This is a genomic window from Streptomyces sp. SUK 48, from assembly GCF_009650765.1.
Classification (GTDB): domain Bacteria; phylum Actinomycetota; class Actinomycetes; order Streptomycetales; family Streptomycetaceae; genus Streptomyces.
Genome location: NZ_CP045740.1, coordinates 6,378,048 through 6,432,813, shown reverse-complemented (window position 1 = coordinate 6,432,813; position 54,766 = coordinate 6,378,048). Strand labels below are relative to the sequence as shown.

56 protein-coding genes, 1 tRNA gene and 1 pseudogene (2 of these 58 only partly in view) are annotated in these 54,766 nt (G+C 73.1%); 27 read left to right on the top strand and 31 right to left on the bottom strand.

Going from position 1 to position 54,766, the window contains the following annotated elements; genetic code table 11:
* Window positions 1-467 carry the 5' portion of an LLM class F420-dependent oxidoreductase gene (locus tag GHR20_RS28510; protein WP_153814793.1) on the bottom strand. It extends 589 nt beyond the left edge of the window, so only the first 467 of its 1,056 coding nucleotides appear in the window; it begins with the start codon at window positions 465-467; its stop codon lies beyond the left edge, outside the window.
* Window positions 468-606: 139 nt separating this feature from the next.
* Between GHR20_RS28510 and GHR20_RS28505 the strand changes: the two genes are divergently transcribed.
* Window positions 607-1,590: an aldo/keto reductase gene (locus GHR20_RS28505; protein WP_111585184.1), complete on the top strand. Its 984-nt coding sequence runs from the start codon at window positions 607-609 to the stop codon at window positions 1,588-1,590.
* A complete protein-coding gene (locus tag GHR20_RS28500) occupies window positions 1,587-4,001 on the top strand; it encodes an ATP-dependent RecD-like DNA helicase (protein ID WP_153814792.1) in 2,415 nt (804 codons plus the stop codon). Before GHR20_RS28505 ends, GHR20_RS28500 begins: the two co-directional genes overlap by 4 nt.
* A 108-nt stretch (window positions 4,002-4,109) precedes the next feature.
* Here the strand turns inward: GHR20_RS28500 and GHR20_RS28495 are convergent, their stop codons facing one another.
* Complete coding sequence (locus GHR20_RS28495) at window positions 4,110-4,892, bottom strand: hypothetical protein (RefSeq protein ID WP_153814791.1); 783 nt, start codon at window positions 4,890-4,892, stop codon at window positions 4,110-4,112.
* A gap of 47 nt (window positions 4,893-4,939) precedes the next feature.
* On the opposite strand from GHR20_RS28495, the gene GHR20_RS28490 reads away from it, so the two are divergent.
* A complete protein-coding gene (locus GHR20_RS28490) occupies window positions 4,940-5,128 on the top strand; it encodes a DUF5703 family protein (RefSeq protein ID WP_046424025.1) in 189 nt (62 codons plus the stop codon).
* 109 nt (window positions 5,129-5,237) lie between these two features.
* Here GHR20_RS28490 and GHR20_RS28485 read toward each other — a convergent pair whose 3' ends face one another.
* From GHR20_RS28485 to GHR20_RS28475, 3 genes are all read right to left on the bottom strand, one after another.
* Entirely contained in the window at window positions 5,238-6,029 is a 792-nt protein-coding gene (locus GHR20_RS28485; protein ID WP_111585181.1) for a chaplin, read from the bottom strand.
* Between the two features lie 140 nt (window positions 6,030-6,169).
* Window positions 6,170-6,403: a chaplin ChpH gene (gene chpH, locus GHR20_RS28480; protein WP_111585180.1), complete on the bottom strand. Its 234-nt coding sequence runs from the start codon at window positions 6,401-6,403 to the stop codon at window positions 6,170-6,172.
* A gap of 214 nt (window positions 6,404-6,617) precedes the next feature.
* Window positions 6,618-7,943: a M20/M25/M40 family metallo-hydrolase gene (locus GHR20_RS28475; protein ID WP_153814790.1), complete on the bottom strand. Its 1,326-nt coding sequence runs from the start codon at window positions 7,941-7,943 to the stop codon at window positions 6,618-6,620.
* A gap of 212 nt (window positions 7,944-8,155) precedes the next feature.
* On the opposite strand from GHR20_RS28475, the gene GHR20_RS28470 reads away from it, so the two are divergent.
* A tRNA-Leu gene (locus tag GHR20_RS28470) sits at window positions 8,156-8,243 on the top strand.
* 102 nt (window positions 8,244-8,345) lie between these two features.
* On the opposite strand, the gene GHR20_RS28465 is transcribed toward GHR20_RS28470, so the two are convergent.
* Both GHR20_RS28465 and GHR20_RS28460 read right to left on the bottom strand, forming a co-directional pair.
* On the bottom strand, window positions 8,346-9,071 hold the full coding sequence (locus GHR20_RS28465; protein WP_153814789.1) for a class I SAM-dependent methyltransferase: 726 nt from the start codon (window positions 9,069-9,071) through the stop codon (window positions 8,346-8,348).
* Window positions 9,072-9,153: 82 nt separating this feature from the next.
* Complete coding sequence (locus GHR20_RS28460; RefSeq protein ID WP_153814788.1) at window positions 9,154-9,624, bottom strand: hypothetical protein; 471 nt, start codon at window positions 9,622-9,624, stop codon at window positions 9,154-9,156.
* A gap of 271 nt (window positions 9,625-9,895) precedes the next feature.
* On the opposite strand from GHR20_RS28460, the gene GHR20_RS28455 reads away from it, so the two are divergent.
* Window positions 9,896-10,672, top strand: coding sequence for an XRE family transcriptional regulator (locus GHR20_RS28455; RefSeq protein WP_153814787.1), 777 nt, complete (start codon window positions 9,896-9,898; stop codon window positions 10,670-10,672).
* A gap of 45 nt (window positions 10,673-10,717) precedes the next feature.
* Window positions 10,718-12,451, top strand: coding sequence for a DNA polymerase/3'-5' exonuclease PolX (gene polX, locus GHR20_RS28450; protein WP_153814786.1), 1,734 nt, complete (start codon window positions 10,718-10,720; stop codon window positions 12,449-12,451).
* Between the two features lie 32 nt (window positions 12,452-12,483).
* Here polX and GHR20_RS28445 read toward each other — a convergent pair whose 3' ends face one another.
* Both GHR20_RS28445 and GHR20_RS28440 read right to left on the bottom strand, forming a co-directional pair.
* Window positions 12,484-13,773: a phosphoribosyltransferase family protein gene (locus GHR20_RS28445; RefSeq protein ID WP_153816165.1), complete on the bottom strand. Its 1,290-nt coding sequence runs from the start codon at window positions 13,771-13,773 to the stop codon at window positions 12,484-12,486.
* A 10-nt stretch (window positions 13,774-13,783) separates the two neighbouring features.
* Window positions 13,784-14,098 carry a dsRBD fold-containing protein gene (locus GHR20_RS28440; protein WP_111585177.1) on the bottom strand — a complete coding sequence of 105 codons (315 nt, stop codon included), beginning with the start codon at window positions 14,096-14,098 and terminating at the stop codon, window positions 13,784-13,786.
* Between the two features lie 157 nt (window positions 14,099-14,255).
* On the opposite strand from GHR20_RS28440, the gene GHR20_RS28435 reads away from it, so the two are divergent.
* Window positions 14,256-14,633, top strand: a complete 378-nt coding sequence (locus tag GHR20_RS28435; RefSeq protein WP_153814785.1) for a YchJ family metal-binding protein — start codon at window positions 14,256-14,258, stop codon at window positions 14,631-14,633.
* Between the two features lie 33 nt (window positions 14,634-14,666).
* Here GHR20_RS28435 and GHR20_RS28430 read toward each other — a convergent pair whose 3' ends face one another.
* Window positions 14,667-15,368: an FCD domain-containing protein gene (locus tag GHR20_RS28430; RefSeq protein WP_111585175.1), complete on the bottom strand. Its 702-nt coding sequence runs from the start codon at window positions 15,366-15,368 to the stop codon at window positions 14,667-14,669.
* A 141-nt stretch (window positions 15,369-15,509) separates the two neighbouring features.
* On the opposite strand from GHR20_RS28430, the gene GHR20_RS28425 reads away from it, so the two are divergent.
* Both GHR20_RS28425 and GHR20_RS28420 read left to right on the top strand, forming a co-directional pair.
* A complete protein-coding gene (locus GHR20_RS28425) occupies window positions 15,510-16,034 on the top strand; it encodes a gluconokinase (protein ID WP_111585174.1) in 525 nt (174 codons plus the stop codon).
* A gap of 35 nt (window positions 16,035-16,069) precedes the next feature.
* Window positions 16,070-17,467, top strand: coding sequence for a gluconate:H+ symporter (locus GHR20_RS28420; RefSeq protein WP_153814784.1), 1,398 nt, complete (start codon window positions 16,070-16,072; stop codon window positions 17,465-17,467).
* A gap of 110 nt (window positions 17,468-17,577) precedes the next feature.
* On the opposite strand, the gene GHR20_RS28415 is transcribed toward GHR20_RS28420, so the two are convergent.
* From GHR20_RS28415 to GHR20_RS28405, 3 genes are read right to left on the bottom strand one after another with little or no spacing between them, the layout of a single operon-like run.
* Window positions 17,578-18,210 carry a cytochrome b/b6 domain-containing protein gene (locus GHR20_RS28415; RefSeq protein ID WP_153814783.1) on the bottom strand — a complete coding sequence of 211 codons (633 nt, stop codon included), beginning with the start codon at window positions 18,208-18,210 and terminating at the stop codon, window positions 17,578-17,580.
* Window positions 18,194-18,910 (bottom strand): molybdopterin-dependent oxidoreductase, encoded by a 717-nt coding sequence (locus tag GHR20_RS28410; RefSeq protein WP_241670986.1) that lies wholly within the window; start codon window positions 18,908-18,910, stop codon window positions 18,194-18,196. Before GHR20_RS28410 ends, GHR20_RS28415 begins: the two co-directional genes overlap by 17 nt.
* A gap of 52 nt (window positions 18,911-18,962) precedes the next feature.
* Window positions 18,963-19,943, bottom strand: a complete 981-nt coding sequence (locus tag GHR20_RS28405; protein ID WP_153814782.1) for a hypothetical protein — start codon at window positions 19,941-19,943, stop codon at window positions 18,963-18,965.
* Window positions 19,944-20,339: 396 nt separating this feature from the next.
* Here GHR20_RS28405 and GHR20_RS28400 point away from each other — a divergent pair, with 396 nt between their 5' ends.
* The 4 genes from GHR20_RS28400 to GHR20_RS28385 all read left to right on the top strand — a co-directional run bounded on the left by GHR20_RS28400 (window position 20,340) and on the right by GHR20_RS28385 (window position 24,215).
* Window positions 20,340-21,236, top strand: a complete 897-nt coding sequence (locus GHR20_RS28400) for a DMT family transporter (protein WP_111585305.1) — start codon at window positions 20,340-20,342, stop codon at window positions 21,234-21,236.
* A gap of 41 nt (window positions 21,237-21,277) precedes the next feature.
* Window positions 21,278-21,838, top strand: coding sequence for an NUDIX domain-containing protein (locus GHR20_RS28395; protein ID WP_153814781.1), 561 nt, complete (start codon window positions 21,278-21,280; stop codon window positions 21,836-21,838).
* A 134-nt stretch (window positions 21,839-21,972) separates the two neighbouring features.
* Window positions 21,973-22,995 carry a phosphotransferase family protein gene (locus GHR20_RS28390; protein WP_153814780.1) on the top strand — a complete coding sequence of 341 codons (1,023 nt, stop codon included), beginning with the start codon at window positions 21,973-21,975 and terminating at the stop codon, window positions 22,993-22,995.
* A gap of 5 nt (window positions 22,996-23,000) precedes the next feature.
* Window positions 23,001-24,215, top strand: coding sequence for an acyl-CoA dehydrogenase family protein (locus GHR20_RS28385; RefSeq protein WP_153814779.1), 1,215 nt, complete (start codon window positions 23,001-23,003; stop codon window positions 24,213-24,215).
* Between the two features lie 49 nt (window positions 24,216-24,264).
* On the opposite strand, the gene GHR20_RS28380 is transcribed toward GHR20_RS28385, so the two are convergent.
* The 3 genes from GHR20_RS28380 to GHR20_RS28370 are packed head-to-tail and all read right to left on the bottom strand — an operon-like array spanning window position 24,265 to window position 27,330.
* Window positions 24,265-24,858 (bottom strand): TetR/AcrR family transcriptional regulator, encoded by a 594-nt coding sequence (locus tag GHR20_RS28380; protein ID WP_153814778.1) that lies wholly within the window; start codon window positions 24,856-24,858, stop codon window positions 24,265-24,267.
* Window positions 24,859-24,886: 28 nt separating this feature from the next.
* Complete coding sequence (locus GHR20_RS28375) at window positions 24,887-26,560, bottom strand: AMP-binding protein (protein WP_111585166.1); 1,674 nt, start codon at window positions 26,558-26,560, stop codon at window positions 24,887-24,889.
* Window positions 26,557-27,330 carry an SDR family oxidoreductase gene (locus GHR20_RS28370; RefSeq protein ID WP_153814777.1) on the bottom strand — a complete coding sequence of 258 codons (774 nt, stop codon included), beginning with the start codon at window positions 27,328-27,330 and terminating at the stop codon, window positions 26,557-26,559. The genes GHR20_RS28375 and GHR20_RS28370 overlap by 4 nt, the downstream gene beginning before the upstream one ends.
* A 123-nt stretch (window positions 27,331-27,453) precedes the next feature.
* On the opposite strand from GHR20_RS28370, the gene GHR20_RS28365 reads away from it, so the two are divergent.
* Both GHR20_RS28365 and GHR20_RS28360 read left to right on the top strand, forming a co-directional pair.
* Window positions 27,454-28,713, top strand: a complete 1,260-nt coding sequence (locus tag GHR20_RS28365) for a DUF1343 domain-containing protein (RefSeq protein ID WP_153814776.1) — start codon at window positions 27,454-27,456, stop codon at window positions 28,711-28,713.
* 87 nt (window positions 28,714-28,800) lie between these two features.
* A complete protein-coding gene (locus GHR20_RS28360; RefSeq protein WP_194859014.1) occupies window positions 28,801-30,099 on the top strand; it encodes a serine-threonine protein kinase in 1,299 nt (432 codons plus the stop codon).
* 31 nt (window positions 30,100-30,130) lie between these two features.
* Here the strand turns inward: GHR20_RS28360 and GHR20_RS28355 are convergent, their stop codons facing one another.
* A complete protein-coding gene (locus GHR20_RS28355; RefSeq protein WP_153814775.1) occupies window positions 30,131-32,932 on the bottom strand; it encodes a penicillin acylase family protein in 2,802 nt (933 codons plus the stop codon).
* 220 nt (window positions 32,933-33,152) lie between these two features.
* Between GHR20_RS28355 and GHR20_RS28350 the strand changes: the two genes are divergently transcribed.
* The 3 genes from GHR20_RS28350 to GHR20_RS28340 all read left to right on the top strand — a co-directional run bounded on the left by GHR20_RS28350 (window position 33,153) and on the right by GHR20_RS28340 (window position 35,768).
* On the top strand, window positions 33,153-33,755 hold the full coding sequence (locus GHR20_RS28350) for a hypothetical protein (protein WP_111585162.1): 603 nt from the start codon (window positions 33,153-33,155) through the stop codon (window positions 33,753-33,755).
* 121 nt (window positions 33,756-33,876) lie between these two features.
* Window positions 33,877-34,605: a 3-keto-5-aminohexanoate cleavage protein gene (locus tag GHR20_RS28345; RefSeq protein WP_153814774.1), complete on the top strand. Its 729-nt coding sequence runs from the start codon at window positions 33,877-33,879 to the stop codon at window positions 34,603-34,605.
* 98 nt (window positions 34,606-34,703) lie between these two features.
* The gene (locus GHR20_RS28340) at window positions 34,704-35,768 is read left to right on the top strand and encodes an RNA ligase (ATP) (protein WP_153814773.1); all 1,065 of its coding nucleotides are present in this window, start codon (window positions 34,704-34,706) and stop codon (window positions 35,766-35,768) included.
* A 27-nt stretch (window positions 35,769-35,795) separates the two neighbouring features.
* On the opposite strand, the gene soxR is transcribed toward GHR20_RS28340, so the two are convergent.
* On the bottom strand, window positions 35,796-36,254 hold the full coding sequence (gene soxR, locus GHR20_RS28335) for a redox-sensitive transcriptional activator SoxR (protein WP_153814772.1): 459 nt from the start codon (window positions 36,252-36,254) through the stop codon (window positions 35,796-35,798).
* A gap of 89 nt (window positions 36,255-36,343) precedes the next feature.
* On the opposite strand from soxR, the gene GHR20_RS28330 reads away from it, so the two are divergent.
* A complete protein-coding gene (locus GHR20_RS28330) occupies window positions 36,344-36,805 on the top strand; it encodes a MaoC family dehydratase (protein WP_153814771.1) in 462 nt (153 codons plus the stop codon).
* Here GHR20_RS28330 and GHR20_RS28325 read toward each other — a convergent pair.
* From GHR20_RS28325 to GHR20_RS28315, 3 genes are all read right to left on the bottom strand, one after another.
* Entirely contained in the window at window positions 36,796-37,455 is a 660-nt protein-coding gene (locus GHR20_RS28325) for a TetR/AcrR family transcriptional regulator (RefSeq protein WP_148027553.1), read from the bottom strand. The two genes, GHR20_RS28330 and GHR20_RS28325, sit on opposite strands and share 10 nt — an antisense overlap.
* A gap of 92 nt (window positions 37,456-37,547) precedes the next feature.
* The gene (locus GHR20_RS28320) at window positions 37,548-37,838 is read right to left on the bottom strand and encodes a YiaA/YiaB family inner membrane protein (protein ID WP_148027552.1); all 291 of its coding nucleotides are present in this window, start codon (window positions 37,836-37,838) and stop codon (window positions 37,548-37,550) included.
* Window positions 37,839-37,897: 59 nt separating this feature from the next.
* Complete coding sequence (locus tag GHR20_RS28315; protein ID WP_153816163.1) at window positions 37,898-39,049, bottom strand: acyl-CoA dehydrogenase family protein; 1,152 nt, start codon at window positions 39,047-39,049, stop codon at window positions 37,898-37,900.
* Between the two features lie 66 nt (window positions 39,050-39,115).
* Between GHR20_RS28315 and GHR20_RS28310 the strand changes: the two genes are divergently transcribed.
* Window positions 39,116-39,757 carry a TetR/AcrR family transcriptional regulator gene (locus GHR20_RS28310; protein WP_148027551.1) on the top strand — a complete coding sequence of 214 codons (642 nt, stop codon included), beginning with the start codon at window positions 39,116-39,118 and terminating at the stop codon, window positions 39,755-39,757.
* Between the two features lie 56 nt (window positions 39,758-39,813).
* Entirely contained in the window at window positions 39,814-40,530 is a 717-nt protein-coding gene (locus tag GHR20_RS28305; protein WP_153814770.1) for a winged helix-turn-helix domain-containing protein, read from the top strand.
* Window positions 40,531-40,564: 34 nt separating this feature from the next.
* Here GHR20_RS28305 and GHR20_RS28300 read toward each other — a convergent pair whose 3' ends face one another.
* The 7 genes and pseudogenes from GHR20_RS28300 to GHR20_RS28270 all read right to left on the bottom strand — a co-directional run bounded on the left by GHR20_RS28300 (window position 40,565) and on the right by GHR20_RS28270 (window position 46,377).
* A complete protein-coding gene (locus GHR20_RS28300) occupies window positions 40,565-41,647 on the bottom strand; it encodes a Zn-dependent alcohol dehydrogenase (RefSeq protein ID WP_153814769.1) in 1,083 nt (360 codons plus the stop codon).
* Window positions 41,648-41,663: 16 nt separating this feature from the next.
* Window positions 41,664-43,055, bottom strand: a complete 1,392-nt coding sequence (locus GHR20_RS28295) for an aldehyde dehydrogenase family protein (protein ID WP_153814768.1) — start codon at window positions 43,053-43,055, stop codon at window positions 41,664-41,666.
* 87 nt (window positions 43,056-43,142) lie between these two features.
* Window positions 43,143-43,787, bottom strand: a complete 645-nt coding sequence (locus tag GHR20_RS28290; RefSeq protein ID WP_153814767.1) for a class F sortase — start codon at window positions 43,785-43,787, stop codon at window positions 43,143-43,145.
* A complete protein-coding gene (locus GHR20_RS28285; RefSeq protein ID WP_153814766.1) occupies window positions 43,774-44,463 on the bottom strand; it encodes a hypothetical protein in 690 nt (229 codons plus the stop codon). The genes GHR20_RS28290 and GHR20_RS28285 overlap by 14 nt, the downstream gene beginning before the upstream one ends.
* A 137-nt stretch (window positions 44,464-44,600) precedes the next feature.
* Window positions 44,601-45,056: pseudogene (locus tag GHR20_RS28280) on the bottom strand (molybdopterin dinucleotide binding domain-containing protein); the annotation flags it as partial.
* A 48-nt stretch (window positions 45,057-45,104) separates the two neighbouring features.
* Entirely contained in the window at window positions 45,105-45,722 is a 618-nt protein-coding gene (locus GHR20_RS28275; RefSeq protein WP_111585151.1) for a TetR/AcrR family transcriptional regulator, read from the bottom strand.
* A 64-nt stretch (window positions 45,723-45,786) separates the two neighbouring features.
* Window positions 45,787-46,377 (bottom strand): hypothetical protein, encoded by a 591-nt coding sequence (locus GHR20_RS28270; protein WP_111585150.1) that lies wholly within the window; start codon window positions 46,375-46,377, stop codon window positions 45,787-45,789.
* A 174-nt stretch (window positions 46,378-46,551) separates the two neighbouring features.
* Between GHR20_RS28270 and hmgA the strand changes: the two genes are divergently transcribed.
* Genes hmgA through GHR20_RS28255 form a run of 3 tightly spaced genes read left to right on the top strand, consistent with a single transcriptional unit; the run spans window position 46,552 to window position 49,841 of the window.
* Window positions 46,552-47,862, top strand: coding sequence for a homogentisate 1,2-dioxygenase (gene hmgA / locus GHR20_RS28265; RefSeq protein ID WP_153814764.1), 1,311 nt, complete (start codon window positions 46,552-46,554; stop codon window positions 47,860-47,862).
* Between the two features lie 45 nt (window positions 47,863-47,907).
* The gene (locus tag GHR20_RS28260; protein WP_111585148.1) at window positions 47,908-48,657 is read left to right on the top strand and encodes a GntR family transcriptional regulator; all 750 of its coding nucleotides are present in this window, start codon (window positions 47,908-47,910) and stop codon (window positions 48,655-48,657) included.
* Between the two features lie 26 nt (window positions 48,658-48,683).
* Complete coding sequence (locus GHR20_RS28255; RefSeq protein WP_153814763.1) at window positions 48,684-49,841, top strand: type ISP restriction/modification enzyme; 1,158 nt, start codon at window positions 48,684-48,686, stop codon at window positions 49,839-49,841.
* Between the two features lie 9 nt (window positions 49,842-49,850).
* On the opposite strand, the gene GHR20_RS28250 is transcribed toward GHR20_RS28255, so the two are convergent.
* Entirely contained in the window at window positions 49,851-50,555 is a 705-nt protein-coding gene (locus tag GHR20_RS28250; protein ID WP_111585146.1) for a TetR/AcrR family transcriptional regulator, read from the bottom strand.
* Between the two features lie 61 nt (window positions 50,556-50,616).
* Between GHR20_RS28250 and GHR20_RS28245 the strand changes: the two genes are divergently transcribed.
* From GHR20_RS28245 to GHR20_RS28235, 3 genes are all read left to right on the top strand, one after another.
* A complete protein-coding gene (locus GHR20_RS28245; protein ID WP_153814762.1) occupies window positions 50,617-51,594 on the top strand; it encodes an ATP-binding cassette domain-containing protein in 978 nt (325 codons plus the stop codon).
* On the top strand, window positions 51,591-52,370 hold the full coding sequence (locus GHR20_RS28240) for an ABC transporter permease (protein WP_194859013.1): 780 nt from the start codon (window positions 51,591-51,593) through the stop codon (window positions 52,368-52,370). The genes GHR20_RS28245 and GHR20_RS28240 overlap by 4 nt, the downstream gene beginning before the upstream one ends.
* A 109-nt stretch (window positions 52,371-52,479) precedes the next feature.
* Entirely contained in the window at window positions 52,480-53,661 is a 1,182-nt protein-coding gene (locus GHR20_RS28235; protein ID WP_153816161.1) for a CaiB/BaiF CoA-transferase family protein, read from the top strand.
* Between the two features lie 116 nt (window positions 53,662-53,777).
* Here the strand turns inward: GHR20_RS28235 and GHR20_RS28230 are convergent, their stop codons facing one another.
* Together GHR20_RS28230 and GHR20_RS28225 are read right to left on the bottom strand one after the other, a co-directional pair.
* A complete protein-coding gene (locus GHR20_RS28230; RefSeq protein ID WP_111585143.1) occupies window positions 53,778-54,047 on the bottom strand; it encodes a hypothetical protein in 270 nt (89 codons plus the stop codon).
* 607 nt (window positions 54,048-54,654) lie between these two features.
* Window positions 54,655-54,766 carry the 3' end of an SGNH/GDSL hydrolase family protein gene (locus tag GHR20_RS28225; protein ID WP_111585142.1) on the bottom strand. 692 nt of this gene lie beyond the right edge of the window, so only the last 112 of its 804 coding nucleotides appear in the window; its start codon lies beyond the right edge, outside the window; its stop codon occupies window positions 54,655-54,657.

Genomic DNA, 54,766 nt, shown 5'->3' with positions numbered 1-54,766 from the left:
TGCACGGTCAGCTTGATGGGCTTGCCGGGGCCGCCGGGCAGCGGCAGCGTCCAGTGCTCGCCCTCGTACGACAGCCGCTCACGGGTCATCGCCTTGCGGACGATCTCCACGTACTCGCGGGTGCGGGCCAGCGGCTTGTCGAACCTGACGCCGTACCAGCCCTCGGAGACCTGCGGCCCGGAGACGCCGAGACCGAGCCGGAAGCGGCCGCCGGAGAGGGTGTCCAGGGTGGCCGCGGTCATCGCGGTCATCGCGGGCTGGCGGGCCGGGATCTGGAAGATGGCCGAGCCGACGTCGATGCGCTCGGTCTGGGCGGCGACCCAGCTGAGCACGGTGGCCGCGTCGGAGCCGTACGCCTCCGCCGCCCAGCACACGGCGTAGCCCAGCCGGTCGGCCTCCTGGGCCACGGCCAGATTGTCGCCGTCCATTCCCGCACCCCAGTAGCCGAGGTTGAGTCCGAGTTGCATGGCCGATTCCCCTTACCCATGAGTAACGTCCCTGTGGCGCAGACCTTAGCGCGGGGACGCGGGCGGCGCCCCGCGCGGGCCCGCGTGAGTTGTCCACAGGCTTCCCACCCCACTCGTTCCGGCCAGTAATCTCGCGGTCATGGAGCAGAGGCATCTCGGCCGTACCGGCCTGCGTGTGTCCCGGATCGGACTCGGCACCCTCACCTGGGGCCGGGACACCGAGGAGCATGACGCCGCGGACATGCTCAAGGCGTTCTGGGAGGCCGGCGGCACCCTCGTCGACACCGCGGACGTGTACGGCGGCGGGGAGGCGGAGTATCTGCTCGGGCGGCTGATGGAACGGCTCGTACCGCGCCGCGACCTGGTCCTCTCCACGAAGGCGGGCAGCGTCGCGGACCCCGGGCGCCGCTTCGACGGCTCCCGCGGCCACCTGCTCGCCGCGCTGGACGCCTCGCTGGTCCGCCTGGGCACGGACCATGTGGACCTGTGGCACATCCACGCGTACGACCCCGGGACCCCGCTGGAGGAGACGCTCCAGGCCCTGGACATAGCGGTGGCCAGCGGCCGGGCCCGGTACGCGGGCGTGTCCAACTTCTGCGGCTGGCAGCTCGCCAAGGCCGCCACCTGGCAGCTCGCGGCGCCGGGCACCCGCACCCGGCTGGCCAGCACGCAGATGGAGTACTCGCTGCTCCAGCGGGGCGTGGAGCGCGAGGTGCTGCCCGCCGCGCTGGACCTGGGCGTGGGCCTGCTGCCCTCCTCGCCGCTCGGCCGGGGCGTGCTGACCGGGAAGTACCGGCACGGCACGCCCGCGGACTCGCGCGGCGCGTCCGAGCATCTGGCGCCGTTCGTGGAGCCGTATCTGGACGACACGGCGACGCGCATCGTGGACGCGGTGACGACGGCCGCCGACGGGCTCGCGGTCACCCCGCTCCAGGTGGCGCTCGCCTGGGTCCGCGACCGCCCCGGCGTCACCGCCCCGATCGTCGGCGCGCGCACCGCGCAGCAGCTCACGGCGGCGTTGTCAGTGGAGGCGCTTAGTCTTCCTGACGAGATCTGCCGGGCGCTGGACGATGTGTCGGCGCCCTTGCACCGCTATCCCGATCACGACTGGAGCACGCTGTGAGCACGGAACCGGAGACCACGGAGGAAACGGGGCCGGGGACGCCGGAGACGCCGCGGGCGCAGGGAGCGCCGGGTGCGTCGGATACTCCGGACGCGTCGGGCGGGACGGCCGGGGACTCCGGGGCGGCCGGGGGCGGTCTCGCGGCGGACGAGGGTGACGGCGACGGCGCGTCCGCGGTGTCCGAGGTGGCCGGGGCATCCGAGACCTCCGGGGTGTCCGAGACGTCTGAGACATCCGAAACATCTGAGACGTCCGAGGTGGAGGGCGGCGGCGCGGGCGAGGCGGCGTCGGAGTCGGCGGAGTCGGCGGAGTCGGCGGAGTCGGCGGCCGATGGTGCCGGGAAGCCGGAGTTGTCCGAGGCGGCGGCCGAGTTGGCGGCGCAGCGGGTGGAGCGGGAACGGATCGAGCGGCGCAGGGCGGAGCGGGCGGGGCCGGTCGAGAGCGGCGCCAAGCTGAGCGGGACGGCGGCCGATCTGCTGGCCGCGGTGCGGGCGGTGGAGGGCGGCGGGAAGCCGGCGTCCACGGTCTTCGCGGAGCCCTCGCGGCCCGCGCCCGAGCGAGCGCCCGAGCCGGGCCCCGCGGCCACCCCGGCCGCCCCGGTCCGCCCGGTACCCGAGCCGGAGCCGAGGCGTCAGGAGCAACCCACCCCTGCCCCCGCTCCCGCGCCGGCCGGGCCCTCACCGCGGACGGTGGAGGCCGTACGGCGGGTGCTCGCGGAGGGTGGTGCCCCGGAGGCGCTGGGGCAGCAGGCCGCCGCGGTGCTCGGCGAGGGTGCCGCAGACCTGCTGCGGGAGGACCCCTGGCAGTTGCTGCGGGTCCCCGGGGTGCGCCCCGAGCAGGCGGACGGTTTCGCGCGGGCGCTGCTCGGCGCCGAGTGCGGGCCGCAGGACGAGCGGCGAGGCCGGGCGGTGACGGTCTGGCTGCTGGAGCAGGCGGCCCTCGCCGGGCACACCGCCCTGGAGCTGCCCTCGCTCACCGCGGCCCTGGCCCAGCGGGGCGTGCCGGACCCGGACGAGGCCGTGCAGAGCGCTCTGGCCGAGGGCGAGGCGCTGGTGTTCGAGGACGCCCTGGAGGAGGCGGGCGCCCCGGCCACGCGGGCGGCGGACGACGAGGAGGGGGAGGAGGCGGAGCGCCCGGTGCGGGTGCTCATCGCCCTGGAGCGGTACGCCATGGCCGAGGAGAGCCTCGCCGACGGCCTGGCCCGGCTGATCAACTCCCCGGCCCAGGAAGCCGGGGAGACCTGGGCGCCGGTCGTCGCGGCGCTGTCGGGCGGCGCCGCCGAGCTGGCCCGCGCGGTCGCCGGGCACGGCCTGGTCCTGCACACCGGCGGCGACGCCTCCCGCGCCGAACCGGCGGCACTGCTCGGCGCCGCCCGGGACGCGGGCCTGCGGACCCTGGCCGTGTGCCACACCCCCGACGGCCGCGACCGTCTCGCCGCGCTGCCACCGGTGCGAGGGGCGGGCGCGGGCACGGTCGCCGGGCTGCTGGCCGGGGCCGAGGGGCCGGGCCGGGACGGGGACGGAGCGCTGGAGCTGGACCTGCTGATCGTGCTGGACGCGCCCCAACTGGACGTGGAGAGCGCGGCGATGCTGGTGGAGTCGCTGCCCGACGGGGCGCGGCTGGTGCTCAGCGGGGATCCGGCGCTGCTGTGGTCGGCCGGTCCGGGACGGGTCTTCGCCGACCTGCTCGCGGCCCGCGCCTGCCCCCAGATCGCCTCCCGGCTGCCCGACCCCGGTCCGATCGGCGAGCTGGTCTCCGGGATCGGCATCGGCGAGCTGAACCAGGTCGAGGCGCCCGGCAAGGAGGTCGTGATCGTGCCGGTGCGGGACGCGGGCGAGGCCGTGCACCGCACTGTGCAGCTGGTCGCGGACTCGGTGCCGCGGGCCTTCGGGGTGCCCGTCGAGGGCACGGTGGTGATCACGCCGGGCCATGGCGGCGCGGCCGGTACCCGGGCCCTCAACTCCGCCCTGAAGGAGCGCCTCAACCCCGGCCCCGGCCGGTTCGGCGGCTTCGACCCCGGCGACCGGATCGCCTACTCCCCCGCCCCCGGCCGGACCCTGCCGGGCACGGTGGTGAGGGCCGACGCCGAGGGGCTGCACCTGTCCTGCGCGGGCGCCCCCGTGGTCGTACCGCGGGAGCGGGTCGAGGCGTGGGTGCGGCACGGGTGGGCGCTGACCGCGCACCAGGCGGTGGGCGGTCGCTGGCCCGCGGCGGTCGTGGTGCTGCCCGGCGACGCCGCCCAGGCGCTGAGCAGGCCGTGGGTGTACACGGCGTTCGGCCGGGGCGAGCGGCATCTCTCCGTGGTCCACGGCGTCGAGGGGGCCCTTCCGCAGGCGGTCGCGGAGATCCCGGCCAAGCCCCGTACGACCCGGCTGGCGACCCTGCTGCGCCCGCAGCCGCCGACGGACTGAGGGCCCGACGGACCGGGGCCCCGGCGCCGCCGTGGTGAGGATCACCCGTGGCGGCGCTGTGCGGCGGTGCCGTACCGGCTTCGCGCCGTCACGGCACCGCCGCCGAGGTCACCTGCCGGCGCCCCGGACGCCCGCGCCGTCGGCCTCGCCGTCGTGCGCGTCGCCCTGCGCGCCGTCGTGCTCTTCCAGGTCCTCGTCGTCCACGAATTCCAGGTCGTCGTCGGCGTCCGGGTCGGTGTCGTCGTGCTCATCGTGTTCGTCGTCGTGTTCGTCGTCCTCGTCGTCGAACACCGCGCTGACGTCGAAGCGGCACACGACCGCCTGTGGATCGAAGTGCTCGAAGGGGGCCTCCAGCCACTCCCCGGCCTCCGGGGCCTCGTCGGCCGCGGTGACCCAGAGCGTGGAGTCGCCCTCCTCCAGGCCGAACTCCTTGTGCCGGGAGGCGATCTCGTCCGGTTCGAACTCGCCGAAGAGCAGGCCCAGCGCCCCGGGGACGGTGCCGGCGGCGTCCTCGTCCAGGCCGGCGAGGTCCTCGAAGTCCTCCGCGGCCTCGACCCGCTCGGCCTGGGCCAGCAGCCGCTGGGGCTCCGCCACGGTGTAGTCGCGGCGGATCAGCACGCTGATCGCGTGGGGCTCCTCGGGGCCCGCGTACGGCGGCAGCGTCTCGTCGGCGCCGGGGATCTCGAAGGGGGTGACCTCGTCGTAGCGGTCGTAGAGCAGCTCGTCGTACACCTCGGCGGCCGCGGCCAGCTGGTTGAACGCCTCGAAGACGGCCGGGTCGTCGTCTCCCGACCTGCGTTCGACCGCCGCCAGGTGACGGTCGAGCGCGGTCTTGATCGCCTCGGCGGCGGCGCGTACCTCGGCAGCGGTGGGCTGCGCAGCATCAGACATAGTGCAGACGCTATCCGTACCGGGCACCAGCCCGCACAATAGATGCGATGCCGGAATACGAATTTGTCGACGTGTATGTCCCTCGCGGGGTGTCCCGCAAGGAGACCGCACGTCTGCTGACGGACCATGCCGAGTACGGACACTGGGAGTTGGACCGCCTGAGCCTGCTGCGCGACGGCAGCCGCAAGGTCCGGCTGCGGCGGCGGATCATCCGCCAGGTGCGGGCCACCTGGTGAGGCGGCACCGCTGAGGGCGACAACGGCGCGAAAGAGGCGGAGCGGGCCCGCCCACAGGGCCGGACCCGCTCCTCATGTGCCGTCCGTCACGGCATGATCGTCCGCCGGGTCAGGCCCCGGCCCGTGCCTTGCGGTAGAGCACGGCGCCCGCGATCAGCGCGCCCGCGCCGGCCGGCAGCGCGAGGCCCAGCGGCAGGTCGCTGCCGGTGTGCGCGAGCTGCCCCGTGGTCACGGACGCCGGGGGCGCCTGCGGCACGTGCACCTGGTGGGCGGGCGGGGTCGCCGGGGTGCCCGGGGTGCTCGGCTTGCCTGGGGTGGTCGGCGTGCCCGGCTGAGTCGGGTGGCTCGGGTGGCCGGGGTGACTCGGGTGACCGGGGTGACTCGGCTGGCCCGGGTGGCCGGGGTGGCTCGGCGGGATGGTGTGGCCGCCGCCCGGCGGGGTGCTGGGCGTACCGCCGCCGTTGGAGCAGTGGTTGCCCAGGGCCGGGTTGCCCACGCCGACGACGTCGACGCTGTTGCCGCACGCGTTCACCGGGACGTCGATCGGCACCTGGACGGTGTTGCCCGATCCCACGCCCGGCGAGCCGGAGGTGTGGCCGCCCGCGCTCGAGCCGCCCGAACCGCCGGCGCCGCCGTGGCCCTGACCACCGTGGCCGCCGCCGGAGTTGGTGCAGGCGTTGCCCATCGCCGGGTTGAGGAGCCCGACGACGTTGACGGTGTTGCCGCACACGTTCACCGGCACATGGACCGGTGCCTGCACGGTGTTGCCGGACAGGACGCCGGGTGAACCGGTGGCGGCGCCGGACGCGCCCGCGTCCGCGTGTGCCATACCGGTCGCGGCGGCGAGTACCCCGGTCGCCGCCGCCATGGTCATCAGACCTTTACGGGTTCCTGGTCGCATTGCTGCGTACCCCCCTGCCTTCGCTTGCCTTCACTGTCTGGAAAAGGCCGGTCGGCCTCGGAGCACATGGCGCGCGCTCCGAGGCCGACGGCTGGAAGAAGACGCCCCTCGGGGTGGAAAGCCCCTGCGGGGAACCGGTGTCAGCCGTTGACGCAGGTGTTGCCGAAGGCGGGGTTCAGGAGCCCGATCACGTTGATCGTGTCGCCGCACACGTTCACCGGAACGTGCACGGGCACCTGGATGACGTTGCCGGAGACGACACCCGGGGAGTTCAGGGCGGCACCCTGGGCACCGGAGTCGGCGACGGCCAGGCCCGCGCCCGCGAGAACCAGCCCACCGGTGGCAGCCGCGGCAGCGACGACCTTCTTGATCATTGTTCCTCCTCGTTGGCAAGGCGGCCCCAAGGTGCGGGGTCGCATCACCTGTAACGAGGAGGGAGTAATGGAGCTACGAGCTTATGGTCGCATTCACCCTTCTCAGTCGATCTCGAACGCGCGGCCGAAACCGAGGCGGCCCTGCTCGAACGCCCCGGCGGCCGCTCAGGAGGCGTCGAACCGGCGGCCGCTCAGAAGGCGTCGATGAAGGCGCTCAGGAGGCGTCGATGAACCGGTCGAGCACCCGCACGCCGAACTGGAGACCGTCCACCGGCACCCGCTCGTCCACGCCGTGGAACATGCCGGCGAAGTCCAGCTCCGGCGGCAGCTTCAGCGGGGCGAAGCCGAAGCCGCGGATGCCGAGGTCGTCGAAGGACTTGGCGTCGGTGCCGCCGGAGAGCATGTACGGGATCGCCTTGGCGATGGGGTCCTCGGCGAGCAGCGCGGACTGCATGGCCTCGACCAGCGCCCCGTCGAAGCTGGTCTCGACGGCCTTGTCCGCGTGCACGTCCTCGCGGCGCACGTGCGGGCCGAGCAGCCGGTCGAGGTCGCCGAGGAACTCCTCCTCGTACCCGGGCAGGAAGCGGCCGTCGATGTGCGCGGTGGCCTCGCCGGGGATGACGTTGACCTTGTAACCGGCGTTCAGCTGGGTCGGGTTGGCGGTGTTGCTCAGGGTCGCGCCGATCAGCTTGGCGATGCCGCCGAGCTTGGCGATGGTCGCCTGCATGTCCTCGGGGTCCAGCTCGGTGCCGAGCGCGTCGCCCAGCTCGTCGAGGAAGGCCCGGGTGGTCTTGGTGACGCGGACCGGGAACGTGTGGCGGCCGACGCGGGCGACCGCCTCGGACAGCTCGGTGATGGCGTTGTCGCGGTGGATCATGGAGCCGTGCCCGGCGGTGCCGGCCACGGTGAGCTTCATCCAGTGCATGCCCTTCTCGGCCGTCTGGATCAGATAGAGCCGCCGCTGCTCGTTCACGGTGAAGGAGAAGCCGCCGACCTCGCTGATCGCCTCGGTGACGCCCTCGAACAGCTCGGGGTGGTGGTCGACCAGGTGACGGGCGCCGAAGGTGCCGCCCGCCTCCTCGTCGGCGAGGAAGGCGACGACGATGTCGCGCGGGGGCCGCCGCCCGCTGCGCAGCCGGTCGCGCACCACCGCGAGGGTCATGGCGTCCATGTCCTTCATGTCGACCGCCCCGCGCCCCCAGACGCACCCGTCGGCGATCTCGCCGGAGAAGGGGTGGTGGGTCCAGTCGTCGGCGTTGGCCGGTACGACGTCCAGGTGGCCGTGGATCAGCAGGGCGGGCCGGGAGGGGTCCTCCCCCGCGATGCGGGCCACGGTGGAGGCGCGGCCGGGGTGGGACTCGTAGATCTTCGGCTCCAGGCCGACCTCCGCCAGCTTCTCGGCGACCCACTCGGCGGCCTGGCGCTCGCCGGGCCCGGAGTGGTCGCCGTAGTTGCTGGTGTCGAACCGGATCAGGTCGCGGCAGAGGTCGACGACCTCGTCCTCACCGGTGATGCCCTGGGCCGTGTCCTTCTCGCTCACGCTGCTTCCTCCCGCTTCCCTGCTGGTGGGTCCCCCTCATCCTCTCTCCGCGCGCGGCCCGGGCCCAAGACCGGTCCCGGCCCGTCACACGCCGTTCACGCCCGCCGGCCCCGGACCGGGGGTGATCAGCCACCCCCGAAAGCCTGGTAATGTTTCCTCTGTCGCCGCGAGGAAAACCCCGCCGAGGGAACACCGCGCACGACAGACACCTTGTCCGGGTGGCGGAATGGCAGACGCGCTAGCTTGAGGTGCTAGTGCCCTTTATCGGGCGTGGGGGTTCAAGTCCCCCCTCGGACACCAGCAGAGACCCCAGTTGATCTGGGGTTTTTTGCGTTCGTGACCTCCCCGTGCCTCCAGTCGTGAATCCGGAAGACCATCGAGGACGGGAAACGGCCTGGCACCTCACCAGTCCTGGTTTCTTGATTCGTCCGGACGCCGGGCGACAGGTGAGTCTCCCCGTACGGCGCGGACCAGAAGCGTGCCTGTGGTGCGCGTGTCCTGCTCCGGGGCCGGGAGCACGGTGGCGGTCACCTCGGCGAACCCGTGGTCCTCGAGCCGTGAGCACCAGATCTCGGGCTCGTAGTCCCATCGTTTCACGATGGCCGGATCTTCGTCGGCTCCGCGGGGGATGTAGGACGCCTGGCAGCCGTAGCAGCCTTCTACCGGAGGGCGCTGAGAGAAGGCGAAGACGCCGCCCGGCCGGAGACTGCCGTGGATGAGGGGCAGCAGCAGGCCGGGGTCGGTGAACCAGGCTGCGCCGAAGACGCTGTAGATCGCATCGAAGATCGTGGACGTGTCCCGCAGGTATGCCGGTGCGTCGCTCTGGTGAAGTTCCATGCCGCCGACGTCGGGCCAGCGGTCACGCGCCTTGCCGAGCTGTTTCGCGGACAGGTCGACGCCCACCGGCTTCATGCCGAGGGTGGCGAGGTGGGCGAGGTTGCCGCCGGACCCGCATCCGAGGTCGAGCACGGCAGCCCCCGGTTCGAGCGCCAGCGCTTCCGCCCCGGGGCCGTGGTCGGCGTACTGGGTCCAGTTGAACCAGGTGGTCTCGCCCTTGGCATTGGTGAGCCTCCGCTGCGGCTTGGTCTGTGAGTAGGTGTCCCATGCGGAGCTACGAGCGTCAGTCATGCGGGGGTCCGTTCTCATCCATGGCCTCAGCCGCCCGGCACGATACCGGGCGGCTGAAGCGGATGCGGGCGTTCTGCGGCTGTTACTTGCTCCTGCCGCTGTTCGGGCTGTCGGTGCACCCGGCGTACGACTGGGTGCAGTCGGCGGCGCCGTTGACGGGCCAGAACTCGGAATCGGTGACGAAGCCGGCCGCGCGGATCATCTCGGCCGTCCGACGCATCGCGGCCCGGCCCTCAGCCGGGTCGTGTGCGACGCTGTCGCGGTCGGGAACGTGATGGATGAACCCGCCGAGCGCGCCGCAGAAGTCGGCGTAGGGCTTGGTGTGCAGGATCGCCGCGTGCCAGAAGAGATCCACCCGGAGGCTGGGGGCCGCCTTCTCCGTGGTGCGCGCGGCGACGGCGAGGAACGCGGCGAGCTGGTCGACACCGCGCTCGCCCTGGTCGTCGGTCATCTCCGGCCAGTGGTCCTCGCGGACCATGGTGATGAGGTCCGCCCGGAAAGCTGGGCTGATCAGGCTGAGGACGCTGGTCCTGTCGTGCTGTGTGGTCGTCACGTCTGTGCCTTTCTGGTCAGGAGACCGGGTGATCCCGTGGGGTCGGTCCCGGACGCGCACCGGGCGCATCGGCAGAGCGGCACGCCTTGCCGGAGCCGCGGGACACCCGAATGGTGAGGGTCACGTCGATGAGGTGATGCTCCCGCTGCCGGAATGACGGAACGACGACGCTTCCGGCGTCGTCCGGATGTCACTCAGAGGGGCGTCAATGACGCCTTAGTGGGCGTCAAACCGGTGTCATCGGCGTGGTGTCGGGACTAGCTTTGACGTCATGACGACGACCGCCGTGGTGCCGAATGATGTGCTGCGGGCCGTGCGTATCGGCCTGCGCTTAAGCCAGGACGACTTCGCCAAGGCTCTACGCCGGGCCGGGCAAGAGCTGGGGGAGCCCAACGAAGCGTCGAAGCGTCTGGTACAGCGCTGGGAATCCGGCACGAGCAAGACGCCCCGGGGTGTGTACGCAAGGGCGTTGGAGCGAGTCACGGGCCGCCCGGTAGAGGCCCTGGGGTTCACCCTGCCGGTACCGATGGCGAGGGTTCACGCAGACGGCGAAGGAGGGCATGACATGGACGCAGGAGGAGACGGGGTCGCCTCCGCTGCCGTGACCTCGCAGACAGTGCGGACGACCGCTGAGAACTACTCGGGGGTGTGGCTCAGCCGCTACGAGTTCTTCTCATCGAGTCGGGATGAGACCTACGAGGGCAAGCACTACGTGGTGATCGTCCAGCACGGGAACCGGCTGACGGCACAGAGCCTGCCAGGCGCGTCCTCGAACCCGGACAGCCCTCTCACCCTGGACCTGACCGTGGATCGCAACGTCATCACTGGTTCGTGGGTGGAGCAGACCGCTTCGGACGGCTACTACAACGGCGCTCGCTATCACGGTGCGGTGCAAATGCTTGTGGAGCCGACCGGCCGGCGCATGGCGGGAAAGTGGGTCGGGTTCGGCAAGGACTTCGATGTGAACACGGGTCCGTGGGAGCTGCGACTGGTGGACCGGTCCACAGCGAAGGCCGCGCTGGAGCGGTACAGCCGACCGCCGGAGTAGCTAGCTGGGGGCGCCGCGTGGCGGTCTGGTTTTTAGACTGGGGGTGTGGCCCGGGTCAATGGTGAGGTCGAGGCGATTTTGCGGGAGTACGCCGATCTCATCGCGATCACCGGAGGTGACGCGTTCAAGGCGCGTGCCTACGAGAAGGCGGCGCGTGCCGTCGGGGGGTATCCGGCCGATGTCTCGAAGCTGGACGAGGAGGGGCTGCGGGAGATCCCGAACGTGGGGCGGTCGATCGCGGACAAGGTGATCGAGTACCTGCGGACCGGGAAGATGGCGGCCGTCGAGGAGCGGCGGGCGAAAATTCCCGCCGGGGTGCGGGAGCTGATCACCATCCCGACGCTCGGGCCGAAGAAGGCGCTGCGGCTGTACGAGGACCTGCACATCTCCTCGGTGAGCGAGCTGGCCGCGGCGATCGAGGCGGACCGGCTGGCCGATCTCAAGGGGTTCGGGGAGAAGACGCAGGACAACATCCGGCACGGGATCGAGCTGCTGCGGCAGGCGGGGGCGCGGGTGCCGCTGTCGGTCGCGCTGGACACCGCCGAGGAGATCGTCGGCGCGCTGGAAGCGGTGACCGGGTGCCGGCGGTGCGCGTACGCGGGGTCGCTGCGGCGGATGCGGGAGACCGTCGGGGACCTGGACATCCTGGTGGCGGCGAGGAAGTCGGGGCCGTTCATGGCGGCGCTGTGCGAGCTGCCGGGCACGGCCGAGGTGATCGCGCGGGGCACGAAGAAGACGTCGGTGCGCACCGGCAAGGGGCTCCAGGTGGATCTGCGGGTGCTGCCGCCGGACTCGTGGGGCGCGGGGCTCCAGTACTTCACCGGGTCCAAGGCGCACAACATCCGCACCCGGACGATCGCCGTGCACCGGGGGCTGAAGCTGTCGGAGTACGGCGTGTTCGACGCGGAGAGCGGGGAGAGCGGGGAATCGGTGGCGTCGCGCACCGAGGAGGAGGTGTACGCGCGGCTGGGGCTGCCGTGGATCGTGCCGACGCTGCGGGAGGACCGCGGGGAGATCGAGGCGGCGCTGCGCCGGGAGCTGCCGCAGGTGGTGACCGAGCGGGACGTCTGCGGTGATCTGCACACGCATACGGATCTCACCGACGGTCTGGCGTCCCTGGACGCCATGGTGGAGGCGGCGGCGGAGCGCGGGTACGCGTACTACGCGGTGACCGATCACGCACCGGACCTGTACATGCAGCGGATGACGGACGAGAAGGTCCTCGCCCAGCGGGAGCGGCTGCGGGAGCTGGACGGTACCCGTCGCCGGATGCGGCTGCTGCACGGCACCGAGCTGAACATCGGGCCGGACGGCGGGCTCGACTGGCCGGACGCGTTCCTGGCCGGCTTCGATCTGTGCGTGGCCTCGCTGCACTCGCACTTCGACCTCGGGCGCACGGCGATGACGCGGCGCCTGGTGCGGGCGGTGGAGAACCCGCACGTGAACATCCTCGGGCATCCCACCACCCGGCTGATCGGCCGCCGGGCGGGGGTGGACGCGGACTGGGACGAGGTGTTCGCGGCGTGCGCGCGCACCGGTACCGCGCTGGAGGTCAACGCGCAGCCGGACCGGCTGGACCTCGGGGACGAGGACATCCTGCGGGCGCGGACGCACGGGGTGCGGTTCGCGGTGAACACCGACGCGCACTCGGTGCCGCATCTGGCGCAGCTGCGGTACGGCATCGGCACCGCCCAGCGCGGCTGGCTGACCCCGGACGAGGTGATCAACACCTGGCCGCTGACCCGGCTGCGGCGGTTTCTGCGCAAGGGCGGGCGCTGAGCCCGGCGCGGACGCAGCGGCGGCGGTGGGTTTTACACGTGCGCGGCCGCCAAGTGGTCCGTGAACCAGTCGCGGGCCAGTTCGGTGACCCGTTCCAGCGTGCCCGGTTCCTCGAAGAGGTGGGTGGCGCCGGGGACCGTCTCCAGCCGGTTCTCGCAGCGCAGCCGGGAGCGGGCGTCCCGGTTGAGGTCGAGGACCAGCGGATCGGCGCCGCCGACGATCAGCAGGGTGGGCGCGGTGACCTCGGGGAGCCGGGGTCCGGCGAGGTCGGGGCGGCCGCCCCGGGAGACGACGGCGGCGGGCCGCCCCTCGACGGCGGCCCACAGGGCGGCGGCCGCGCCGGTGCTGGCGCCGAAGTAGCCGAGGGCGAGGCCGCGGGCGGAGGGCTCCGCGCGCAGCCAGTGGGTGGCGGCGAGGAGCCGGCCGGCCAGCAGCGGGATGTCGAACACGTTGTCGCGGTCCGGTGCCTCCGCGTCGGTGAGCAGGTCGAACAGCAGGGTGCCGAGTCCGGCGCGGTGCAGGCCCTCGGCGACGTGCCGGTTGCGGGGGCTGTGCCGGCCGCTGCCGCTGCCGTGCGCGAAGGCGACGACGCCGGTGGCGCCCTCGGGCACGGTCAGGCTGCCGCCCAGCCGTACGTCCCCGGCCGGCACGCTCACTTCCCGCTCCGTGCCCCCGGCGCGCGTACGGCGCCGCCGTGCCCGGCGCAGACACGCCGTGACCTCGGCGTCCTCGGTCTGCGTGAAGTCGTCGTAGAACTGTCCGACGGCGGCGAAGTCCCAGGGTGTCAGGAGGCAGACGACGTCGTCGGCGTCGCCGCCGAGGCGGCGGGTGAAGTCGCGGGGGGCGACGGGGACCGCGAGCACGACGCGGGCGGCGCCGCGGGCGCGGGCGACCCGGCAGGCGACGCGGGCGGTGGAGCCGGTGGCCACCCCGTCGTCGACGACCAGGGCGGTACGGCCGGCGAGCGAGATGGCGGGGCATTCGCCCCGGTAGCGTGCGGCGCGTTCGGCGAGCACCCGGCGCTCGCGTTCCTCGACCCGGGCGAGTTCGTCGTCGGATACGCCGGTACCGCGCAGCACGTCGTCGTTGAGCACCCGTACGCCGTCCTCGCCGATCGCGCCCATCGCCAGTTCGGGCTGGTACGGCACTCCGAGCTTGCGTACGAGGCAGACGTCCAGCGGAGCGTCCAGGGCCTCGGCGACCTCGGCGGCCACCGGCACTCCCCCGCGCGGCAGCCCGAGCACCACCACGTCCGGGCCCCGCAGACGGAGCAGGCGGGTACCGAGCCCGCGCCCCGCCTCCAGCCGGTCGGCGAACCGCACGGCGGTCACCTCACTCCCGGGGGAGCCAGAGCGGCGTGGGGTCCTCCGTGTCGGCCGCGCCCAGCGCCCGCATGTCGCCGTTGGCGGCGCGCACCAGCAGCCGGCCCATGGCGATCAGGGCGCGCCCGGCGGCGAGTTCGTCGCCGATCTCGGGGATGTCGCGGTCGTACGGGTTGCGGCGGGCCTCGGCGTGGCTCTCCAGGACGTTGTCCCCCGTGTCCAGGACGATCCGGGCCGTGGTGTCCGGGTCGTGCTCGGACAGGTACAGGTTCAGCCGCCACTCCTTGACGGCCGGCGGGTGATGGCTGGTCACGGGTCGGGTCATCGTCCGTCCCTCCTCCTCGCGGCGCGGCCCCCCGGGGGACGTCGGGCCGTACGTCCGCTGCGGGTCCGCCCGTTCTCCACTGTGCACCCGCCCGGCGGTGGACGCCTCCCCTGCCCCGGGCCCGGTGCGGCCGTCCCGTCCCGGCACAATGGGGCGCATGACCACGCACGCCACCTGCCCCTGCGGACTGCCGCAGTCCTACGACGCCTGCTGCGGCCGTTTCCACTCGGGCGCCGCGGGCGCGCCGAGTGCCGAGCTGCTGATGCGCTCGCGCTACTGCGCCTTCGTCAAGGGGGACGCGGGGTATCTGCTGCGCACCTGGCATCCGCGGACCCGGCCTGAGCGGCTCGATCTCGATCCCGGGATGCGGTGGACCGGTCTGGAGATCCTCGACGGCACCGACGGGTCCGCCTTCCACGCCACCGGGACGGTGACCTTCCGCGCCTCCTACCGGGGCGGTTCGCTGTGCGAGCGCAGCCGGTTCGAGCGGGTGGCGGGGGCGTGGGTGTACGTGGACGGGGACTTCCTGGAGTAGCGGGACCCCGGAAAACACCCTCCGGCGCCCGCGTCACGGCGCCAGGATGTCCAGTTCCTGGAGCGCGCCCACGGTGATCTGCCGGGTGAGTTCCTCGGCGCGCACCGCGTCCCGGGCGCGCACCGCCTCGGCGACCCGCACATGCAGGGTGACGGCCGCCGGGTCGGGGTCCTCGAACATGACCTCATGCTGGGTGCGGCCGGTCAGCACCTCGGCCACGACGTCGCCGAGGCGGGCGAACATCTCGTTGCCCGAGGCGGTGAGGATGACCCGGTGGAAGGCGACGTCGTGGAACAGGTACTCCGCGAGCCGGTGGCCGCGGGAGTGGGCGACCATGCCGAGCGCGCACTCGGTGAGTTCGGCGCACTGCTCGGCGGTGGCGTGCCGGGCCGCGAGTCCGGCCGCGGCCGGTTCGATCGCGGAGCGCAGCACGGTGAGGGAGCGCAGCTGGTGGGGGCGGTCGGCGCCGGCCAGCCGCCAGCGGATGACCTGCGGATCGTAGACGTTCCACTCGCACTTGGGGCGGACGGTGACGCCGACCCGGCGGCGGGACTCGACCAGGTGCATGGATTCCAGGACCCGCACCGCCTCGCGCATCACGGAGCGTGACACCTCGAAGTGCTGAGCGAGTTCGTCGGTGCGCAGGATGCTGCCCGGCGGGTACTCGCCCGCGGTGATCGCGGGGCCGAGGCTGTCCAGTACGCGGCCGTGCAGCCCCCGGCCCGGTGTGCTCATGCACTCAGCGTACGGCGTAGGTCACGGAAACAAAAAGTCAGACTTATACATCACAGACTCTTGAATTCGTCGTACCTAATGGGTTTCAGTGTGGCGACGCCGCCGTGGCGTCGGATGTCGAGGAAGACAGCGAGGCAGTACATGCGAACCCCCCAGGTCGTCGTCGTGATGGGCGTCGCGGGGACGGGCAAGACCACGATCGGTCCCCTGCTCGCCGCGCGGCTGGGCGTCCCGTACGCCGAGGGCGACGACTTCCACCCCAGGGCCAACATCGACAAGATGACGGCCGGGACACCGCTGGACGACAGCGACCGCTGGCCCTGGCTGGACGCCATCGGCCACTGGGCGCACGGGCGGGCGGGACTGGGCGGAGTGGTCAGCAGTTCGGCGCTGAAGCGGGCGTACCGCGACCGGCTGCGGGCGGTGGCGCCCGGGGTGGTGTTCGTACACCTGACGGGCGACCGGAAGCTGATCGAGGACCGGATGGCGCACCGGCGGGGCCATTTCATGCCGACCGCGCTGCTGGACTCGCAGTTCGCCACGCTGGAGCCTCTCGGACCGGACGAAGCGGGCGTCGCCGTGGACGTCACCGGCGGCCCGGAGGAGATCGCCGAACGCGCCGTACTGGCACTGGACGGGCTGTCCACCGCATCCGCGCAGCAGTAGCGTTCCCCAACTCCCCGTAACCGCAAGGAACCCCCGTGACCAGACTCAGCGTCGAGATGCTGGCAGCGGACGCCCCTCCGCCGATCTCCACCGCAGGACACGCCCAGCTGGGCATCGCCGTCCTGGTGGGCATCGCGGTGATCGTCCTGCTCATCACCAAGTTCAAGCTGCATGCCTTCCTGGCGCTGACCATCGGGTCGCTGGCGCTCGGCGCGGCGGCCGGCGCGCCCCTCGACAAGGTGCTCACCAGCTTCACCACCGGGCTCGGCGCCACGGTCGCGAGCGTCGGTGTGCTGATCGCGCTGGGCGCCACGCTCGGCAAACTGCTCGCCGACTCCGGGGGCGCGGACCAGATCGTGGACACGATCCTGGCCAGGGCGAGCGGCCGGGCGATGCCGTGGGCGATGGTGCTCATCGCCTCCGTGATCGGACTGCCGATCTTCTTCGAGGTCGGCATCGTGCTGCTGATCCCGGTCGTGCTGATGGTCGCCAAGCGCGGCAACTACTCCCTGATGCGCATCGGCATCCCGGCGCTCGCCGGTCTGTCCGTGATGCACGGCCTGATCCCGCCGCACCCCGGCCCGCTGGTCGCGATCTCCGCGCTGCACGCCAACCTGGGCGTGACGCTGGCGTTCGGCATCCTGGTCGCCGTCCCGACGGTGATCGTCGGCGGTCCGCTGTTCTCGAAGGTCGCGGCCCGCTGGGTGGACGTCCCCGCGCCGGAGCGGATGCTGCCGCAGCGGCCCTCGCAGGAGCTGACGCGCCGTCCGAGCTTCGCCGCGACGCTGGTCACCATCCTGCTGCCGGTGGCGCTGATGCTGCTCAAGGCGCTGGTGGACATCGTCATCGACGACCCGGCGAACACCACGCAGCGCGCCTTCGACGTGATCGGCGCCCCGCTGATCGCCCTGCTGGCCGCCGTGATCGTCGGCTTCTTCACGCTGGGCCGGCCCGCCGGGTTCAGCAAGGAGCGGCTCCAGGCCACGGTGGAGAAGGGCCTGATGCCCATCGCGGGCATCCTGCTGATCGTGGGCGCGGGCGGCGGCTTCAAGCAGACGCTGATCGACTGCGGTGTCGGCCAGATGATCCTGGACGTGTCCAAAAACTGGTCGATCCCGGCGGTGCTGCTGGCCTGGCTGATCGCCGTGGTGATCCGGCTGGCGACCGGTTCGGCGACGGTGGCGACGGTCTCGGCGGCCGGTCTGGTGGCCCCGCTCGCGGCCGACATGTCGACCGCGCACACCTCGCTGCTGGTCCTGGCGATCGGCGCCGGCTCGCTCTTCTTCAGCTTCGTCAACGACGCCGGGTTCTGGCTGGTCAAGGAGTACTTCGGGCTCACCGTCGGCCAGACCGTCAAGACCTGGTCGGTCATGGAGACGATCCTGTCGGTGGTCGGCGGCGCGCTGGTGCTGGTGCTGTCGCTGGTGGTGTAGCGGCCGACGGCGGTACGACGCGAGAAGGCCCGCCCCCTCTGTGGGGGCGGGCCTTTTCGTGGGCCTTCTCGCGAACCTTCGCACGGGCCTTCGCGCGGGCCGGAATCCGTTCACGGGCGCGGCCGCCACAGCGGGTGCCGCCGTTTCGCCCACTCCCGGCTGACCGTCCCCGTGCGCAGCCCCTCCCTCGCCTCCGGGTCGCCCAGTGCCATGCCGATGTGGCCGGCGAGGACGACCGCGATGGTGAGGGCGAGCCAGTCGTGGACGAAGGTGGCGGAGGTGCGCCAGACCAGCGGGGCGAGATGGGTGAACCACATCAGCAGGCCGGTGCCGAGCATGACCAGGGTCGCGCCGGCGATCCAGGCGGCGTAGATCTTCTGCCCGGCGTTGAACTTGCCCGCCGGGCGCGACCCCCGGCGCCGGTCGCGGAGCAGGGCGGCCCGCAGCCAGACCCTGTCGTGCGGGCCGAACCGGTTGAGGAAGCGCAGGTCGGCGCGGAAGGCGCGGGAGGCCAGGCCCAGCAGGACGGGGACGGGCAGGGCGAGCCCGGCGCACTCGTGGACGCGCACGACCAGTTCGCGGCGGCCGACCAGGACGGCCAGCTGGGGGATGTAGAGGACGGCCGCGGTCAGCACGCAGACGCCCATCAGCGCGGCCGTGGCCCGGTGGATCCAGCGCTCGGCCGCGGAGAAGCGGCGGATCCGGGCGGCGGGGCGGGCCGGGGTGTCAGCTCGTAGGCTCATCGGTGCGTCCGTTCGAACGGCCGACCCAGGCGTCGACGTCGTAGCCCAGCTTCTCCCAGTAGCCCGGCTCGACGCGGTCGGTGACGGTGATGCCGGAGAGCCACTTGGCGGACTTGTAGAAGTACATGGGCGCGACATAGAGGCGGACGGGGCCGCCGTGGTCGTGGCCGATGTCCTTGTTCTGCATGCGCAGGGCGACCAGGACGTCCGGGCGGCGGGCCTGGTCGAGGGTGAGGCTCTCGCTGTAGGTGCCGTCGAAGCAGGTGAAGCGGATCGCCCTGGCGGTGCGGCGGACCCCGGCGGCGTCGAGGAGGTCGGCGAGGCGTACCCCCTCGAAGGGGGTGCCGGGGACCCGCCAGCCGGTGACGCACTGGACGTCCCTGACCAGCCGGGTCTGCGGGAGGGCGCGCAGGTCGGCGAGGGTGTAGGCGCGGGGGCGGTCGACCAGGCCGCCGACGGTCAGGCGGTAGTCCGTGGCGTTCTTGTCCGGGACGGAGGCGGCGACCGAGTAGTAGCGGAAGCCGCCGCCGTTGGGCAGCAGACCGGTCAGGCCCGTCGGATCCTTGCCCGCGATGCCCTCCAGGGCACGTTGCAGGGTGGGCGCGGCGAGCACGCCGAGGGCGCCCAGGCCGAGGGTGCCGAGGAAGACGCGGCGGCCGACGGGGGTGCCGTCCCGTTCCTCGGGGGGTTCGGGGTTCACCCCCTCATTCGAACACCGGGCGCGCGGGGTGACCAGGGAACCGGGGCCCCGGTCAGGGATTCGTAAGAAATGCGGAGGCGCGGGCCGCCCGGAAGGCGGCGCGCGGGTCGCGGTGCGGGTAGCTCCAGGGGGCCCGGGTGGCATGGGCGCCGATGCGCCGGAAGAGGGCGGCGGCCTCGGCCGGGCGGCCCGCGCAGGACAGCGCGAACGCCAGGTGGTTGAGGTCGATGTGGCGGCGGGGGTGTTCGTCCTGCTCCCACTCCAGCCACCAGTCGAAGCCGGCCCGCAGGATCCGGCGGGCGCGCGGCCCGGACCAGTGCGCGCCGGCGGCGGGCTCGGCCGGGGCGAGGCCGGTGGCGGCGAGCACCCGGTAGCGCTCGGCGAGGGCGACGACCGGCAGCACGGCCAGCGGGGAGTCGGCGGGGGCCTCGGCGGCGGCCAGCTCGGCGAGGTCGTACACCTCGTGGGACTCGTACCGACCGCCCGAGGGGCGTTCGGCGAGGCGGGCGACGAGGAGATGGTGGGCGTGGTGGTGCTCGGGGTGGCGGCGGCACACCTCGGCGAACACGTCGAGGACCTCGCGCTCGGGTCCGGCGATCCGGGCGAGGCGGAGCAGTCCGAGCCAGGGGGTGGGGTCGGCGGGGGCGAGCGCGGCGGCCCGCTCGCACGCGGCACGGGCCCGTGCGGGGTCCTCCCGGCCGCGCAGGGCGCGCTGGACCCGGGCGAGGGCGAGCAGGGCCGCGGCGTCCGGGGAGCCGGGTTCGGCCCGGAGCCAGTCCCGGGCCCAGGCGGCGGCGTACGGCTCGCGGGCGAGCACGGTCAGCCGGTGGCCCCGGCGGTCCCAGTCGTCGCCGGTGTGCAGCAGCAGGGAGCGGGCGGCCTGGCGGCGGCCCTGGACCAACGCGGCGCGCGCGGCGCGCAGGTCCGCGTCGTCGAGGGCGTCGTCGTAGCCGCCGGGGAGGTCCGGTGCGGGGGCGCCGGACCGGACCGTGCGGGCCCGGCGCACGTCGAGCAGGGGCGGGAGTGGTGACACCGCGGGACTTCCTGTTTCTCGGGCTGCCATCGGCCGATCACACACAGCAAACCCGCAGGCCAAGGTTTGCGTCAAGCGGAACGCTGATGTTGGTGGGTTCAACTACCGTTCGTAGCAGGGACATTGGGGTATGAGCGCGGATACGTGACCGACCGTGAGGCCGGGCCGGAACCGGTGCGGGACCGGCGCGCGGCGGGGCGCAGCGGTCTACGCCGTGCCGTCGCGCGTCCCGTCGCCCCGAGGCGTGTGGCGTACGTCATGGCGCCCCCCGCCCCGGGCGCCGACCATGGCGGGTCGACCACCCCTTTCCGGGCGCTTGTGGGGCATGCCGCCCCGAGGGCGCTACAGTCGGCCCCTACGCGTCCGTGGTCCGGCCGGATGATCGAGGTACGCAGCGTGTCGGTTCTGGTTCTCCTCCTCGCCGTGAGCGCGGCCTGCTGTCTGGGCCTCGGCTTCGTGCTCCAGCAGAACGCCGCGCAACAGGCGCCGCTGAGCGACTTCCTGTCGTTCCGGCTGCTGCTCGACCTGATGCGGGTGCCGCGCTGGCTGGGCGGGCTCGCGCTGATGGTGGCCGGCATGGTGCTGGGCGCGGTGGCGCTCGGCAAGGGCGAGATCTCACTGGTGGAGCCGCTGCTGGCGACCAATCTGCTGTTCGCGCTCGCGCTCTCCCGGCACCAGACCAAGCAGCCGCTGGGACGCCAGGGCTGGGCGGGGCTGCTGCTGCTCGCGGGCGGGGTGAGCGCGTTCATCACGGGGGGCGAGCCCCGGGCGGGCAACGCCATCGCCGATCCGCTGCGGCACTGGCTGATCATCGGCGTGGTGGTGGGCGTGGCCCTGGCCCTGACGACGTACGCCAAGCGCTCCCGGCTGCACTGGGCCGCCGTGTTGCTGGCCCTGGCCGCCGGGCTGCTCTACGGGGTGCAGGACGCGCTGACCCGGGTGAGCGGCACCCTCTTCTCCGACGGCGGCTTCGCGGAGCTGTTCACCAGCTGGCAGCCGTACGGCGTGTTCGCGTGCGGGGTCACCGGTCTCGTACTGGTGCAGAGCGCGTTCGAGACGGCCCCGCTGCGGATGTCGCTGCCCGCGCTGACCGCGGCCGAGCCGCTCGCCGGGATCCTGTGCGGGGTGGGCTTCCTCGGCGACCGGCTGCGCACCGACACCGGGGCGCTGGCCTGGGAGGCGGCCGGGCTCGCGGGCGTGGTCGCGGGCATCGTGCTGCTCGGGATGCACCCGGCGATGCCCTGCGGCACGACGGAGTCGGAACCGCCGGCCCACGAACTCCAGCGCCGCTGAAGCCCTCCGCCGGGGCGCTGCCCCCGTGCTTGGATGAGGGCATGAATCCTGCTGACGAGATCCTCGACGTCGTCGACGAACACGACCGCGTCGTCGGGCAGTTGCCGCGCGGTGAGGTGTACCGGCGCGGGCTGCGCCACCGCTGTGTCTTCATCCAGGCCCGAAACGCGCAGGGGCGCCTGTTCGTGCACCGGCGCACGGCGACCAAGCTGGTGTTCCCCGCCCTGTACGACCCGTTCGTCGGCGGGGTCGTGGGCGCGGGCGAGTCCTACGACGAGGCGGCGCTGCGGGAGGCCGAGGAGGAGCTGGGCGTGTCCGGGCTGCCCCGGCCGACGCACCTCTTCACGTTCCTCTACGACGACGGCGCCGGGAAGACCTGGTGGTCGGCGGTGTACGAGGTGCGCTGCGAGCTGCCCGTGAACCCGCAGGCGGAGGAGGTGCAGTGGCACGACTTCCTCTCCGACGAGGAGGTCGAGGCGCGCCTCGGCACGTGGGAGTGGGTGCCGGACGGACTGGCCGCGTACGAGCGGCTCGCGGAGTTCCGCGCCGGGAACGCCGAGAACGCCGAGAACACAGGGAAGGCCAGGAACGCCGAGGACTGAGCCTCCCCCGCCGCCGGGAACCCGGTGGTCCCCGTCACGTTTCCCGTCCTGTTCGCCGCACCCACTGGACGACATACCGACCGGTCGGCATCATGAGTCGGGTCCTGATACCCGATCGTTCGCAGGAGTGACCCATGAGCGCCGACCACCCGCCCGGACTGGACCTGGACCGGCTGCGCGCCCTGCTGGAGCGGGAGCGCCCGGGACTGGTGCGGGGGCCGCTCACCGGGCGGCTGATCGAGGGCGGCCGGTCGAACCTCACCTACGCGCTCTCCGACGGCACCTCGCAGTGGGTCGTGCGCCGCCCGCCGCTCGGCCATGTCCTCGCCACCGCGCACGACATGAAGCGCGAGCACCGGGTGATCAGCGCCCTGCACCCCACCTCGGTACCGGTCCCCGCGCCGGTGCTGCTGTGCGAGGACGAGGAGGTGCTCGGCGCGCCCTTCTACATCATGGAGTTCGTGGCGGGCACGCCGTACCGCACCTCCGCGCAGCTCGCCCCGCTCGGCGAGCAGCGGGTGCGGGGCGCGGTGCTGTCCCTGGTGGACACGCTGGTCGAGCTGCACGCGGTGGACCCCGCCGGGGTGGGCCTCGGCGACTTCGGCCGCCCGGAGGGCTATCTGGACCGGCAGCTGCGCCGCTGGGGCAAGCAGCTGGACGCCTCCCGCGACCGCGAGCTGCCCGGCATCGACGAACTCCACGCCGAGCTGGGCCGCAAGCTCCCCGCCTCGCCCGGCGCCACCGTGGTGCACGGCGACTACCGGCTGGACAACGTGCTGATCGGGGCGGACGACCGGATCACGGCGATCCTCGACTGGGAGATGTCCACCCTCGGCGACCCGCTGACCGACCTCGGCCTGCTGGTGATGTACAGCCGCTCCCTGGACATGCCGCACTCGCCCGTCTCCACCACCGCCGAGGCACCGGGGCACCCCGCGCCCGAGGAGCTGATCGAGCGGTACGCGGCGCGCTCGGGGCGCGATGTCTCGGCCGTCTCCTGGTACGAGGCGTTCGCGTTCTTCAAGCTCGCCGTGATCCTGGAGGGCATCCACTACCGCTTCACGCTGGGCCAGACGGTCGGGCGCGGCTTCGACCGGATCGGCGAGCTGGTGCCCGTCTTCATCGACCACGGACTGACCACCCTTCAGGAAGGCTGACCGTCATGGACTTCGCGTTCGACGCGCGTACCGAGGAGATGCGGGCCAAGCTGCTCGCCTTCATGGACGAGTACGTCTACCCGGCCGAGCCGGTCGCCGAGGAGCAGCGGGCCGCGCTCGCCTCGCCGTGGGACACCCCGGCGGTGGTGGAGGAGCTGAAGGCGCAGGCGCGCCGGCAGGGGCTGTGGAACCTGTTCCTGCCCGACACGGAGTACGGCGCGGGCCTGACGAACCTCCAGTACGCGCCGCTCGCCGAGATCACCGGCCGTTCCCCGCACCTGGCGCCCGTCGCGACCAACTGCGCGGCGCCCGACACCGGGAACATGGAGGTGCTGGCGCAGTTCGGCGACGAGGCGCAGAAGAAGCAGTGGCTGGAGCCGCTGCTCGCCGGTGAGATCCGGTCCGCGTTCGCGATGACCGAGCCGGAGGTGGCCTCCTCGGACGCCACCAACATCACCACCCTCATCGAGCGGGACGGCGACGAGTACGTCGTCACCGGCCGCAAGTGGTACATCTCCGGGGCGATGGGCCCGGACTGCCGGATCTTCATCGTGATGGGCAAGACGGACCCGGACGGCGCGGACATCCGCCGCCAGCAGTCCATGGTCCTGGTGCCGCGCGACACGCCCGGGGTGACCATCAAGCGGGCCATGCGGGTGTTCGGTTACGAGGACCACTCGCACGGCGGACACGCCGAGGTCGTCTTCGACCGGGTGCGGGTGCCGGTGGCCAACCTGATCGGTGAGGAGGGCGGCGGCTTCGCCATCGCGCAGGCCCGGCTCGGCCCCGGCCGGATCCACCACTGCATGCGGCTGATCGGCATGGCCGAGCGGGCGATCGAGCTGATGTGCCGGCGCGCGGTCTCCCGTACCGCGTTCGGCAAGTCCCTGGCCCAGCAGGGCGTGGTGCAGAACTGGATCGCCGACGCCCGGGTGACGGTCGAGCAGCTGCGGCTGCTGGTACTGAAGACGGCCTGGCTGATGGACACCGTCGGCAACCGGGGCGCGCACACCGAGATCCAGGCCATCAAGATCGCCACACCGCGCGCGGTGGTCGACATCCTGGACCGGGCGATCCAGCTGCACGGCGCGGGCGGGGTCAGCCAGGACTTCCCGCTGGCCGAGGTCTACGCGGCCGCCCGCACCCTGATGCTGGCCGACGGCCCGGACGAGGTGCACCAGCGGTCGCTGGCCCGGCGGGAGCTGAAGAAGTACCTGTAGGCGGACACGCGTGCGGGGCGGCCCGGGAAGGGCCGCCCCGCACCGGCGTTCAGGGACGCAGCGCGCGCAGCAGCAGGTCCGCGAGGTGGTCGGCCACCTGCTGGGGGCTCAGCGGCCCGTTGGGGCGGTACCAGGTGGACAGGTGGTGGACGGAGCCGAAGTGGTAGTCCACGACCAGGTCGGCCGGGGTCGCGGTGGAGAAGACGCCGGACTCCTGGCCCTCCTCGATGAGCGCGCGGAACCGTTCGTGGTAGCGGCGCCGTTCGGCCCGTACCTGCTTGTGCTTCTCCGGGCTCAGCTGGTGCATGGAGCGGAAGAAGATCGAGGCGTCGTCCAGGTTCTCGATGGTCGACACCACGACGTCCGCCGCCGCCTCGCGCAGCCGCCGCTCCACGGGCGCGTCCATGTCGGCGAAGTGGTCGAGCCGCTCCTGCTGGACGCGCAGCATGCGCGCGTACACCTCGTGCAGCAGATCGTCCTTGGAGCCGAAGTAGTGGTACAGCGCCCCCTTGGTGACGCCGGCCGCCTCCACGATCTCCTGTACGGATGTCCGGTCGTAGCCCTGCTCGGCGAAGAGCCGGGTGGCGGCGGCCAGAAGCCGCTGCGGAACAGGTGCTCCGTCGCCGTCCGTCGTCCTGGGCACTGCCGCCACCTGCCTTTCCGTGAGGTCGCTAGTCCTGGTGTCCGCCGTCGCCGCGGGAGCGGAGCTCCCGCCGGAGGATCTTCCCACTCGAGGTCTTGGGCAGCTCGGGCAGGATCTCCACCTGGCGCGGATATTTGTAGGCGGCCAGTCTCTCCTTGCAGTACACCGCGAGTTCATCCGGGTCCGCCTCGGCACCCGGACGCAGGCTGATGTACGCCTTGACGGTCTCCCCGCGGTAGCCGTCCGGGATGCCGACGACGGCCGCCTCGCGCACCGCCGGATGGGCGTACAGGACGTCCTCGACCTCGCGCGGCCACACCTTGAACCCGGACGCGTTGATCATGTCCTTCTTGCGGTCCACGACGTAGAGCCAGCCCTGCGGGTCCATGAACCCGATGTCGCCGGTGCGCAGTTCGCCCCCGGGGAAGGTCTCGGCGGTCGCGTCGGGGCGGCGCCAGTAGCCGGGGATCACCTGGGGTCCGCGCACCGCGATCTCGCCCTGCTCGCCGAACGGCACGTCCGCGCCGTTCTCGTCCACGATCCGTACGAGCGTGTCCGGTCCCGGCAGCCCGACCGCGAGCGTCCCGGAGACCGGGTCGACCGGTGCCTCCAGGCCGGAGGGCACGGAGGCGCAGGGCGCGGTGCACTCGGTGAGCCCGTACCCGTTGCGGATGTACGCCCCGAACCGCGCCCGGAACCCCTCCACCAGGGCGGGCGGCAGCGGGGCGCCGCCGGAGGCGAGGTGGACGAAGGAGGAGAAGTGCTCCGGGCCCGCCCCGGGGTGGGCGCCGAGCGCCATGAACGCGGTGGCGGGGCCGACCGTGAACACCGGGCGGTGCTCGGCGAACGCCTCCAGGACCACGCCCGGCTCGAACCGGTAGGCGAGCACCAGGGTGCCGGCGCTGTTCAGACAGGCGCCGAACTGGCAGACCATGCCGGTGATGTGGAACAGCGGCGCGAGCGCGAAGTAGACCGGGCCCTCGGGCAGCGGGAGCCCGGTGCGCTGCCGTTCCACGGTGTACATGATGTTGCCGTGGGTGTTGGTGGCGCCCTTGGGGGTGCCGCTGGTCCCGGAGGTGTAGCTGATCAGCGCGATGTCGCCGGGCACCGGGTCCCGCCCCGCGGGCGGCCGCCCGCCCTGCCGGGCCACGGCCACCAGGTCCTCGGCGTCCGGGGCCGCGGGCAGCCGCTCGAAGGCCAGCACCCGCTCGTCGTCGCGGGTCTGGAAATCCAGCTCGCACCCGGTGAGCACGATCCGCACCGGCGAGCCGGCCGCCGTCTCGCGCAGGTACGACTCCCACGCCCGGTCGGAGCAGATCAGCGCGGCCGCCTCGGCGTCCCGCAGCACATGGCCGACCTCGGCCGACTTGTACATCGGGTTGACCGGCACCACGGTCGCGCCCGCCTTCCAGGCGCCGAGCACGGCGAGCACGAAGTGCGGGGAGTTCTGCAGGAGTACGGCCACCCGGTCGCCGCGTTCCAGGCCGCGCGCGGCGAGACGCGCGGCGACCGCGTCGCTGAGCTCGTCCACCTCGCGGTAGCTCAGGCGGGCGTCGAAGTAGGCGAGGAAGGTGCGCTCGGGCGCCTTCGCGGCGGCGGCGCGCAGGGCGTGCACCAGCGAGTCGGCGGGGGCGACGGGCACCCGCTGGGCCTCGTTCAGCAGGGCCAGCCAGGGCCTGGCCGCGTACGGGGAGTCGCTCACGAGACCTCCTCCACCTTCTGCTGGAGGTGGTTCATGCCGGCCAGCCAGCGCTCGGGGTCCGCCGCGCGCACCTGGTAGCGGGAGCCGGTCTCCGGGTGCGGCAGGATCAGGAAGCGGTCCTCCTCGATGCCCTTGAAGAGCGCGTCGGCCACGTCCTGCGGCTCGATCGCGGTCGGCACCAGCACCACCTCGCCCGCGGTGCCGGTGGCCGCGAGCATGTCGGTGCGCACGCCCTCCGGGCAGATGGCGTGCACCTTCAGACCGCGGTGGCGGTACGTCAGGGACAGCCACTCGGCGAACGCGTAGGCGCCGTGCTTGGTGACGCTGTAGGAGGGGGCTCCGACCATGGTGAGCAGCCCGGCGGCGGACACGGTGGTGACGAACCGGCCGCCGCCCCGCTCCAGCCAGTGCGGCAGCAGGGCGTGGGCCGCGCGGACGTGCGCCATCACATTGACGTCCCAGGCCAGCGCCCAGGACCGCTCGTCCAGCGGCCCGGCGATGTCGCCGTCGGAGAAGCCCACCCCGGCGTTGGCGCAGTACACGTCGATGGTCCCGCCGAGCGCGTCCCGGGCGTCCTCGACGATCGCGGAGGCGTCCCCGGGCACGGCGGTCCCGCCGATCTCCTCGGCCACCGCCTTCGCCTTGCGCTTGTCCAGGTCGTTCACCACGACCCGGGCCCCGGCCCCGGCGAATCGCCGGGCCAGCGCGGCCCCGATCCCCCCACCGGCCCCGGTGACGACGACTCCCGCATCCTGCATGGCTTCCACCATCGGTCTCCTTCGACACGACGCGACTCGGCTCAGCGCGGCCAGACTAACCGGTCGGTATGTGTGAAGGAAGGGCCATCGCACCAACCTCTAGAGGCCCGTACCTTCCGCAGCAACGGAGGTCCCATGCAGCTGTCCCGAAGAAATCTCCTGGCCACGGCCACCCTGGCCGCCGTGCCTGCCGCGTCCCCCGAGCCGGCCGCCTCCCCCGCACCGGCCGCGTCCGCCCACCACCGGGCGTCCCTGCGCACCGGCTTCGAACGGCTCGCGGCCGACGGCTACCGGCTCCTCGACGGCCGGCGCGTCGGCATCGTCACCAACCCCACCGGCATCACCCGCGACGCCCGGCACATCGTGGACGTCATGCACGAGGACGGCCGGGTGAGGCTGACGGCGGTCTTCGGTCCCGAGCACGGCTTCCGCGGCACCGCGCAGGCCGGTGGCTCCGAGGGCCGCTACGACGATCCGGAGACGGGCCTGCCGGTCTACGACACCTACCTCAAGAGCGGCCGGCCGCTGGCCGACGTCTTCACCGCGTCCGGCGTGGACACGGTCGTCTTCGACATCCAGGACGTCGGCGCGCGCTTCTACACGTACATCTGGACGCTGTACGACTGCATGGAGGCCGCCCGCCTCGCCGGGAAGCGGTTCATGGTGCTCGACCGCCCGAACCCGGTCACCGGCCGCGCGGCCCAGGGCCCGGTGCTGCACAAGGAGTTCGCCACGTTCGTCGGCCGGCAGCCCCTCGCACAGGCGCACGGGATGACGGTCGCGGAGCTGGCCCGCCTGTTCGACAAGGAGTTCCTCGGCGGGTCCGTCGCCTTGGAGACCGTGTCGATGACGGGCTGGCGGCGCACGGAGTTCTACGACGCCTCGGCGCTGCCCTGGGTGCCGCCGAGCCCCAACATGCCCACCCCGGACACGGCGCTGGTGTACTCCGGCACCTGCATGTTCGAGGGCACGAACCTCTCCGAGGGGCGCGGCACCACCCGGCCGTTCGAACTCCTCGGCGCCGAGGGCATCGACGGCCGCTGGGCGGCGGCCGCGAACGCGCTGGGGCTGCCCGGGGTGCGCTTCAGGGAGGCGTACTTCGCGCCCACGTTCTCCAAGTTCGAGGGGAAGACGGCGGGCGGGGTGCAGATCCATGTGACGGACCGGGCCGCCTACGACCCCGTGCGCACCGGGATCGCCCTGCTGGTGACCGCGCGCAAGGTCTGGGACGGCTTCGCCTGGCGGCCGGACGACTGGATCGACAAGCTCACCGGTTCGGACCGGGTGCGCACGATGATCGACGCGGGCGCGGACACCGACGAGGTGGTGGGCGCCTGGCAGCCGGAGCTGGCCGCGTTCCGGCGGCTCCGGAAGGAGTACCTGCTGTACGGCTGAGACGCGCGGACTGGTTTCAACTCCTCTGTGTCGCGGGACAATTACACCGGGTAACGTGTCGTTCTCCGCGGGGCGAGGGAGCCTGACATGGCGGATTCCGGGATGAGCGTGTCTCCCTACTGGGAGCTGACCTTCGACACGAGCGGGGACGCCGACCCGCCCGAACGTCATCACCTGCTGGCCCAGGTCACCGAGCACGGCGTGCGTGACCTGGTCGTCTTCGCACACGGCTGGAACGAGGACCGCTCGGCCGCGACCGCCCTGTACCGCCGCTTCTTCGCGCCGTTCCCGGGGCTCGCGCCCAAGGCGCGCCTCGGGTACGTCGGGGTGGTCTGGCCGTCGATGCGGTTCAGCGACGAGCCGATCCCCGACTTCCCGAAGTCGGTGGCGGCCACGGCGGCGGAGGCGGCACCCGGGCCCGCGCTGGACGAGGACACCCGGCGCGGGCTGCTCGTCGCCTTCCCGGAGCGGGCGGACGTCGTCGACCAGTTGGCCCGGCTGCTCGACGAACGGCCGGCCGGCGAGGCGGGGTTGCCCCGGTTCGGGCGGCTGGTGCGGCTGCTGCTTGCGGGGACGGGGAGCGCGGCGGCCGACACCGACGAGGAGGGCGAGCCGGCCGTGTTCACCGAGGACCCGGCCACCGCGTGCGCCGAGTTCGCCCAGGCGCTGGCCGCCGTCGCGGCGCCGGGCGGCACCGAGGGGTTCACTCTGCCCAATCCCTGGGAGGGCGCGAAGGAGCTGCTGCGGCAGGCGGCGTACTACCAGATGAAGGGACGCGCCGGGACCGTCGGCGAGCATGGGCTCGGGCCGCTGCTGGGCAAGCTGGCGGCGCAGGCACCGGGGGTGCGGGTGCATCTGGTGGGGCACAGCTTCGGCGCGCGCCTGGTGGCGTTCGCGCTGCGCGGGCTGCCCGCGAAGGCGTCCCCGGTGAAGTCGGTGACCCTGCTCGAAGGGGCCTTCTCGCACTACGCGTTCGCGGAGCGGCTGCCCGACGACCCGCACAGGTCCGGCGCGCTGAAGGATCAGCAGCGGCGGATCGACGGCCCGTTGGTGTGCTGCCACTCGCACTTCGACGCGGCGCTCGGCACGTTCTACCCGCTGGTCTCGCGGCTCTCCGGGGACGACCGGTCCTGCCTGGGCGACGAGATCGCGGCCGTGCTGGGCCCGCGGTGGGGCGCGCTGGGCCATGACGGGGTGCAGGCGGTGCCGGGCACGGCCCGGCTGGACCTGGCCGGCGCCCTGGCGGGGAAGCTGCCCGCGGCGGGGTGTGTGAACGTGGACGCGGCGGCGGTGGTCCGCCGGGGCGGTCCGCCGGCCGGGGCGCACAGCGACATCCTGCACCCCGAACTGGCCCGGGTGGTGCTGGCGGCGGGCCGGGTCGCCTGACCCGCCGCCAGTCACCGCTCGCTCGCCCGGGTCACCGGTGCGAGGTGTACTCCACGACCTGCTGGAAGGTCGGCCGGTTCTGCCAGCTGATGTTGCCGTGCTTGATGCCGCCCAGCGTGCGCTGGACGATCGAGTCGGCGCACCACTGGTCACCGGCGGAGCAGAGGCTGTCGCCCGGGTAGACCTGGGCGGCGGTCATCCCCGCGGCCTGCTTCAGGGTGCTGATCAGGGTGTCGCGGCAGGCGCCCAGGTCCCCGTTGCCGCAGTACTTCGCGGCGAGGGGGCCCTGCACGTTCTGCCCGAGCACCGACCGGATGTCCTTGTCGACATAGCTCCACCAGCCGTACTGGAAGGAGCTTCCGGCGTGCGAGCCGGTCGGTCCGTGCCCGGCGGACGGGGCCTCGTCGACGGACAGGTTGCCGGTCAGCGCGTTGTACAGATCGCTGCCGAGGCCGGGCTGGAACTCGGCCTTGACCAGCAGCGGCCACCAGGCGTCCAGGATGCGGATCGCGTCGGCGTTCGCGTACGTCTTGGAGCCGGCCGAGGTCTCGGTGCGCTGGGCGCCCGCGGTCACCCACGCCTGGAGCTTGTTCACCGCGTCGGCGGCCGCGGAGTCGGTCACCGGCGAGGAGCCGATCACCTGGAGCAGCTCGGGCAGCACGTCCTCGGCGCGCAGGTCGGCGACGCCCGCGGAGGCCATGGCCTGCACCAGCTTGGCGCGGGTCACCCCGCCGGCCGCGACCAGCTTCTTCACCCGGTCGTCCAGCAGATTGGCGCGGTGCACGGAGCCGTCGCCCCAGGAGGCGGTGGTGTAGTCCTTGGCCTGCTTGTTGTTCCAGGAGACGTAGTAGTCCTGGTCGATGGAGTTGGGGTGGGCGGAGGGCGGCGTGTAGTCGGCCGTGTTGGTGTCCGAATTCCAGTTCTTCCACTCGTACGCGGGCTGCGCCCACACCGGGAACTCGGGGTCGACACCGTCCGCGCGGACCGGGTTGTCACCGCTGTTGTAGTAGGCGGTGTGCTGGGAGTCGGCGTAGAACCAGTTGAAGGTGTAGTTGATGTGCTGCGCCGCGCTCTGGAAGTCCTGGGGGCCCTTGATGTAGCCGGGGTCGTTGAGCATCTGGAAGCCGATGATCGAGTCGACCTCGTGCAGGTACGAGGAGCGCAGGCTGGTGTAGGCGACCTTCTTGCCGCCGACGGTCGCCCGGTACTCCACCGGCCCGTACTTGGTGCGCCAGACCCGCATGGTGTACGACCCGGCGGCGGTGCCGTCGGCCAGCGTGGGCGACCAGGAGTTCTTCTGCTCGACCTTGTCCATGGCGGTGCAGGTGCCGTGGTACAGGTAGTGGTAGTCGTCCTGGCACAGCTCGACGGCGTAGGTGTCGATGATGTCCTGGCCGGAGGTGGTCGCGCTCCAGGAGTAGTCCTGGCCCCGGCCGAGTTCGACGTACATGCTCAGGCCCGCGAAGGAGGCGCCGCGGGCGCTGATGCCGGGGCCCTGGATCTCCTGGAGCATGAGCAGCTGCGGCGCGAAGTAACCGGTCTGCGGCCCGAAGACGGCGATCGGATGGCCGCTCGCGGTGTATTTGCCGCTCACCACCAGGGCATTGGACATGCCCCGGTGGGCGGAGCTGAGGTCCGTCTTCGCGGCGCTGGTGGAGGCGCTCTTGGCGGCGGCGGTGGCCGCGCTGCCGGTGCGGTCGTAGACCAGCGGCTCCTGGGTCACCGAGCCGGCGTCGGGCAGCGCCTGCCCCTTGGCGGTGGCGGGCTTGGTGCCGTACGGGAAGCTCTGGCCGCCGTGGACGGTGAGGACGGCCTCGGGGTCGTTGCGCTCGCGGAAGGACTCCCAGACCTTGGTGCCCTGTTCGACGCCGTACTTGTCCTGCGCGGCCATCAGGGAGAGGGCGTTGTTCACCTCTCCTCCGCCGCCGGAGCCGAACAGGGAGCCGATGACCGAGGCCAGCGCCACCAGGTCGGTGATCTTGAAGTGGTCGATGGTGCCGGCGTTGGTGATCGCGTCCTTGTGGCCGGTCAGGTCGTACTCACCGGGGAAGTAGCGGCCGCTGTCGGAGGCGTCGATGTAGGAGTTGATGCCGTCCAGGTAGGCGTCGGCGTCGGCGAGGGCCTGCTGGCCGCGGGCGCCGTTGTTCGCCACGGCGCGGTCGAGCTGCGCCTGGAGGTCGGCCTCGGTGTAGGGCGCGTTGCGGTAGAACTGCTGCTCCAGACCCTGGTTGGCGGCGGCGCCGCCCGCGAAGGAGGTCAGCTGGCCCCGGCCGACGTGCCGGAAGACGTCCATCAGCCAGAGCCGGTCCTCGGCCGCCGCGTACCCGGCGCCGAACTCGGTGCCGTAGCGGGTGGTGCCGGTGATGTGGGGCACACCGGTCTTCTTGTCGCGCACGATCGTCACATCGCCGCGCCCGTTCGGCTTCTCGGTCGAGGCGACCTGGTCGGACGGGACGCCGAACGAGGCGTCGTTGAAGAAGTTGTTGACGGTCGTGTCGCTCAGGCCCTTGTAGCCCGTGGCCAGGTTGGCATACGGGCCGAGCTGGTCCTCGGCGTGCGCGGGCTGGGTGCCGAATGCCTGGTTGAGGAGGATCTGCGCGAGGGTCGCGTTGCCGTTCTCACCGGCCGGCAGGATGTCCGAACACTGGCCGCCGCAGTAGTCGTTCGAGGCGGCCGCGGGGGACGCGGAGGTGGCCGCGCTCGCGGCGCTCTGGGTAATGGGGGAGACAAGTCCGGCTATCAGAACGCATACCGAGGCCGTCTTCAGGAACCCGGGAAGTCTGCGGAACGTTCTCACTCTGTCAAGGGCGGTCCGTGGGGTGCGCCATGGCATGGCAGCTCCTAGCGACTGGGGTGCGCGAACGTTACCGCCGGTATCCCCGAAGTTGAAGATGAACATGCGTCACGTTTTGGAGTTTGCGGCAGGGCCGAACCGAACAAGCGCGAGAAGAGATGGAGCCGAAGCGCCTGTCGATACGTCTATCAGGCGACGTTCGTACGACGACGCCGAAGTAGCCGCGGAACAGGTGCAGGTGTGACGGAGGTGCAGGGCGATGGCCGGTTTCAGGAGTCTGGCGAGACAGGTACGCGATCCGGGCTGCGATCTGGCACTGCGGCGCTATTCGCTGCGCAAGTGCCTTGAGAAGTTCGCCCCTTACGGACATCGGGCGACATGGGACCATCTGTGCGGGCGGGCCGGATTCGGCCCCGAGGACCGCTCCCCCGACCCGGCGCGGCTCGTGGCCGCACTGGAGGAGCTGGAGGAGGCCCGCTCCGTCTGGCTCGGCTACGAGCACGACTTCACCGAGCGCCGCCGCCGCGAGAAGCACGACGGGCTGCGCAGACCGGGCAGCGTGGACGACTGGCACCGGCTGACCTGGGGTGGCTTCGGGGTCGCCTGGTGCGACGACCCGCGGGTGCACCCCTCCGATCCGCTGGCCGAGGTGCTGCGCAGGCTGATCGACGCGCTGGAGCGGAAGCCGGGGGCGAGCTGCCCGGTCTGCGGCGCCGACCGGCTCGCCTGGCGGTACGGCCTCGACCACGAGCCGTCCTCGGGACCCGTGTGCGGCGACTGCGGGATACTCGTTCCGCGCCCGGTGCTCTCCCCGCAGGCGCTGGCGTACGCCCGGCGCGGGCGGCTGCTGATGCCGGCCTGACCGAGCCGGCGAGGACCTCGGCAGGGGAAATGTCCGGGGGCCGCGCAGGGGATGCCGCGCCCCCATGTTCCATCGACTTCGCTCCGCTGACTACACCGGCGGGGACTGGCACCATCGAGACATGGTGCAGGCATGTCTGAACGGAAACCGTACCGCCGAGCACGGCGCGGCCGTCCCGATGTCACCGGGGGACCTGGCGCGCTCCGCCGCGGGCGCCGTCGCGGCCGGGGCCACGGAGATCCATGTCCATCCCAAGTGCCCCTGCGGGCACGACAGCCTCTCCCCGCGTGTCCTGACCCCGGTCCTGGAAGCGCTGCGCGCCGAGGTCGCGGTGCCGATCGGGGTGACCACCGGCGCCTGGGCCGAACCCGACCCCGCCGCACGGCTCGCCCGGGTGCGCTCCTGGCCGGCGCTGCCCGACGTCGCCTCGGTCAACTGGCATGAACCGGGCGCGGAAGAACTGGCCGCCCTGCTGCTGGAGCGGGGCGTGGCCGTCGAGGCGGGCATCTGGTCCGGCACGGACGGCGCGGCCCGCTTCACCGGCTCCCCCCTCGGCCCCCGGGTGCTGCGCGTCCTCGCCGAGGTCACGGACACGGACCCGGTCACGGCCGAGACCTCGGCCCGCACCCTTCTGACCGCCCTGGGCGAGGCCCACGGCCGCCCCCTCCTCCTGCACGGCGAGGAGAGCGGCGCCTGGCCCGTCCTGCGCCTGGCCGGCCGCCTCGGTCTCGCGACCCGCATCGGCCTGGAGGACACCCTGGACCTGCCGGACGGCGAACGGGCCGGTTCCAACGCCCGGTTGGTGGCGGAGGGGCTGCTCCAGTACGGGGCGGCCCGGCGCGCGTCCTAGACCGACGGGACGGTATCAGGCGGGAATCGGGTCGTTCCACGGGTTTGGCGTCCGCGACAGTGGCGGGAGTCGAAGCCGGAAGGAACAGGGGGATCTCCATGTCCACGCTGCGGGTGACCGCCGAGGTGCTGACCGTCCGTGAGCACCCGAACGCCGACGCGCTGGAGCTGGCGCAGGTGGGGCTGTACCGGGCCGTGGTGGCCAAGGGGGCGTTCCGCAGCGGGGAGGCGGCGCTGTACATCCCCGAGCAGGCCGTGCTCCCGGACGAGCTGATCGAGGAGCTGGGGCTGACCGCAAGGCTCGCGGGGAGCGCGGCCAACCGGGTCAGGGCGGTGCGGCTGCGCGGCGAGCTGTCCCAGGGCATCGTGTGCCGGCCGGAAGCGCTCGACGGCGTCGATCTCGCGGCCGCGGCCGTCCGGGGCACGGACTTCGCGGAGCGGCTCGGCATCACCAAATGGGTGCCGCCCATCCCGCCCACCATGAACGGCGAGGTGGAGCAGGCGCCCGAGCTGCTGCCCTGGGTCGACATCGAGAACATCCAGCGCTACCCGGACGTCTTCGCGCCCGGCGAGCCGGTGGTGCTCACCGAGAAGCTGCACGGCTCGGCCTGCCTGCTGACGTACGTCGCCGACGAGGGGCGGGTGCACGTCTCCTCCAAGGGCTTCGGCGCCAGGTCGCTGGCGCTCAGGGAGGACCCCCGCAACCTGTACTGGCGCGCCGTGCGCGCCCACGGCGTCCCCGAGGCCGCCGCCCGCCTCGCCGAACGGCTCGGGGCGCGCCGGATCGGCGTCTTCGGCGAGGTGTACGGCGCGGGCGTCCAGGACCTGACGTACGGCGCCGACGGCCGCCGGGAGACCCTGGGATACGCGGTGTTCGACGTCTCGGCCGAGATCGGGGGCACCGTGCGCTGGCTGGACACCGGCGTACTGGACGGCGAACTGCCGGTGGTGCCCCGGCTGTACGAGGGGCCGTACGACATCGACCGGGTGCTCTCGGTCGCGAGCGGCCGGGAGACCGTCTCCGGCCGCGGACTGCACCTGCGCGAGGGCGTGGTGATACGGCCGGCCACCGAGCGGTACAGCGCGGTGACCGGCGGCCGCGCGATCGCGAAGGCGGTGAGTCCGGCGTATCTGACCCGCAAGGGCGGCACGGAGTACGAGTGACCGGGGCGGGGCCGCCGGGCCCTCGGCTCAGCGGCCCTCCGCCATCAGCCGCGATCCCGCCCGCCGCTGACCGAAGGCGTCGTCCGGGTTGGACAGCACACAGGTGTCCAGCGACAGGCATCCGCACCCGATGCAGTCGGTCAGGTGGTCCCGCAGCCGGTTGAGCTGGGTGATCCGCTCCTCCAGCTCCGAGCGCCACGCCTCCGAGAGGCGCGCCCAGTCCTCCCGGGTCGGCGTCCGCTCCTCCGGCAGCTCGGCCAGCGCGGAGCGGATCGTGGCGAGGGGGATGCCGACACGCTGCGCCGCCCGGATGAACGCCACCCGGCGCAGCGTGTCCCGGCTGAACCGGCGCTGGTTGCCCCCGGTGCGGCGGCTGGCGATCAGGCCCTTGGCCTCGTAGAAGTGCAGCGCGGACACGGCGGCACCGCTGCGCGCGGACAGCTGGCCGACGGTCAGCTCATGGATCTTCTCGGGAATCTGCGGCACTCCTCAGAGCCTAGTCACTCCGTTGACATCGACGCCCCACCCGACCATGCTAAGCAGTTGCTTAGGCAGACGATCGAGAGGCCGGGAACATGGCAGAACCGAGGATCTTCACCTCCCCCGCCGAGCTGAGGGCGGCCGTGGGCGAGCAGCTGGGGCACACCGACTGGCTGGAGGTCGACCAGAAGCGGATCGATCTGTTCGCCGAGGCCACCGGGGACCACCAGTGGATCCACGTGGACCCGGAGAAGGCCGCCGCGGGGCCGTTCGGGACGACCATCGCGCACGGCTACCTCACCCTGTCGCTGCTGCCGCTCTTCGGCCCCCAGCTCATCCGGGTCGAGGGCGTGAGGATGGGCGTCAACTACGGCACCAACAAGGTCCGCTTCCCCGCCCCCGTCCCCGTCGGCTCCCGGCTGCGCGCCACCGCGACGATCACCGGCGTCGAGGACGTCAAGGGCGGTGTGCAGGTCGCCGTCGCCTTCACCGTGGAGCGCGAGGGCGGCGACAAGCCGGTGTGCGTGGCGGAGTCGGTGTCCCGCTACTACCTGTAGGAGTCCGGAGCCGCCGCGGGCCGGGGCTGCTTCGCCCCGACCATCCGCAGCACCAGCTCGGCGTACAGCTCGCCGACCGCCTCCGGCGTACGCGGCCCGTCGATGTTGAACCAGCGGGCCACGTCGATGCACAGCGACAGCACGGCGAGCGTGGTGCCCTGGACGTCCAGCACGTCGAACTCGCCCGCGGCGACGCCGTCCTCGACGATCCCGCGCACCTCGGCATCGACCTGCCGGCGCAGCCCGAGGATCTCGGCGCGGGCCTCGGGGCCGAGGGCGTCGAGCTCGTACTGCACGACCCGGGCGGTGGTGCGCCGGCCGGCGTGCCAGCGGACGAAGGAGCTGACGGCGTCGGCGAGCCGCTCCGTCGCGGGGCCCTCGCGGCGGGCCGCGGTGCGCAGGATGTCGAGGGCCTTGTCGTGACCGATGCGGCTGATCCGGTGGAGCAGCTCTTCCTTGGTCTTGTAGTGGATGTAGAGCGCGGCGGGGCTCATTCCGGCGCGGCCCGCGATGTCCCGGGTGGTCGTCGCGTGGTACCCGCGCTCGGCGAAGGCTTCCACGGCGGCCACCAGCAGCCGCCGGGCCGCGTCAGGGGTGACCTCCTCCCACGGCTCCGCCTCGCCGCCGGTCGTCTCCGCCGCCGTACTCATCGCTCTTACGCCCCTCTCGGTGACCGGAGCACCACCATACCGCCGACGGTGAGCGAGCGCTTAGCGCAGCAGCCCACAGGCCGTGCGGAAGATCAGAGCTTCTCGGCGAAGGGGTCGTGCTCGGCGAGGAGCTTGTCGAGCCGGGCCTGGTCGACCCGGCTGACGATCTGTCCGGCCTCCTGGCGGTCCCGGATCACCTTGGCGAGGGTGAAGGCGGAGGTGACGAGGTACAGGACGGCGATCGCGAGGAACGCGCGCACCCATGCGTCGGTGTCCAGCCGGAAGATGCCGATGGACGTGGCCGCCATGGCGATGGCGAAGGACGCGACGGACTGGCCGTAGAAGGCGGCCGTGCTCTGCTGTTTGACCGATGTGTCACTCATGAGGGAGAGCATCGGCGCAGGCGGCCCGCGCCACATCCGCTCGGCTACTCAGACGGTACTCAGAACGCCGAGACCCCGGTCAGGGAGCGGCCGATGAGCAGCTTCTGGATCTGGCTGGTGCCCTCGTAGAGGGTCATCACGCGGGCGTCGCGCAGGAGTTTGCCGACCGGGTACTCGTCGATGTAGCCGTAGCCGCCGAAGACCTGGAGCGCGTTGTTGGCGGCGCGGACCGCGGCCTCGGAGGCGAACAGCTTGGCCTTGGAGGACTCGACGGCGAACGGCTCGCCGCGGTCGATCAGATCGGCTACCCGCCAGGTCAGCAGCCGGGCCGCGTCCACGTCCACGGCGATGTCGCTGATCAGCTCCTGCACCAGCTGGTGGCGGGCGATCGGCTTGCCGAACTGCTCGCGCTCCCCCGCGTACCCGACGGCCGCGTCCAGCGCGGCCCGGGCTATCCCGACACAGCCCGCCGCCACCGACATCCGGCCCTTGGCGAGCGCGGACATGGCGATCGAGAAGCCCTTGCCCTCCTCGCCCAGCATGGCGGTGGCGGGCACCCGCACGTCCTCCAGGACGAGTTCGGCGGTCGCCTGGCCGCGCAGGCCGAGCTTGCCGTGGATCGGGCGGCGGCTCAGGCCGGGCGTGTCGGCCGGCACCAGGAAGGCGCTCACACCCTTGTGGCCCGGGGCGTCGGTGGAGCGGGCGAAGAGCAGGACGACGTCCGCCCAGGTGCCGTTGGTGATGAACATCTTGGTGCCGTTGACGACGTACTCGTCGCCGTCGCGGACCGCGCGGGTGGTGAGGTTGCCCGCGTCGGAGCCGGTGCCGGGCTCGGTGAGGCCGAAGCAGCCCACGGACTCGCCCGCGGTCAGCCCCGGCAGCCAGCGCCGCTTCTGCTCCTCGTCGCCCCAGGCCGCGATCGTCTTGGCGACGAGACCGAGGGAGACGGAGACGATGCCGCGCACCGAGGAGTCGCCGCGGCCCAGCTCCTCGGTGACCAGGCAGTACGACAGGTGGTCGCCGCCGCTGCCGCCGTACTCCTCCGGGACCGTCAGCCCGAGGAAGCCGATCTCGCCGAGCTTCTTCACGATGCCCCGGTCGACCTCCTCGGCCCGGTCCCAGGCGATCACGTGCGGGGCGATCTCACGGGTCACGAAGTCCCGCGCGAGCCGCCGTACGGCCGCCTGCTCGTCGCTGAGCCCCAGGTTCACCACGAGATCACCTCTCCCTTTAAATTAGCACTGCTAGTTTACAGACGCAGCCCTACTATGTGCGCCATGGCCCGACCGCGCAAGCCCCTGCTCAGCACCGACCGGATCGTCCGGACGGCCCGCGAACTCGTGGACCGGGAGGGGCTGGCGGCCGTCTCCACCCGCCGGCTCGCCGCGGAGCTGGGGGTGAGCGGGCCCTCGCTGTACAACCACTTCCGCACGAAGGACGAGATCCTGGAGGCGGTCGCGGACTCGGTGAGCGCGCTGGTCGACCTGTCGATGTTCGAGGACGGCCGGGCGTGGCGGACCGCGCTGCGCGACTGGGCCGTCTCCTACCGGGCCGCGCTGCGCGCCCACCCCAACATCGTCCCCGTGCTCGCCCGCGGCCCCGGGCGCCGGCCGGCCGCACTGCGGGTGGCGGACGCGGCGTACGGCGCGATGGTCGACGCGGGCTGGCCGCCGGCGCAGGCCACGTCCATCGGGGCGCTGATGCGGTACTTCATCATGGGCTCCGCGCTCGGCTCCTTCGCCGGCGGCTTCGTGGACGACGCGAGCGCGTACGACCCGGCCGACTATCCGCATCTCGGGCAGGCCCATCTCCTCGCGGAACAGCAGGAGAAGATCGACGAGCGGGCGTTCGAGACGGGCCTGAGCGCGCTGCTGGACGGGCTGGCGCAACAGTACGAGCGGGTGGGCCAGGGGGCCTAGAACCGGTGGCGGCACTTCGGTGCCGGCCGAAGTGTTCCGGGCGCATGCTGGGAGGCATGACCAGGATCGAGGACCCCCGGGCCGCGGGGCTCGCGGCGCTGGCCGGGCTGTTCGCGGACGAGACCCGGGCCGTGTGTCTGCTGGCCCTGCTGGACGGGCGGGCCTGGACGGCGGGCGAACTGGCGCGCCACGCCGGGGTGGCCGCCTCCACGCTGAGCGAGCATCTGGGCAAGCTGGTGGCGGGCGGCCTGCTCGCGGAGGACCGCCAGGGGCGGCACCGGTACGTACGGCTGGCGGACGCGCGGGTGGCGACGCTGGTGGAGGACCTCGCAGCGCGGGTGCCCCCGGTGGCGGGGCGGGAGGCGGCGCGTTCCCTGCGCGCGTCGAGCGCGGGGGCGGCGATGGCGCGGGGGCGTACGTGTTACGACCATCTCGCGGGGCGGCTCGGGATCGCGCTGACGGACGCGTTGACCGCGCGGGGGCTGCTGCGCCAGGACACGGGCTTCGCGCTGACGGACCCGGGGCTGGAGTGGTTCGCGGCGGCGGGGATCTCCCTGGCGCCGGGCGGCCGGCGTCCGCTGGCCCGCGGGTGCCTCGACTGGACGGAGCGCCGCCCGCACCTGGCCGGGGTGGCGGGGGCGGCGCTGTGCCGGCACGCGCTGGACGCGGGGTGGTGCGAGCGGATCGGGAGCGGGCGGGCGGTCCGGGTGACCCGGGAGGGGCAGCGGGTGCTGTCCGCGCTGCTCGGCATCGCCCCGGACGCCCTGGGCTGACCGCGCCCCCGCTCCCCTTCCGGGCCGCTCCCCGTCAGAACACCACCAGCGCCCGTCCGCCCTTCCCCGCCCTCATGTTCTCGAAGGCGGCGGGGATGTCCTCCAGTCCGATCCGTTCCGTGACCAGCGCGGCCAGGTCCAGGCGGCCCGCGCGGACATGCCCGGCCAGCACCGGCAGATCCCGGGCCGGGTCGCTGTTGCCGTAGACGCAGCCGGAGAGGGTGCGGCCCCAGTGGAAGAGTTCCAGGGCGTTGAAGGTGACCTGCTGGTCCTTTCCGCCGATGCCGACGACCGTCGTACGGCCGCCCCGCCGCGTGGACTCCCAGGCCGCACGGATGCTGACCGCGCGGCCCGCGCACTCGACGGCGACGTCCACGCCCTGCCTGCCGGTGCGGGCGCGGATCTCACGGGGCGTGGTCGTGGTGGCGAGAAGGAAGTCCGTGGCGCCGGCGGCCCGCGCGAGCTCCTCCTTGGCCGGGGAGACGTCGACGGCGATGATCCGGGACGCGCCCGCGATCCGGGCCGACTGGAGCGTGGCGAGCCCGACCCCGCCCGCCCCGAACACGGCGACGCTCTCACCGGGCCGTACCCGCGCCGAGTGGTGGATCGCGCCGTACCCGGTGAGCACGGCGCAGCCGAGGAGCGCGGCCTCGGTCAGCGGGACACCGTCCGGCAGCGGCAGCACGCAGGACGCGGACACCACGGTCTCCTCGGCGAACGCGGCGACGTTCAGACCGGGGTGCAGCGGGGTGCCGTCGGCGGCGTGGGCGTGGACGGCGGCCGCGCCGTTCAGCGCGTCGGCGCACAGCCAGACCTCGCCGAGCGAGCAGGCGTGACAGGTCCCGCACGCGGGCGCCCAGTTGAGGACGACGGGGTCCCCGGGCGAGACATGGGCGACGTCCGGGCCGACGGCGACGACCGTCCCGGCGCCCTCGTGGCCGAGGACCGCGGGCACCGGCACGCTCATCGTGCCGTCGGACAGGGACAGGTCGGAGTGGCACACCCCGGCCGCCGCGAGCCGGACCCGGACCTGTCCGGGGCCGGGTTCGGGCAGCTCGATGCCGGTTATCTCCAGGGGTGCGCCGACGGCGGGAAGGACAGCGGCTCGTACGGCCATGGCGGGCGGACTCCCTCTAGAACTGGAAGGACTTGGTCTGGAGGTACTCGTCGAGGCCGTGGCCGCCGAGTTCCCGGCCGACCCCGGACTGCTTGTAACCGCCGAACGGCGCGCGCGGGTTGAAGCGGCCGCCGTTGATGTCGACCTGCCCGGTGTCCATGCGCCGGGCGAAGGCCACCGCCTCGTCCTCGTCACCGGCCCAGACCGCGCCGGCCAGGCCGTACACCGTGCCGTTGGCGATGCGCAGGGCGTCCTCCTCGTCGTCGTAGGCGAGGACCGAGAGGACCGGGCCGAAGATCTCCTCCTGGGCGATGGTCATCCCCGGCGTGACATCGGCGAAGACGGTCGGGCTGACGAAGTAGCCCTTCTCGCGCGGCGCTTCGGGCCCGCTCGCGACAAGGCGGGCGCCCTCCGCGACACCCTGCTCGATGTAACCGCGCACCCGCTCCCGCTGCTTGGCGTTGACCAGCGGCCCGATGCGGTCGCCGTACTTGGCGGCGGCGGCCGCGGCCAGCCCGACGGCCTCCTCGTACCGGTCGCGGTGGACCAGCATCCGGGTCCAGGCGCTGCACGTCTGGCCGGAGTTGGACATCACGTTGGCGACGCCGGCGTCGACCGCCTTGGCGAGGTCGGCGCTCGGCAGGATGACATTGGCGGACTTGCCGCCGAGTTCGAGGGCGACCCGCTTCACGGCCCCGCCGGCCAGCGCGCCGATGCGGCGGCCGACGGCGGTGGAGCCGGTGAAGGAGACGAGGTCCACGTCCGGGTGCTCGGCCAGCGCCTGCCCGGCGACCGGTCCGAGGCCGGTGACCAGGTTGAACACGCCCGCCGGGACGCCCGCCTCGTGCATCGCCTCGGCGAACAGCTGGGCGGTGAGCGGGGTGTCCTCGGCGGGCTTGAGGACGACCGTGCAGCCGGCGGCGAGCGCCGGGGCGACCTTGGCGACGATCTGGTGCAGCGGGTAGTTCCAGGGGGTGATCGCGCCGACCACGCCGACGGGCTCGTGCAGGACGGTGGAGTTGCCGACCTTCTCCTCGAAGGGGCGGGTCGCGGCGAGTTCGGCGTAGGTGCCGGCGACCGCGATGGGCAGGCCCGCGTGCACGGCCTCCGAGAAGGCGGGCGGGGAGCCGAGTTCGGCGGTGACCGTCTCGGCGATCTCGTCCTTGCGGGCCGCGAGCGCGTCCCGCAGCGCGGCCAGGCGGGCCGCGCGCTCGGCGGGCGGGGTGGCGGCCCACCCGGGCAGGGCGGCCCGGGCCGCGCGCACGGCGGCGTCCACGTCGTCCGGACCGGCGGCCGGAACCCGGGCGATGACCTGTTCGTCGGCCGGGTTCACGACCTCGATCACCTCGTCCGGACGCGCGGCGGGGCGCCAGCCGCCGTCGATGTACAGACCGTCGTGTGCCTTCATGCTGCTTCCTCCCGGCGGATGCGCGTCGTCCGCCCCACAAACTAGCGGCGATAGTTTTGCGGCGCCAGAGACGCTGGCCGAGCGGACTCACCTGGTCGCGGTGAGATGGGCGAAGACCACCACATTGCTGCTGTACCCGGTGCGCCTGCTGAACAGGCCCCCGCAGGTGAGCAGGTGCAGCTCCGGGCGGCGGGCACGGCCGTACACCTCCTTGTCGGGGAAGCCGGACTTGTCGAAGACCTGTACCCGGTCCACGGTGTAGACCGCGGTACGGCCGTCCGCGCGCCGTGCCTCGATCGTCTTGCCGGGCTTGACCATCGGGAGCGCGGCGAACACCGCGGGCCCCGAGGGGGTGTCGCGGTGGCCGACGGCGATCGCGGTGCCCGCCTCGCCGGGGGTGGCGCCGCCCTCGTACCAGCCGGCCGCCTTGGGCCGGTCGAACGGCGGGGTCTCCAGCTGCCGGTCCTTGCCCAACCGCACCCCGACGATCCGGGCGTCGAGGCCGAGGGAGGGGATGCGCAGGGAGGTGGGCCGGGACCGGGGCAGCGGGCGGGCCGAGCCGGTCGCACCCGGGTCCGCCCCGGCGGCGACGGCCTCCGCGTGGTCCGGCGGGCCGTCGTCCCCGCACCGGCCGACGAGCGTCACCAGGACGGCCGTGAGAGCGGCCGTCCTGGCCAGGCGAAAGGCGCGGGTCCGGTACCAGGGCCTGCGTCTGCGCCTACGCGGCGCCATGGGGGTGACGGCGGCCGCGCCGGACGTACACGGCCCCGCCGACCGCGATCAGGCCCACCGCCGCGGCGGCGCCCACCGGGGAGTACGCGGCCGCGGTGTCGACGAGACCGCCGCCACCGGCGTGCACCCCGCCCTGCGGGCCGCCGTGGTCGCCGCCGCGGTCGCCGCCGTGGTCGCCGCCCTGGCCCCAGCTGGCGTCGTTGTGCTCCTGCTGCTGCTGGTGGTCGTCGATCTGGCCGGGCGCGCCCGGGTTGCCGTTCTCCCGGCAGTTGACCCGGAAGACCTTCTCCTTGAGGGCGCCGGCCACGGTCCAGGTGACCCGGTACTGGCCGTCCGCGAGGCCCAGCGGGTCGGTGTGCCCGGCGCCGCCGGCGAGCTGGATGGTGCCGGTGACGGTGGCGGAGGTGGGCAGCGGGGGCTGCGGCGTGATGGTGTAGGCGATGACCGGCAGGATGTCGAAGTTGACGGCGTCCAGGTAGAACCGGCAGACCGTGGGGTCGTCCTTCGAGACGCCGAAGGGCGTGCCGACCCGGTGGACTCTGATGTCGCCGTTCTCCCCCTGGGCCATGGCGTTCGGTGCCGCCACCCACGACGCACCCGCCGCGGCGAGAGCGGTCAGGACGACGGTGGCGCCGGCGCGGGTACCGGCGGTGCGTGGGAATGTCCGGGTGGGCATACGCATTTCCTCCGAGTCAGATGATTTTCATACAAATCGATCCCATCTGGACTCTGCCCAATGCGCACGACGACCGGCGGCACCGGGGCCCGGCGCGCCGTCAGATATCCCCCTGGCGGAGCAATGTGACGATATGACTAATTAGCGGCCACTGTGGGCTCCACCGGGATGCCGCGGAGGACCGCGTTGCCGGACAGCGGGTCGAGCGGGCTCCCGTCGAGGAGTTGGCCGGCGTTGATTCCCGGCGTGGTGGCGGCGCGCCCGAGCCGGGTGCCGGGGCGGCCGTGGTCCCAGCCGTGCGGCGGGCCGACCACGCCGGGGCGTACCGCGTCGGCGACCTCGGCCGGTGCCGCCGCCTCTCCCCCGGCGCCCTCGACCCGTACCTCCGCGCCGCCCAGGTCACCGGGCCGGTCCGCGTCCTCGGGACGCAGGTGCGGGGTGCGGCGGTTGGAGCCGCCGGTGAGGGGGGGCACGACGGGGTGGGCGGCGCGGGCGGCGCGCGGCCGGGGCAGGCCGGCGGCGAGCGGCGCGGGCGGCAACTCCACTTTGCCGCCGCGGGACTTGAGGGCTCCGGGCAGGCGCGGGCGCACCGGGGGCCTGCCGACCGGTTGGCATGCCGGGGTGCCCCTCCGGCCGGCCGGTCAGTCCAGCAGCCGTGCCAGGTAGGCCCGCAGCAGCTCCCGGGTCTCGCGGATGATCGCCTCGTCGCCCTCCGGGTCGAGCCGGAAGGCCAGTTGGACCAGGGTGTCCGCGCTCTCCACGGCGACCAGGAAGGCCCGCCGCAGCTCCTCGTCCGGGGTGCGGCCGATATAGCCGGCGAGCAGCTCGGAGAGCCGGTCGGCGATCCGGCTGTTGGGCTCCGCCTGGCGGGCGCCCACCGGGATCTGGTTGCCGAAGTCGACCAGGGAGAAGCCGGGCGCGGTGCGCTTCATCGCCAGGTACTCGTCCAGGACGGCGTCCATCGCGGCCCGCCAGTCCCCCGCCGCCGCCCGCTCCAGGCGCCCGGTGACCTGCGCGGTGTACAGCTCCAGATTGCGCTGCGCGAGGGCGTCGGCCATCTGCCGTTTGTTGCCGAAGAAGCGGTAGACGGAGCCGATGGGCACACCGGCGCGCACCGCGACGGCCCGGGTGCTCAGCGCGTCGTAGCCCACCTCGTCGAGGAGTTCGGCGCAGGCGTCGAGAATCCTGGTCAGCCGTTCGGCGCTGCGCCGCTGGACGGGGGCGCGGCGGAGCGGGGTCGCGTGGGGCACGGGCTTCATGATGCCTTTCCGCCGGGGTCCGGTGAACCTGGTCCCAGGGTACGGAGACGCGTGCGCGAATCCCTCAGCCGTCCGGCAGGCGGTCGGCGCTCCCAGGCGTGGGCCCCGGCGGCCGGGTGCCCGACACCGTTATGTCGGCGGTGCTCTGGACCGGCTTGCCGTGCACGGCCCACACCGTGCCGTCGTCGGCGTACAGGCGGGCGGTGACATGGTGGGTGCCGTGCGGGACGAGCCGGGCGGGCAGCCGGTACCGGGGCGTGTACAGGCGGGCGATCCGGCGGCCGTCCACGAAGAGGCAGGCGGGCCCGCGCCCGGTCACCGCGGTGGGGTGCGCGCCGGGTGCGGAGACCCGGAAGTGGCGGAAGGTCAGCCGCACGTCCCAGCCGTCGGCGGAGTCCGGGGTGACCTCGACGCCGACCCCGGGGGCGTCCTTGCCGCCGACCTCGCGCAGAGGGCGTCCGCTGTCGTCGGTGTCGTCCAGGACCTTGCCGACGGGTGAGGGCGCCCCCGCGGCGGCCGCGCCCGCGCTCGCGCCCCCGCCCGGGCCGGGGCCCGTGCCGCCGTGCGCCGTGCCGCAGCCGGCCGTGCCGAGGGGCAGCAGAACGCACACCGCGAGCGCGGCCAGGCGTCCTCGGGTCTCCTTCGTCCACGACATGTGCGCGAGCGTAGAACACGGGGGCGGCCCCGGGAATCCGCCTGAAGTCGGGTTCCCGGCCTACCCCGGAGGGAGGAGGCCCCGCCCTCTTGCGCCGGGCCCCGCTGATTCCTACGGTGTCCCATAGGAATGAACGGACGCAGTCAACAAGCGCGAAGGAGCGTGGGGGCGACCATGAGCGGGGACGCGCGCAAAAGGGCCGAGGGGCTGTCGTATCTGACCGGGTTCGGCAATGAGCACGCCTCGGAGGCGGTGCCGGGCGCCCTGCCCGAGGGCCGCAACGCACCGCAGCGCGCACCGCTCGGGCTGTACGCGGAGCAGCTCAGCGGCGCGGCCTTCACCGAGCCGCGGGCGCACAACCGCCGCTCGTGGCTGTACCGGATCCGCCCGTCGGCCGCGCATCCGCGGTTCACCCGGACGGCCAACGGCTCGATCCGCACGGCGCCCTTCACCGAGGCCGTGCCCGATCCGAACCGGCTGCGCTGGAACCCGCTGCCGGAGCCGGCCGCGGGCACCGACTTCCTCGCGGGCCTGTGGACGCTCGGCGGCAACGGCGACGCGACCCAGCGGGCGGGCATGGCCGTGCACCTGTACCACGCCAACGCCTCGATGGAGCGGGTCTTCTCGGACGCCGACGGCGAGCTCCTGATCGTCCCCGAGCACGGCGGGCTGCTGCTGCACACCGAGTTCGGGCGGCTGCACGTGGAGCCCGCGCACGTGGCGCTGGTCCCGCGCGGGGTGCGGTTCCGGGTGGAGCTGCTCGACGAGTCGGCCCGCGGCTATGTGTGCGAGAACTACGGGGCGCCGTTCCGGCTGCCCGACCTCGGCCCGATCGGCGCCAACGGGCTCGCCAACGCGCGGGACTTCCGTGCGCCGGTCGCCGCGTACGAGGACACCGAGGGCCCGGTGGAGGTGGTGAACAAGTTCTGCGGCAACCTCTGGACGGCCGCGTACGACCACTCGCCGCTCGACGTGGTCGCCTGGCACGGCAACCATGTGCCGTACGTCTACGACCTGCGCCGCTTCAATGTGATCGGCTCGATCTCCTACGACCACCCGGACCCCTCCATCTTCACCGTCCTGACCTCCCCGTCGGACACCCCGGGGCTGGCCGGCGTCGACTTCGTCGTCTTCGCGCCGCGCTGGCTGGTGGGCGAGGACACCTTCCGGCCGCCGTACTTCCACCGGAACGTGATGAGCGAGTACATGGGCCTGATCGAGGGCGCCTACGACGCGAAGGCGGAGGGCTTCGTGCCGGGCGGCGGCTCGCTGCACAACATGATGTCGGCGCACGGCCCGGACCGGGAGACGTTCGACCGGGCGAGCGCGGCCGAGCTGAAGCCGCAGAAGATCGACGACGGCCTCGCCTTCATGTTCGAGACCCGCTGGCCGCTGACGCTCACCCCGGACGCGGCCCGCGCCGACCACCTCCAGGGGGCGTACGACGACGTGTGGCGGGGGCTGACGCGCAACTTCCGCATCTGACGCCTCTGTTGCGCCCGTCGTTCCCGACCCGGTACGGATATCAGCGTGACCTCATTCGCCCCTGACTCGATCGTCCTGAACCGCAAGCTGCCGCTCTGGTACCAGGTGTCGCAGTCGCTGCGCGCCTCGATACTGGGCCGCTCGCCCGCGGACCCGCTGCGCCTGCCCACCGAGGAGCGCCTGGCGGAGCACTACGGCGTGAGCGTGCTGACCATGCGGCAGGCGCTGAAGGAGCTGGAGGACGAGGGGCTGATCAGCCGGCACCGGCGGCGCGGCACGTTCATCGAGCCCGACGCCCGGCGCGGCGCCCCGGTGCGGCTGCTGGGCTCGGTGGACGCGATCGTGGCCCAGCAGTCCGGGATGCGCACCGAGTTGCTGGCGCACGGGCCCGCGCCGGTGCCGGGCGGGCTCACGGACTGCTTCCCGGGGCTGGCCGAGGTGGCGACGTACCACCGGCTGCGCTTCGACGAGCAGACCGGCGAGCCGACCAACCACGCCGTCAACCATGTGCGCCCCGAACTGGCCGAGCGGATCGACCTGGACGATCTGGTCCGCTGGCCGATGACGAAGGTGCTGCGGGACGTCGTCAAGGCGGACATCAGCCGGATCACGGACACTGTGGAGGCCCGGCTCGCCGACCCGGAGACCGCCCGCCTCCTCCAGGTCCCGCTGCTCAGCCCGATCCTGCACTACACGGGCATCACCTACGACACCGAGGGGCGGGTGCTGGACGTGGCGGTGATCCACTACCGGGGCGACCGCTTCTCCTTCACGGTGACCCTGGACGCCACCTGACCCGCCGCGCGCCCTCGGCCCGTACGATGCCCAGCGTGCCGTACGACGACGACGCTCCGCTGCTGGCGGACCTCATGCCGTGGTCCGTCGCACCGCCGCGGCCGGGCCGCGCCTGGCCGACGGCCCCCGATCCGGGCTGTCTGCGGGCCCGCTGGGACGCCCTGCTGGCGGCGGAACTCCCGGACCGCGAGGCGCTGTTCGAGCCGAGCCGGGCCCGCACCCTGCACTCGGCCGTGGGCCAGCTGCCGGGCCGGACCGGCGGCACCGAGCGCCTGGCGCGTGCCGGGGGGCCGTGCGCGGAGCCGGTGCGGGTGCTGGCGGCGCCCTTCGACGAGCGGTGGCTGATCCCGGACCACCGGCTGCTGGACGCGGCCCGCCCGGAGCTGTGGCGGGTGGCGGACGAACGGCAGGTCTTCCTGGTGGAGACCCCCGACGAGCACCATCCGCTGCTGGCCACCGGCCTGCTGCCCACCCTGCGCACCGGGCGCGTCCGGCCCCTGCACCGCCGCCCGGCCGCGGCGGACCCCAACCTGGCGCCCGGCCTCCTGGACCATCTCTCGTCCCGCCTGGACACCCGGGTCACCCCCCTCGACCTGGCGGCCTGGTTCCTGGCCACGGCCCGCCCCGACCGCACCGTCCCGCTGACCGACGACGCGGAACTGTGGTCATCCGGTGTGGCGTCGGGCCGTCGGCTGCTCTGGCTGCTGCGCCGCGACGGCGACCGCCCCAAGCTCCCCGGCGGCCGCCGCCCCTACGTCCGCGCCCCGCTGCCGCCCCGCCCGGCCACCCTCCACTACGACCCCGAGGAGGAGGCCCTGCACCTGGACGAGGGCCGCGTCTCCCCCGTCCCCGCCGGGGCCTGGGAGTATGAGCTGAACGGGGTACGGGTCCTGGAGTCCTGGTTCACCGCCCGCACGGCACCCGGCGCCCCCGGGACCCTGGAGGCGATCCGGCCCGCCGGCTGGCTCCAGTCGTGGACCTCGGAACTGCTGGAGCTGATCACGGTCCTGGCCCTGCTCTCCGAAGTCCGCGCGGAGAGGGCCGGCTTGACGGTCCCCTCCTCGATCACGGCAACCGACCTGCGCCACCGCGCCGTCCTCCCGCCCCCGCCCTCCTCCCGCCGCCCCGCCTCGGTCCTGGACCAACCCGAGGAGGGCCCGGAGGGGCAGTTCGCGCTGCTGTGACGGACGAGGTCATGCGTAGGAGTCGAGGATCCTCGTGAGCGCCCGCTCGAAGACCGCCTCCAGATCGATCGGGCCCGGGTCCTCCGCGAACGCCGCCGCCATCCTCGGGTACTTCCCGGACGCCACCTGCCGGGCCAGATACGCGCCGCGCACCGCGTTCTCCTCGTCCTCCGACCACGGCAGCGCCCGCACCCGCTCGGCGGTGTCCAGCTCATTGCGCACGTACGTCGTCACCACGCCGTTGAGCATGGCGATGAGTTCGAGCTTCGTGCCGTAGCGGGCCTCCAGCGGGTCCAGGCAGGCCAGGCAGTGCTCCAGATAGCGCAGGGTGTGCGGGCTGAACCCGTAGACCGGTGACATCAGGCGCGGCATCCACGGATGCCGGTGCATCAGCGCCCGCGCCTCGTGCGCCACCCGCGTCAGATCCGCCCGCCAGTTGCCGCTCGGCGGCCACAGCGCGTGCTCCGCGCCGACCGCGTCCATCATCAGCTCGTACAGGTCCTCTTTGCGCGGCACGTAGTTGTACAGGGACATCGTCCCGCACCCCAGCTCCGCCGCGACCTGCCGCATCGACACCGCGTCGAGCCCGCGCGCGTCGGCGATCCGCACGGCGGCGGCCGCGATGTCGTCACGCGTGTACGCCGGTCTCGGCCCTCGTCCGGTGCGCTCGGGGCGCGCCCAGATCACCTCGGGTACGGCCCCTCGGACTGCCATGTCATCACCTCGCCCACCATCCTAGTTACGTACACCGTACGTAGTGCGCTATGGTCGACGCATGCCAACTACGTACGCTGTACTTAGTGAAGGTCTGGAGAAGCGCTTCGGCGCCGTCCCCGCCCTGCGGGGGCTCGATCTGGCGGTCCCCCGGGGCACGGTCTGCGGGCTGCTGGGGCCCAACGGCGCCGGGAAGACCACCGCCGTCCGCCTGTTGACGACGCTGGTGCGGCCGGACTCCGGCTCCGCGCGGATCGCCGGACACGACCTGGTCCGGGAGGCGGCCGCCGTCCGGAGACTGATCTCCGTCACCGGCCAGTACGCCTCGGTGGACGGCGATCTGACCGGCCGGGAGAACCTGCGGCTGTTCGCCCGGCTGCACCGGGTCGGGGGGCCGGCCGCGCGCGCCGAGGAGCTGCTGGCGCGCTTCGGGCTCACGGAGGCCGCCGGCCGCAGGGCCGCCACCTACTCGGGCGGTATGCGGCGCCGCCTCGACCTCGCCGTGAGCCTCGTGCGCCGCCCGGAGGTGCTCTTCCTGGACGAGCCGACCACCGGCCTCGACCCGGCGGTCCGCGGCTCCGTCCGGCAGGCGGTACGGGACCTCGCCGCGAACGGTACGACGGTCCTGCTGACCACGCAGTATCTGGAGGAGGCCGATCAACTCGCCGACGACATCGCCCTGATGGACCGGGGCCGGATCGCGCACACCGGATCACCCGCCGGACTCAAGGCGCTCATCGGGTCGTACGCCGAGGCCGTGGTCGCCCACCCGGACGCGCTCGGCGCGGCGGCCGCCGTGCTGGACCGGCTCACCGGCCGGGAGCCGGCGTTCGACCGCGCACGCGCCGCCGTCGGCGTCCTCACCACCGACCCGACCCTGACGCTGCCCCGCCTGGTGCGCGAACTCGACGCGGCCGGCGTCCCCCTGCTGGACGCGAGCCTGCGTCCGCCCACCCTGGACGACGTCTTCCTGCGGCTCACCGGAACCGCGGTCACGTCCCGGACCGAAGCCGGCCCCATCGAGGAGCGAGCCGCGTGAACGCACTGGTGTACGACGGACTCGCCATGACGGGACGGCAGTTGCGTCGGGTCCGCAACAGTCCGGGCCTGACGGTCCTGACCCAGATGATGCCGGTCAACATGCTGCTGTTCTTCGGCTATGTCTTCGGCAGCGCGCTGGCCATGCCGGGCCGGGAGTACCGCGCCTTCCTGGTGCCGGGACTGCTGGTCGCGACGGCGGCGGGCGGCCTGATGACCGGGATGTTCCAGGCCGCCGCGGACACCCACCGGGGCGTGACGGACCGCTTCCGCACGCTACCGGTGAGCCGGGCCGCCGTCCCCCTGGGACAGGCCGCCGCGGACCTCGTCGTCACCGCCCTCGGCACGATCCCGCTGCTCCTGGTCGGGCTCGCGGTGGGCTGGCGGATCGAGGCAACGGTGCCCGAAGCCGCGGGCGCGGTGGGGCTGTTGCTGCTCTTCCGGTTCGCCTGCACCTGCGCCGGCATCCACCTGGGCCTGCTCACCCGCAGCGAGGACGCGGCCGGGCAACTCGGCGCCGCCTCCTTCGTGCTGCCGCTGCTGTCCGACGCGTACATCCCGACCGGCCATCTGCCCGGCTGGCTGCGCACGATCGCCGAGTGGAACCCGATCAGCGCGGTGACCACCGCGCTGCGGGACCTGTTCGGCAACGCGCCCGTGCCACGCGCCGCCGCCTGGCCGGTGGCCCATCCGGTCGCCGGGTCGCTCGCCTGGAGCCTCGCCCTGATCGTGGTGTTCCTGCCGCTCGCGGTGCGCCGTTACAGCCGTGGCGCGTGACATACGCCGTACTGACAGGCCCGCGCGAGGGGGAGATCATCCACCCCATGGAGCACCTCGCGGACCACCCCTCGCGCACCCCCTTGGAAGACCCCCGGGACCCCAGCCGCTGCCGCTGGAGGGGATCACCGTCGTCGCCGTCGAACAGGCCGTGGCCGCGCCCTTCGCGACCCGGCAGCTCGCCGATCTGGGGGCCCGGGTGATCAAGGTGGAGCGGGTGGACGGGGGCGACTTCGCGCGGGGCTACGACACCGCGGCGGGCGGCCTCGCCTCGCACTTCGTGTGGTGCAACCGGGGCAAGGAGTCGCTCGCCCTGGACCTGAAGGATCCGCGCGGCCGGGAGGTCGTACGGCGGCTGGTCGCGGACGCGGACGTGTTCGTGCAGAACCTGGCGCACGGGGCCGCGGCCCGGCTCGGCCTGGACGCGGCCACCCTGTGCGCGGCCCATCCGCGGCTGATCGCCGTGGACATCTCGGGCTACGGCTCCTTCGGCCCGTACGCGGACAAGCGGGCCTACGACATGCTGGTGCAGTGCGAGGCGGGCCTGGTGTCGCTCACCGGGACGCCGGAGCGGCCGGTGAAGGCGGGGATTCCGGCGGCGGACATCGCGGCGGCCATGTACGCCTTCTCGGGGGTGCTGGCGGCCCTGGTGCGCCGGGGCGTCACCGGGCGCGGCGGTCCGGTGGAGGTGTCCCTGCTGGACTCGCTCGCGGAGTGGATGGGCCATCCGCTGCACCACACGATGCACGACGGCGAACCCCCGGCGCGCACCGGACTCGCACATCCCGTCATCGCGCCCTACGACGCCTACCCGACGGCGGACGGCGGCCAGGTGCTGCTGTCGGTGCAGAACGACCGGGAGTGGCGGCGCCTTGCCGAACAGGTCATGGAGCGGCCGGAGTTGGGGACAGACCCGCTGTTCGCGACGAACGCGGCGCGGGTCGCGCACCGGGCGGAGACGGACGCGGCGGTGGCGCGGGCGCTCGGGGCCCTGGACGCGGACGAGGCGCTGGCGCGGCTGGAGCGGGCGGGCCTCGCCTGTGCCCGGCTGCGGGATCTGCGCGAGCTGGCGGAGCATCCGCAGCTGGCGGCCCGGGAGCGCTGGCGTCAGGTGGGTTCGCCGGTGGGGCCGTTGCGGGCGCTGCTGCCGCCCCTCACCCTGCCGGGCGGGGACGAACCGCGGATGGGCGACGTGCCCGCGCTCGGACAGCACACCGGAGCGCTGCTGCGTGCCGTGGGGATGACGGACGACGAGATCGCAGCGCTGCGCCGGGACGGTGTGGCGGCCTGAGCGCGGGCCCGGACGAGGTCCGGAACCGCCGGGATTCACCCGGTGAGCGCCGGACGGGCGCTCAAGGGGATCAGTGGCCGGATCGGGGCCGGATCACAGGCCGGTCGAGGACCGGACTAGTGGCTGCCGAACAGCGAACGACGCAGTCGGCGCAGGGGTGCGAAGAGGGAGACCCGGCGGACCCGCGCGCCCCGGTCGCTGTGCGTGCGCCGAGTGTCCCGCGCCGTCAGCTCCCGCATCAGCGAGGTCGCCTCGACGGTCTTCTGCTGCGGTATCGCGGGACCGCCCAGCACCGCGAGGTGCCGGTCGAGGCGCGAGCTGGTCGCGCTGCTCCCGCAGGTGATCGCAGGGACCCTGGCCCTGCTGCGCACTGTTATCTGTTCCATGTCACTCCCCACCCGTACGAGTCCACCCGGCCCCGGGCAGAGTAACCCTATCTCCCCACCGGGGCACTCGTGTATCGCGCCTTCAGGATTCACCTTCCCCGTAAGGGGGTTGACCATCCCAAGCTGACTACTCTCCGAATCCGACCGGTTTCAGGGCGAGTTGGACAATGAGCTGGCCGACGGCTCGCGCCGGACCGCCGCTCCGGGGCCGCCGTCACGGCGCGTGACGCCCCCTGGGGTGCCGACCCCCTGGTGATCAAGGGCGTGTCGGCCCCGTGGAGCCCCAGGGTGACGACGGGCCCCGGCGGCGGCCCGGCGGCGGCCGCCCCGTCGCCGCGACCGCGACCGCCCGCACCGGTCGCGGCGCGGGCGGAGGAAGCCGTGCGGAGGCGGCCGGGAACGTGGTCCATCTCACGCGCCCGGCCGTCCGGTCGGCGAAGGCCCCATCGGCCAGGGCCCCCGCCGCCGCGGTGGGCGGTCCCGCCGGGTGCACACGGCGGGCTCACCCGGGAGATACCAAGTGTTACGTCGACACCCCTGGCCGGAACGGGAGTTCACCCTGACGGGCGGGCCCGGCGGTGTGCCAGGGGGTGCTCACCCGTTCGGGTCAGCCGGCGGCGGTGGTGAGGGCCGGCAGGTAGCCGCCGGACTGGCCGTCGGCGGTGGGGTGGTACGACTCGGTGAGGTCGAGCACGTTGAGGCTGTGGAGCCAGGAACTG

Coding starts and splice junctions, on each gene's coding strand:
- GHR20_RS28320 (WP_148027552.1), bottom strand. CDS start 37,838: ATGAGTGACACATCGGTCAAACAGCAGAGCACGGCCGCCTTCTACGGC.
- GHR20_RS28370 (WP_153814777.1), bottom strand. CDS start 27,330: ATGGTGGAAGCCATGCAGGATGCGGGAGTCGTCGTCACCGGGGCCGGT.
- GHR20_RS28505 (WP_111585184.1), top strand. CDS start 607: ATGGAGCAGAGGCATCTCGGCCGTACCGGCCTGCGTGTGTCCCGGATC.
- GHR20_RS28425 (WP_111585174.1), top strand. CDS start 15,510: ATGCGAACCCCCCAGGTCGTCGTCGTGATGGGCGTCGCGGGGACGGGC.
- GHR20_RS28435 (WP_153814785.1), top strand. CDS start 14,256: ATGACCACGCACGCCACCTGCCCCTGCGGACTGCCGCAGTCCTACGAC.
- GHR20_RS28455 (WP_153814787.1), top strand. CDS start 9,896: ATGACGACGACCGCCGTGGTGCCGAATGATGTGCTGCGGGCCGTGCGT.
- GHR20_RS28330 (WP_153814771.1), top strand. CDS start 36,344: ATGGCAGAACCGAGGATCTTCACCTCCCCCGCCGAGCTGAGGGCGGCC.
- GHR20_RS28325 (WP_148027553.1), bottom strand. CDS start 37,455: ATGAGTACGGCGGCGGAGACGACCGGCGGCGAGGCGGAGCCGTGGGAG.
- GHR20_RS28275 (WP_111585151.1), bottom strand. CDS start 45,722: ATGAAGCCCGTGCCCCACGCGACCCCGCTCCGCCGCGCCCCCGTCCAG.
- chpH (WP_111585180.1), bottom strand. CDS start 6,403: ATGATCAAGAAGGTCGTCGCTGCCGCGGCTGCCACCGGTGGGCTGGTT.
- GHR20_RS28360 (WP_194859014.1), top strand. CDS start 28,801: ATGGCGGATTCCGGGATGAGCGTGTCTCCCTACTGGGAGCTGACCTTC.
- GHR20_RS28250 (WP_111585146.1), bottom strand. CDS start 50,555: ATGGCAGTCCGAGGGGCCGTACCCGAGGTGATCTGGGCGCGCCCCGAG.
- hmgA (WP_153814764.1), top strand. CDS start 46,552: ATGAGCGGGGACGCGCGCAAAAGGGCCGAGGGGCTGTCGTATCTGACC.
- GHR20_RS28305 (WP_153814770.1), top strand. CDS start 39,814: ATGACCAGGATCGAGGACCCCCGGGCCGCGGGGCTCGCGGCGCTGGCC.
- GHR20_RS28440 (WP_111585177.1), bottom strand. CDS start 14,098: ATGACCCGACCCGTGACCAGCCATCACCCGCCGGCCGTCAAGGAGTGG.
- GHR20_RS28390 (WP_153814780.1), top strand. CDS start 21,973: ATGAGCGCCGACCACCCGCCCGGACTGGACCTGGACCGGCTGCGCGCC.
- GHR20_RS28310 (WP_148027551.1), top strand. CDS start 39,116: ATGGCCCGACCGCGCAAGCCCCTGCTCAGCACCGACCGGATCGTCCGG.
- GHR20_RS28415 (WP_153814783.1), bottom strand. CDS start 18,210: ATGAGCCTACGAGCTGACACCCCGGCCCGCCCCGCCGCCCGGATCCGC.
- GHR20_RS28290 (WP_153814767.1), bottom strand. CDS start 43,787: ATGGCGCCGCGTAGGCGCAGACGCAGGCCCTGGTACCGGACCCGCGCC.
- GHR20_RS28295 (WP_153814768.1), bottom strand. CDS start 43,055: ATGAAGGCACACGACGGTCTGTACATCGACGGCGGCTGGCGCCCCGCC.
- GHR20_RS28395 (WP_153814781.1), top strand. CDS start 21,278: ATGAATCCTGCTGACGAGATCCTCGACGTCGTCGACGAACACGACCGC.
- GHR20_RS28365 (WP_153814776.1), top strand. CDS start 27,454: ATGCAGCTGTCCCGAAGAAATCTCCTGGCCACGGCCACCCTGGCCGCC.
- GHR20_RS28385 (WP_153814779.1), top strand. CDS start 23,001: ATGGACTTCGCGTTCGACGCGCGTACCGAGGAGATGCGGGCCAAGCTG.
- GHR20_RS28430 (WP_111585175.1), bottom strand. CDS start 15,368: ATGAGCACACCGGGCCGGGGGCTGCACGGCCGCGTACTGGACAGCCTC.
- GHR20_RS28355 (WP_153814775.1), bottom strand. CDS start 32,932: ATGCCATGGCGCACCCCACGGACCGCCCTTGACAGAGTGAGAACGTTC.
- GHR20_RS28300 (WP_153814769.1), bottom strand. CDS start 41,647: ATGGCCGTACGAGCCGCTGTCCTTCCCGCCGTCGGCGCACCCCTGGAG.
- GHR20_RS28345 (WP_153814774.1), top strand. CDS start 33,877: ATGGTGCAGGCATGTCTGAACGGAAACCGTACCGCCGAGCACGGCGCG.
- GHR20_RS28255 (WP_153814763.1), top strand. CDS start 48,684: ATGCCCAGCGTGCCGTACGACGACGACGCTCCGCTGCTGGCGGACCTC.
- GHR20_RS28465 (WP_153814789.1), bottom strand. CDS start 9,071: ATGACTGACGCTCGTAGCTCCGCATGGGACACCTACTCACAGACCAAG.
- GHR20_RS28230 (WP_111585143.1), bottom strand. CDS start 54,047: ATGGAACAGATAACAGTGCGCAGCAGGGCCAGGGTCCCTGCGATCACC.
- GHR20_RS28285 (WP_153814766.1), bottom strand. CDS start 44,463: ATGCCCACCCGGACATTCCCACGCACCGCCGGTACCCGCGCCGGCGCC.
- GHR20_RS28340 (WP_153814773.1), top strand. CDS start 34,704: ATGTCCACGCTGCGGGTGACCGCCGAGGTGCTGACCGTCCGTGAGCAC.
- GHR20_RS28245 (WP_153814762.1), top strand. CDS start 50,617: ATGCCAACTACGTACGCTGTACTTAGTGAAGGTCTGGAGAAGCGCTTC.
- GHR20_RS28490 (WP_046424025.1), top strand. CDS start 4,940: ATGCCGGAATACGAATTTGTCGACGTGTATGTCCCTCGCGGGGTGTCC.
- GHR20_RS28485 (WP_111585181.1), bottom strand. CDS start 6,029: ATGCGACCAGGAACCCGTAAAGGTCTGATGACCATGGCGGCGGCGACC.
- GHR20_RS28495 (WP_153814791.1), bottom strand. CDS start 4,892: ATGTCTGATGCTGCGCAGCCCACCGCTGCCGAGGTACGCGCCGCCGCC.
- GHR20_RS28350 (WP_111585162.1), top strand. CDS start 33,153: ATGGCCGGTTTCAGGAGTCTGGCGAGACAGGTACGCGATCCGGGCTGC.
- GHR20_RS28270 (WP_111585150.1), bottom strand. CDS start 46,377: ATGTCGTGGACGAAGGAGACCCGAGGACGCCTGGCCGCGCTCGCGGTG.